This window comes from Bradyrhizobium sp. WYCCWR 13022 (assembly GCF_030435535.1).
In the GTDB taxonomy this organism is placed as follows: Bacteria; Pseudomonadota; Alphaproteobacteria; order Rhizobiales; family Xanthobacteraceae; genus Bradyrhizobium.
Genome location: NZ_JAUIZJ010000009.1, coordinates 115,344 through 173,014, shown reverse-complemented (window position 1 = coordinate 173,014; position 57,671 = coordinate 115,344). Strand labels below are relative to the sequence as shown.

Annotated in this window: 47 protein-coding genes and 8 pseudogenes (2 of these 55 cut by a window edge); 13 read left to right on the top strand and 42 right to left on the bottom strand. The window is 58.2% G+C overall.

From position 1 onward, the window contains the following. The 3 genes in view from QY049_RS15210 to QY049_RS15200 are tightly spaced (at most 15 nt apart) and all read left to right on the top strand, a layout consistent with a single transcriptional unit that may run on beyond the window. Positions 1–623, top strand: partial view of an SAM-dependent methyltransferase gene (locus tag QY049_RS15210; RefSeq protein WP_194408521.1) — the 3' portion only. Its footprint begins 178 nt before the window's first position; the window shows 623 of its 801 coding nt (coding positions 179–801); the start codon falls outside the window, past its left edge; it ends in the stop codon at positions 621–623. A gap of 15 nt (positions 624–638) precedes the next feature. After that, positions 639–860: a hypothetical protein gene (locus tag QY049_RS15205; protein ID WP_128929606.1), complete on the top strand. Its 222-nt coding sequence runs from the start codon at positions 639–641 to the stop codon at positions 858–860. Continuing rightward, on the top strand, positions 857–2,518 hold the full coding sequence (locus QY049_RS15200) for a hypothetical protein (protein WP_128929607.1): 1,662 nt from the start codon (positions 857–859) through the stop codon (positions 2,516–2,518). Before QY049_RS15205 ends, QY049_RS15200 begins: the two co-directional genes overlap by 4 nt. A gap of 280 nt (positions 2,519–2,798) precedes the next feature. On the opposite strand, the pseudogene QY049_RS15195 reads toward QY049_RS15200, so the two are convergent. From QY049_RS15195 to istA, 3 pseudogenes are all read right to left on the bottom strand, one after another. Further along, a pseudogene (locus QY049_RS15195) lies at positions 2,799–3,186 on the bottom strand (hypothetical protein); the annotation flags it as partial. A gap of 223 nt (positions 3,187–3,409) precedes the next feature. Further along, positions 3,410–4,132: pseudogene (istB, locus tag QY049_RS15190) on the bottom strand (IS21-like element helper ATPase IstB); the annotation flags it as partial. Between the two features lie 8 nt (positions 4,133–4,140). Then, positions 4,141–5,631, bottom strand: a pseudogene (istA, locus tag QY049_RS15185) (IS21 family transposase); the annotation flags it as partial. 115 nt (positions 5,632–5,746) lie between these two features. On the opposite strand from istA, the pseudogene QY049_RS15180 reads away from it, so the two are divergent. From QY049_RS15180 to QY049_RS15170, 3 genes and pseudogenes are all read left to right on the top strand, one after another. Next, positions 5,747–6,133 (top strand): annotated as a pseudogene (locus tag QY049_RS15180) (transposase); the annotation flags it as partial. Beyond that, positions 6,130–6,732, top strand: coding sequence for a plasmid pRiA4b ORF-3 family protein (locus QY049_RS15175; protein WP_128929609.1), 603 nt, complete (start codon positions 6,130–6,132; stop codon positions 6,730–6,732). The pseudogene QY049_RS15180 and the gene QY049_RS15175, both read left to right, overlap by 4 nt. Positions 6,733–6,765: 33 nt before the next feature. Then, positions 6,766–7,043, top strand: a pseudogene (locus QY049_RS15170) (peptide ABC transporter ATP-binding protein); the annotation flags it as partial. An 81-nt stretch (positions 7,044–7,124) separates the two neighbouring features. Here the strand turns inward: QY049_RS15170 and QY049_RS15165 are convergent. The 27 genes and pseudogenes from QY049_RS15165 to QY049_RS15040 all read right to left on the bottom strand — a co-directional run bounded on the left by QY049_RS15165 (position 7,125) and on the right by QY049_RS15040 (position 37,666). Next, entirely contained in the window at positions 7,125–7,781 is a 657-nt protein-coding gene (locus QY049_RS15165; RefSeq protein ID WP_128929610.1) for a GntR family transcriptional regulator, read from the bottom strand. Positions 7,782–7,943: 162 nt separating this feature from the next. Next, positions 7,944–9,350 carry an MmgE/PrpD family protein gene (locus QY049_RS15160; protein ID WP_128929611.1) on the bottom strand — a complete coding sequence of 469 codons (1,407 nt, stop codon included), beginning with the start codon at positions 9,348–9,350 and terminating at the stop codon, positions 7,944–7,946. Positions 9,351–9,554: 204 nt separating this feature from the next. After that, positions 9,555–10,376 carry a pyrroline-5-carboxylate reductase gene (locus tag QY049_RS15155; RefSeq protein ID WP_164933845.1) on the bottom strand — a complete coding sequence of 274 codons (822 nt, stop codon included), beginning with the start codon at positions 10,374–10,376 and terminating at the stop codon, positions 9,555–9,557. Between the two features lie 29 nt (positions 10,377–10,405). Further along, positions 10,406–11,722 carry an FAD-binding oxidoreductase gene (locus tag QY049_RS15150; protein WP_128929613.1) on the bottom strand — a complete coding sequence of 439 codons (1,317 nt, stop codon included), beginning with the start codon at positions 11,720–11,722 and terminating at the stop codon, positions 10,406–10,408. A gap of 7 nt (positions 11,723–11,729) precedes the next feature. After that, positions 11,730–13,025: an FAD-binding oxidoreductase gene (locus QY049_RS15145; protein ID WP_128929614.1), complete on the bottom strand. Its 1,296-nt coding sequence runs from the start codon at positions 13,023–13,025 to the stop codon at positions 11,730–11,732. 116 nt (positions 13,026–13,141) lie between these two features. Further along, positions 13,142–14,699 (bottom strand): annotated as a pseudogene (locus QY049_RS15140) (MFS transporter). 121 nt (positions 14,700–14,820) lie between these two features. Next, positions 14,821–15,846: an Ldh family oxidoreductase gene (locus tag QY049_RS15135; RefSeq protein ID WP_164933844.1), complete on the bottom strand. Its 1,026-nt coding sequence runs from the start codon at positions 15,844–15,846 to the stop codon at positions 14,821–14,823. A 25-nt stretch (positions 15,847–15,871) separates the two neighbouring features. Then, entirely contained in the window at positions 15,872–16,639 is a 768-nt protein-coding gene (locus QY049_RS15130) for a LamB/YcsF family protein (protein WP_128929616.1), read from the bottom strand. Continuing rightward, positions 16,617–17,663 carry a biotin-dependent carboxyltransferase family protein gene (locus QY049_RS15125; RefSeq protein ID WP_128929617.1) on the bottom strand — a complete coding sequence of 349 codons (1,047 nt, stop codon included), beginning with the start codon at positions 17,661–17,663 and terminating at the stop codon, positions 16,617–16,619. The genes QY049_RS15130 and QY049_RS15125 overlap by 23 nt, the downstream gene beginning before the upstream one ends. Next, entirely contained in the window at positions 17,660–18,364 is a 705-nt protein-coding gene (locus tag QY049_RS39020) for a carboxyltransferase domain-containing protein (protein ID WP_128929618.1), read from the bottom strand. Before QY049_RS39020 ends, QY049_RS15125 begins: the two co-directional genes overlap by 4 nt. Before the next feature lie 16 nt (positions 18,365–18,380). Further along, on the bottom strand, positions 18,381–19,805 hold the full coding sequence (locus QY049_RS15120; protein WP_128929619.1) for an MmgE/PrpD family protein: 1,425 nt from the start codon (positions 19,803–19,805) through the stop codon (positions 18,381–18,383). Positions 19,806–19,827: 22 nt separating this feature from the next. Then, complete coding sequence (locus QY049_RS15115) at positions 19,828–21,045, bottom strand: pyridoxal phosphate-dependent aminotransferase (RefSeq protein WP_128929620.1); 1,218 nt, start codon at positions 21,043–21,045, stop codon at positions 19,828–19,830. 71 nt (positions 21,046–21,116) lie between these two features. Further along, positions 21,117–22,184 carry an extracellular solute-binding protein gene (locus tag QY049_RS15110; protein ID WP_128929621.1) on the bottom strand — a complete coding sequence of 356 codons (1,068 nt, stop codon included), beginning with the start codon at positions 22,182–22,184 and terminating at the stop codon, positions 21,117–21,119. Between the two features lie 117 nt (positions 22,185–22,301). Next, complete coding sequence (locus QY049_RS15105; RefSeq protein WP_128929622.1) at positions 22,302–23,369, bottom strand: extracellular solute-binding protein; 1,068 nt, start codon at positions 23,367–23,369, stop codon at positions 22,302–22,304. A gap of 71 nt (positions 23,370–23,440) precedes the next feature. Beyond that, positions 23,441–25,255, bottom strand: a complete 1,815-nt coding sequence (locus QY049_RS15100) for an ABC transporter permease subunit (RefSeq protein WP_164933842.1) — start codon at positions 25,253–25,255, stop codon at positions 23,441–23,443. Beyond that, positions 25,252–26,280: an ABC transporter ATP-binding protein gene (locus QY049_RS15095; protein ID WP_128955179.1), complete on the bottom strand. Its 1,029-nt coding sequence runs from the start codon at positions 26,278–26,280 to the stop codon at positions 25,252–25,254. The genes QY049_RS15100 and QY049_RS15095 overlap by 4 nt, the downstream gene beginning before the upstream one ends. Positions 26,281–26,293: 13 nt before the next feature. Further along, on the bottom strand, positions 26,294–27,751 hold the full coding sequence (locus QY049_RS15090; protein ID WP_128955180.1) for an NAD-dependent succinate-semialdehyde dehydrogenase: 1,458 nt from the start codon (positions 27,749–27,751) through the stop codon (positions 26,294–26,296). Beyond that, positions 27,748–28,332, bottom strand: coding sequence for a thiamine pyrophosphate-dependent enzyme (locus tag QY049_RS15085; RefSeq protein WP_128929626.1), 585 nt, complete (start codon positions 28,330–28,332; stop codon positions 27,748–27,750). Before QY049_RS15085 ends, QY049_RS15090 begins: the two co-directional genes overlap by 4 nt. Before the next feature lie 11 nt (positions 28,333–28,343). Next, on the bottom strand, positions 28,344–28,859 hold the full coding sequence (locus QY049_RS15080; RefSeq protein ID WP_164933841.1) for a thiamine pyrophosphate-binding protein: 516 nt from the start codon (positions 28,857–28,859) through the stop codon (positions 28,344–28,346). A 243-nt stretch (positions 28,860–29,102) separates the two neighbouring features. Then, positions 29,103–30,521, bottom strand: coding sequence for an amidase (locus tag QY049_RS15075; protein ID WP_128929628.1), 1,419 nt, complete (start codon positions 30,519–30,521; stop codon positions 29,103–29,105). Between the two features lie 71 nt (positions 30,522–30,592). Next, positions 30,593–31,969 (bottom strand): FAD-binding oxidoreductase, encoded by a 1,377-nt coding sequence (locus QY049_RS15070; protein WP_237866328.1) that lies wholly within the window; start codon positions 31,967–31,969, stop codon positions 30,593–30,595. Positions 31,970–32,189: 220 nt separating this feature from the next. Further along, entirely contained in the window at positions 32,190–33,353 is a 1,164-nt protein-coding gene (locus QY049_RS15065; protein WP_128955182.1) for an FAD-binding oxidoreductase, read from the bottom strand. Positions 33,354–33,430: 77 nt separating this feature from the next. Beyond that, positions 33,431–33,835 carry a biotin/lipoyl-containing protein gene (locus tag QY049_RS15060; protein ID WP_128929630.1) on the bottom strand — a complete coding sequence of 135 codons (405 nt, stop codon included), beginning with the start codon at positions 33,833–33,835 and terminating at the stop codon, positions 33,431–33,433. Continuing rightward, positions 33,832–34,002 (bottom strand): biotin carboxylase N-terminal domain-containing protein, encoded by a 171-nt coding sequence (locus QY049_RS15055; protein WP_164933826.1) that lies wholly within the window; start codon positions 34,000–34,002, stop codon positions 33,832–33,834. Before QY049_RS15055 ends, QY049_RS15060 begins: the two co-directional genes overlap by 4 nt. 4 nt (positions 34,003–34,006) lie before the next feature. Further along, positions 34,007–34,420: a biotin/lipoyl-containing protein gene (locus QY049_RS15050; RefSeq protein ID WP_128929632.1), complete on the bottom strand. Its 414-nt coding sequence runs from the start codon at positions 34,418–34,420 to the stop codon at positions 34,007–34,009. A gap of 205 nt (positions 34,421–34,625) precedes the next feature. Then, positions 34,626–36,131 carry an argininosuccinate lyase gene (locus QY049_RS15045; protein ID WP_128929633.1) on the bottom strand — a complete coding sequence of 502 codons (1,506 nt, stop codon included), beginning with the start codon at positions 36,129–36,131 and terminating at the stop codon, positions 34,626–34,628. A 242-nt stretch (positions 36,132–36,373) separates the two neighbouring features. After that, a complete protein-coding gene (locus tag QY049_RS15040) occupies positions 36,374–37,666 on the bottom strand; it encodes an aminotransferase class I/II-fold pyridoxal phosphate-dependent enzyme (RefSeq protein ID WP_128929634.1) in 1,293 nt (430 codons plus the stop codon). A gap of 848 nt (positions 37,667–38,514) precedes the next feature. Here QY049_RS15040 and QY049_RS15035 point away from each other — a divergent pair. From QY049_RS15035 to QY049_RS15025, 3 genes and pseudogenes are all read left to right on the top strand, one after another. Next, complete coding sequence (locus QY049_RS15035; RefSeq protein ID WP_128929635.1) at positions 38,515–38,841, top strand: hypothetical protein; 327 nt, start codon at positions 38,515–38,517, stop codon at positions 38,839–38,841. Between the two features lie 187 nt (positions 38,842–39,028). Then, complete coding sequence (locus tag QY049_RS15030) at positions 39,029–39,343, top strand: extracellular solute-binding protein (RefSeq protein WP_164933840.1); 315 nt, start codon at positions 39,029–39,031, stop codon at positions 39,341–39,343. A gap of 272 nt (positions 39,344–39,615) precedes the next feature. Then, positions 39,616–40,615: pseudogene (locus QY049_RS15025) on the top strand (asparaginase). 521 nt (positions 40,616–41,136) lie between these two features. Here QY049_RS15025 and QY049_RS15020 read toward each other — a convergent pair. The 5 genes from QY049_RS15020 to QY049_RS15000 form a co-directional block, all read right to left on the bottom strand. Further along, positions 41,137–41,865, bottom strand: coding sequence for a bifunctional 2-polyprenyl-6-hydroxyphenol methylase/3-demethylubiquinol 3-O-methyltransferase UbiG (locus QY049_RS15020; protein ID WP_128929638.1), 729 nt, complete (start codon positions 41,863–41,865; stop codon positions 41,137–41,139). 797 nt (positions 41,866–42,662) lie between these two features. Then, the gene (locus QY049_RS15015) at positions 42,663–43,592 is read right to left on the bottom strand and encodes an alpha/beta hydrolase (protein WP_206733167.1); all 930 of its coding nucleotides are present in this window, start codon (positions 43,590–43,592) and stop codon (positions 42,663–42,665) included. Next, on the bottom strand, positions 43,589–44,929 hold the full coding sequence (locus QY049_RS15010; RefSeq protein WP_164933839.1) for an MFS transporter: 1,341 nt from the start codon (positions 44,927–44,929) through the stop codon (positions 43,589–43,591). Before QY049_RS15010 ends, QY049_RS15015 begins: the two co-directional genes overlap by 4 nt. A gap of 114 nt (positions 44,930–45,043) precedes the next feature. Continuing rightward, on the bottom strand, positions 45,044–46,666 hold the full coding sequence (locus tag QY049_RS15005; protein ID WP_128929640.1) for an FAD-dependent monooxygenase: 1,623 nt from the start codon (positions 46,664–46,666) through the stop codon (positions 45,044–45,046). A 42-nt stretch (positions 46,667–46,708) separates the two neighbouring features. Beyond that, the gene (locus tag QY049_RS15000; RefSeq protein ID WP_128929641.1) at positions 46,709–47,401 is read right to left on the bottom strand and encodes a GntR family transcriptional regulator; all 693 of its coding nucleotides are present in this window, start codon (positions 47,399–47,401) and stop codon (positions 46,709–46,711) included. Between the two features lie 93 nt (positions 47,402–47,494). Between QY049_RS15000 and QY049_RS14995 the strand changes: the two genes are divergently transcribed. From QY049_RS14995 to QY049_RS14980, 4 genes and pseudogenes are all read left to right on the top strand, one after another. Then, positions 47,495–48,274 carry an SDR family oxidoreductase gene (locus tag QY049_RS14995; protein WP_128929642.1) on the top strand — a complete coding sequence of 260 codons (780 nt, stop codon included), beginning with the start codon at positions 47,495–47,497 and terminating at the stop codon, positions 48,272–48,274. 27 nt (positions 48,275–48,301) lie between these two features. Further along, positions 48,302–49,246 carry a VOC family protein gene (locus QY049_RS14990; RefSeq protein ID WP_128955087.1) on the top strand — a complete coding sequence of 315 codons (945 nt, stop codon included), beginning with the start codon at positions 48,302–48,304 and terminating at the stop codon, positions 49,244–49,246. Positions 49,247–49,475: 229 nt separating this feature from the next. Beyond that, positions 49,476–49,721 (top strand): type II toxin-antitoxin system VapB family antitoxin, encoded by a 246-nt coding sequence (locus QY049_RS14985; protein WP_128929644.1) that lies wholly within the window; start codon positions 49,476–49,478, stop codon positions 49,719–49,721. Further along, positions 49,721–50,115 (top strand): annotated as a pseudogene (locus QY049_RS14980) (type II toxin-antitoxin system VapC family toxin). The gene QY049_RS14985 and the pseudogene QY049_RS14980 overlap by 1 nt, the downstream one beginning before the upstream one ends. 423 nt (positions 50,116–50,538) lie before the next feature. Here QY049_RS14980 and QY049_RS14975 read toward each other — a convergent pair. From QY049_RS14975 to QY049_RS14945, 7 genes are all read right to left on the bottom strand, one after another. Then, the gene (locus tag QY049_RS14975; RefSeq protein ID WP_164933838.1) at positions 50,539–50,844 is read right to left on the bottom strand and encodes a hypothetical protein; all 306 of its coding nucleotides are present in this window, start codon (positions 50,842–50,844) and stop codon (positions 50,539–50,541) included. An 818-nt stretch (positions 50,845–51,662) separates the two neighbouring features. After that, positions 51,663–52,601: an ABC transporter substrate-binding protein gene (locus QY049_RS14970; RefSeq protein ID WP_128929645.1), complete on the bottom strand. Its 939-nt coding sequence runs from the start codon at positions 52,599–52,601 to the stop codon at positions 51,663–51,665. Next, complete coding sequence (locus QY049_RS14965; protein WP_128929646.1) at positions 52,598–53,692, bottom strand: LLM class flavin-dependent oxidoreductase; 1,095 nt, start codon at positions 53,690–53,692, stop codon at positions 52,598–52,600. The genes QY049_RS14970 and QY049_RS14965 overlap by 4 nt, the downstream gene beginning before the upstream one ends. Positions 53,693–53,720: 28 nt before the next feature. Continuing rightward, on the bottom strand, positions 53,721–54,893 hold the full coding sequence (locus QY049_RS14960; protein WP_128929647.1) for an acyl-CoA dehydrogenase family protein: 1,173 nt from the start codon (positions 54,891–54,893) through the stop codon (positions 53,721–53,723). Then, the gene (locus QY049_RS14955) at positions 54,887–55,669 is read right to left on the bottom strand and encodes an ABC transporter ATP-binding protein (protein ID WP_128929648.1); all 783 of its coding nucleotides are present in this window, start codon (positions 55,667–55,669) and stop codon (positions 54,887–54,889) included. The genes QY049_RS14960 and QY049_RS14955 overlap by 7 nt, the downstream gene beginning before the upstream one ends. After that, entirely contained in the window at positions 55,663–56,679 is a 1,017-nt protein-coding gene (locus QY049_RS14950; RefSeq protein WP_128929649.1) for an ABC transporter permease, read from the bottom strand. Before QY049_RS14950 ends, QY049_RS14955 begins: the two co-directional genes overlap by 7 nt. Further along, on the bottom strand, positions 56,657–57,671 hold the 3' portion of the coding sequence (locus QY049_RS14945) for an ABC transporter substrate-binding protein (protein WP_128929650.1). The gene runs 86 nt beyond the window's last position; the window shows 1,015 of its 1,101 coding nt (coding positions 87–1,101); its start codon lies beyond the right edge, outside the window; it ends in the stop codon at positions 56,657–56,659. Before QY049_RS14945 ends, QY049_RS14950 begins: the two co-directional genes overlap by 23 nt.

Sequence of the window (57,671 nt, the reverse complement as noted above, 5' to 3'; positions counted from 1 at the left end):
GCAACGGGCTTGATTTCGTCAACATCGAGCACCTCTACGAAAAAGGGAAAGAGCGAGCGAAGATTTACGCAGATGTCGCCGCCCATATTTTCGAAAAGGCGACCAGGGAGCGTCCGGTCGCGTATTTGACCTACGGGCATCCGATGTATCTCGACGAGCCCGTTCGTTTGATGATAGCCGGCGCACCGGCAAGAGGTCTGCGGACGCACGTCGTACCAGGTGTCTCATTCGTCGATTCCATCATCGCACGATTGCCGCTTGTGGTCGGCCCGGCCGGCTTCCAGGTCATCTCGGCCGATCCCTTGGTCGAAGGCACAGCCTCGATCAATCCGTGGCGATCGACCCTCGTCGCGCAAATCGGCAGCTTTCGGATCCCCACCGCAGACGGCGAGCAGGCATTGGCTCCCGCATTGCTGGCACCATTGATGGAGCGGCTGCTCGAGCAGTATCCCGCCGACCACCGCATAACTTTTTGCGACCTCGATGAGAGCGGCGCGGAGCCGCTGTTTCTGACCGTTCCGCTTTGCGCTTGGAGCCTGGCGGCGGATGGGGTAAATTACGCGACGACAATCTACATTCCGCCGATCGACCCCGCCAATGGCGGTCGCGAGAACGGCTTTTGAAACGGGACGTTTGCCATGACTACCGGCCCACTTGAGCGCGTGCTCGCCAGAGCGAAGGAGTTGCTGCTGACGGCGCCCGACGATTGCGCCCGTGAAATCAGAGCAATGCCGGAATTCACACAGCTGTCATCAGCCGAGCGGTCGGCTGTCGCGCAGTTGCCCGTGCGCGAGATCGCCGGTTTCCTGGCGACCGCCGATATCAGGCGTGTGGCGTCACGGAAGGCTGCGCAGGCTTGACGCAGACAGGTGAGCCCGAACAGGACTCACCCCCGCCGTACCGCGAAGTCTACGCGGCGGCGATTATGCCGTTCTTGTACCAACCCAATATTCATGAGTTTGGGGGATGCGGGAGCACGAAGCACTTCACGCGAGTAAAGTCTGAAAAAAAGACGGCCAAGGCAGCGACGTCCCCCCAGCAGACGCCCGAAGCGGCGACACCAAGCTGGGTCAAGGCATTCGGCAAAGCTAGAGACAACATCTACAAGGCGCAACCGGCTTGGCGCGAGGTCACTCAGTTCAGCATCGAGGTGCCGATCGAAAAATTCGACCTCTATAAACAAGAGCTTGAAGAGAAGCCTGATAGAGAGGAGGCTAAAAAGCCGCGGAAATTTCCGATTGAGAATCCTCGCTTCAGGGCGATCGTTTCACTCTTCCCTGGGACGGGCGTCGGCACGATCGCCTTCTGGCTGAAAATCGGGTCAATCCATGCGTGCGATGCTTTGCAAGCGGTTGACCTCTTCAAGCTGACCGACCCCGCTGCGGCTTTCGGCTGTCTGAAGGTGGCTCACAGGTCGACCCCCTTTGAGCAGGTCTCGGACCTTGCAAAATTTTACCTGCAGATGTTCCGGGAAGAATCTCCGGCCTTATTCACCGAGCCCCCCGAGCGTCCTGCGGTTCATCCCGAGCTGCGACGATGGAACGAGACCTATAGGCAAGTCTTGGAACGTGCCCGAGCCTACTGGGCCAGATTTCAAGAGAAGTATCCGGATCTTTCGCGCGACTTCAAGGAACCAAGTCAAGAGGGTGATGAACAAGACCCGTCTTTCTCCTATCCTTTCTTGTACGTTTCCTCCGTCGCGGACACGAGAAATGCGGCCGACCTCAAAGAGGGGAAAACAGGGCAGGAGATCGTTTCGATCAACAACCGCTACCGCCTCTTGGACCAAACCATTGCGGCCTCCGAGGTCGAACAGGCGTTCGAGGCCAATCTACTACAATACGACTATGGGGTGATCCTGGTCTCGCGTGCGAGCACGGTCGAAATCCATGCGGAGATGCCGTTCTCAAGGCCGAAGGCCGGGCAGACGGTGCAAGACTCGATTCTCGACGACCTCTTCCAGTTGATGCTCCTCGCCGAGGTCCCGGTCATGCAGTTGTTTTCGCTGCAGCACGTGAATTTACGACTAGGGAGCGATCTCGAGAACGTTCGGACCGAGTTGCATCCTAGGACTTGGCGTAACCCGCTCGCTGTAGCCTTAATTTCGCTGGTGGCTCTCTTTGTTGCAGTAGTCATCATTTACGCATCTGTGCGGGCATCGTGGCCGCTAACACTTTTGAGATGGCCAGCGAGGCTTTTGGAAGTTTGCGCTTCCATCCTCTTCTGGCTGTCGATCTCGGTGGTCGCTTTCAGCTTAGCAGAACCGCTTTGGCAGAATTTGCTGCAAAAGCGGAAGTTCATGAACTTGATCAGCCGCTTCGGCACTGTGTGGGTAGCCGGTGAAGTGATCTACGGTCGATTCAACGATGCCTACCAAAGCGCGTTTCCGATCGCCCAACTGACGAAGAGTTACGAACAGAAGCAGGCGACACTCGATTCGCTGCTTGAGTCCGGGTTCCGTCTATTCGTTACGGTCGTAGGCCTGCTGGTCGGGCTGTTCACTGCGCTTGTTCGATGAGCACAAAGGCGCCGGTCTCGTCTCAGCGAATCCTCCTCGCCGACGATGGCACAGAAAGCATCTTCTCGGCGCCGGAACGACCAAGCTCGCTTACAAAGCCGCACGCCTGATCGCCTGGGCAGACGACACTGGAGGCTCTTGCGGAGCAAGGGGTCGACCGCGCGCTCGACCTCGGTCCGGGACACGCGCTGGCCCAGATGATGCAGAGCACATTCCCCTCGATCCGATGTTATGCTTCCGACGGATTCCACAGCATCAATGGTCTGCGCGACTGGATCGCCTTCAGGAAAGCGATCTCGTCCTCGGACGCTGTCTCGCAGACGTCGATGTACCCAGGATTTGGACCGACCGTCGCTGCCGTCGCTCCCGCGATAGCCGCGCCTCTTGAGTAAATCCTTGAGATCGAACGGGGATTGCTCCGCCCACACCCGCAGCGTCGGCTTGCGGGCGGTCCCGAGCAGGAGCGCGAGAGCAGGCTCTCCTGTTGTCGGCAGGTCGATCGAGAGGATTTCCAATAAAGCGTGGCAATCGTCGACCGCGCGATGCGCATGGTGGAAGAGGCCGGCACCGTTCAACAGGTAGCCGAGACGCGACCCCTCGAAGCCATGCTTCCGCCAGTCGACCTCGGTAGCCGAGCATCCCCAAGCCTTCGTCTCGAAGACCGGCCAACAGCGCGCCGCCATCTCTGCTGCGAATTGCGCCAGCCACGGCAGATCATACCGCGGTTTCATGAAGAGCGGCGATTTGCCTGTCAATCGGCCTGCAAATTTGACCCCTCATCGGCGTCCAATTTTGACCCCTTCGTGCGGCGGGCTTTGCTGGTAGCGCTCGTCTCGTCGGAGCTGGCCGGGATAGCGGAGGCGAGACGAGCGCGGTGGCGTGATCGTCGTCTCGGCTCTTGAACCGCCAGCTATCGTTGCCGGTTTCGACAATGTCGCAGTGATGGGTCAATCGGTCGAGCAGCGCGGTGGTCATTTTGGCGTCGCCGAACACGCTCGGCCATTCGCCGAAGGCGAGATTGGTGGTCACGATGACGGAGGCGCGCTCATGGAGCCGGCTGACGAGGTGGAAGAGAAGCTGGCCACCGGACTGGGCGAAGGGCAAATAGCCGAGTTCATCCAGCACGATGAAGTCCATCCGGGTCAGATGCTCGGCGAGCCGTCCTTGCCGTCCGTTGCGGGTCTCGGTCTCGAGGCGATTGACGAGGTCGACGACGTTGAAGAAGCGGCCACGGGCACCGGATCGGATGCAGCTTCTGGCGATGGCAATGGCCAGGTGGGTCTTGCCTGTGCCGGTGCCGCCAACCAGCAAGACGTTGCGTTGTTGGGCGATGAAGCCGCCGCCAGCGAGATCATTGACGAGAGTCTGATTGATCGGCGTGCCGTCGAACTGGAAGTCGGCGATGTCCTTGGCCAACGGCAGCTTGGCAATGGTGAGCTGGTATTTGATCGACCTGGCTTGCTTCTCGTTGATCTCGGCGTTGAGCAGGTCGCCGACAATGCGCTGAGGTTCGTGCTGGCGCTTGACGGCAGTTGCCATGATCTCGTCGAAGGCAGCCTTCATGCCGTAGAGCTTGAGTTCGCCCATGAGGTCGAAGATTTGGGTTCGTTCCATCAGATGGTCCTCCGGAGGTTGTCGTAGCGGGCACAATCGGCGATCGGCGCATGACGGAGCGTCAGTGCGGCCGGCGTCATGATGTTGGCCGGTGGGGCGGGTTCACGTTGACGGGCCAAGATATTGAGCACGACATCGGCGGAATGGACGCTGTGACTGAGCGCTTCGGCACAGGCCGCTTCCACCGCGGGCAGACCGTCAGTCAGCACCGCGTTGAGGATGTCGATCATTTGCCGATTGCCATCGTCCGTGCTGGCAAGTTTGCGCCGGATCCGCTCGATCGCGGCCGGCAGCACCCAGTCTTTGAAGGGAGCACCGTTGCGCAAGGCGCCGGGTTTGCGGGCGAGCACCGGCACGTAATGCCAGGGGTCGTAGACGGTATCGCCGCGGCCAAAGGATCGCGGGTGCTCGGCAACGATGCGTCCATCCTGACGGATCACGATGCGATCGGCATAGGCTTGAACCTCGACCGGCCGTCCGACTGCGCTGGCTGCGACCGAGTACTTGTTGTTGTCGAAGCGCACCAGGCAGGTCTTCGAGACCGATGCCGTCACCGCATGGAAGCCGTCGAAGCGGCCAGCATAGGGAACGAGTTTGGGGCGTTCGGCTTCGAACACTTCCCAGATCGTCTGATCGACCAGCTCCGGATGGCGATGAGCCTTGGCGTAGGCGATGCATTTGTCGAGCAGCCAGGCGTTTAACTCGTCGAGGTTTTTGAACCGCAGCCGCGGCGTGAAGAAGCGTTCCCTGACCAGCCCGACCTGGTTCTCGACCTGCCCCTTCTCCCAGCCCGACGCTGGCGTGCAGGCGACCGGATCGACCAGATAGTGGCTGCACATCTGCAGGAAGCGGCGATTATAGAGACGCCCTTTACCGACGAAGATCGTCTCTACGGCGGTCTTCATGTTGTCATAGATGCCGCGGGTGCAGGTGCCTTTGAACAGCGCGAACGAACGGTCGTGGGCGTCGAACACCATCTCCTGCGTCTCCCGCGGATAGGCCCGCACGAACAGCATGCGGCTGTGACAGAGCCGAACATGGGCGGCCTTCACCATCACCGTGGTGCCGCTCAGCAAGACCACCTCGTGGCTCCAGTCGAACTGGTAAGCTTCGCCTGGGGCAAAACTCAGCGGGACATAAGCGGCTGCGGTCGATTGCCCGCGTTCCTTGCTCCAGCGCCTGGCGTAACGCCGCACCGCATCGTAACCGCCGTCGTAGCCGCGGCGGCGCAGCTCTTCGAAGATCCGGATCAACGTCAGCTGTTCACGAGCCGGTTTGGCCGCGTTCGCCGCCAGCAATCCGTCAAGCTCTACTGCCCATCGGCCCAGCTTTGGCCGCGGCTGCACCTGCCGCTCGTACTCGAAGGAGGTCTCTCCCGACCTCAGCACCTTCCGGACCGTGTTCCGCGACACCTTCAGGTCACGGGCGATCTCCTTGATCGTCTTGCCCTTGATGAAGTGCTCGCGCCGGATCCGGGCAATCGTCTCCACGATCAGCATCCCCCACCACCTGCTTCGTTCCAAAGCAGGCAGCGCAACAGACCAATCTGTAGGGGGTCAATTTTGGACGCCGATCCCCCGGCTTAGGGGGTCAATATTGCAGGCCGAATGACAGTTTGAGGCCAAGCTTGATCACCTTGCACCGAAGAGCGACACGGCGAAGGCTTTGCGTTACGCGCTGCGTCATTGGAACGGCCTGGCGCTCTACCTTGATGACGGGCGCATCGAATTGGACACGAATGCTGTCGAGCGTGCGATGCGGCCGATCAAGCTCAACGCCAAGAACTCCCTTTTTGCCGGTTGCGACGAAGGTGCCGAGAATTGGGCATTGCTGGCTTCGCTCATTGAGACCTGTAAGCTCAATGGCGTCAGTGCCGAGCACTGGCTCGCTGACGTTCTCGCCAAGCTCGTCAATGGTTGGCCTGCGGCGCGGTTGGACGAACTGCTTCCCTGGGCGTCGACCTATACGATGCATACACTTGATCCGAGGCTGGCGGCATGAACCTGAACACGACCGCGGTCCGGATCAAGGTGACCCTCAAGGATGTGAAGCCGGCGGTGATGCGTCGCCTCGTCGTACCCGTCACCTTGCGCCTTGATCGGTTGCATCTGACGCTTCAGGAGGCATTCGGCTGGACGAACGGTCACCTCTTCGAGTTCTTCGCTGGCGATGTTCATTGGGGAATTCCTGATCCCCACAACGATTACGGCCACCAGCCCATGGATGCGAGCAAAGCGCGCCTCTGCGACATCGTTCGCGAGACCGGCGCCAAGACGATCCACTATCTCTATGACTTCGGCGACAGCTGGGACCATGTGATCAAGCTCGAAAAATGGTTCGAGAACACCACGACGGAGGGACTTCCCTTCTTGCTCGAGGCCGCCGGTCGTTGTCCTCCGGAAGACGTAGGCGGTGCGCCGGGTTATGCCGAATACCTCGAAGCCATCAGAGACCCCGCCCATCCGGACCACGAACATATGCGCCTCTGGGGCCCGGGGCGGTTCGATCCCAACGTCGTCGACCGGAAGGCGCTCGAAGCCGCCGTCAACGCGTTGTCCGACATATGGAAACCGCGGCGGCGCGCTACGCGAACAAAATAGGCGTCAAGCGCCATTCAAAAGGGCCGCAGAGCTACACTTACCATGAATCCGAAGGTAATGCTGTTCGACGAGGTCCTGCCGCGCTCGATCCGGAAACAAAGAAGGAGGATCTGGTCACCATTCGCGATCTCGCCGCAGAAGGCATGACCTGCATTCTCGACACCTACGAGATGGGCTTCGCTCGCGAAGTGGCGGATCATGGCTACTGCACCGATGGCGGCGTCATCGTCAAGCACGGTGCACCAAGTTCGATCTTGGGTACGCCACGCGAAGAACGGACCCGGGTATTTCTCGATAAAGTACTGGGTTGATCTAACCGCCGCAGTATGAAGATTCAGGAAACGCCGGTGGCGTGAAGGAAAGTACGCTTTCCGCGCCAGCAATAGGAGCGCTCACCGACTCCTACGGCGCTGCACCATGAGCGCCTTCTTGGTGTTAGAGATATGTGCTTCGAGAAGATCGACGGCCTTTTCAACGTTCCCGGCGCGGCAAGCTTTTAAGATATCCACATGCTCTTCTTGCGGCGTTTTCTTGCCTGACGCCATAGAGACTTGTGCCCGGACGAACAAGCTCACCTGCCCGTAGTTGCCTTCGATAAGAGACAGCAATCTAGGTAGATTACAGGGGATATAGAGGGTTTCGTGAAACTTCCAGTTCATCTCCGCCCATTGAGCGGGGTCGCTTTTCTTGTCGTATTCCACGAGAATACGTTTGGCCTCATCAAAATCACTCTGAATCATATTAGGAATGGCTAGACGCAACGCGCGGCACTCCAGCGCAATGCGAATTTCCATCAATTCGATCACCTCGGCCGAAGTGAATGAGACTACCTTGGCGCCCCGATTGTTTAGGAGCGTGACCAGACCCTCCGCCTCGAGGTGTCGCAAGGCCTCCCTTACCGGAATGCGGCTCGTTCCGAATTTGTCCGCCAATTCCTCTTGGCGAAGCTGCTCGCCGGGGGCGAATGTCCCAGCAAGAATGTCAGCCCGGAGAAGCTTTCTCACCGTCTCAGTCGCCGAAGGCCTTTGTTGATTGTCCAGTTCTGTCACAAACTTCGCCTCAAATGTATCCTCTTTGCCGAAATTATATACAAAAGGAGGACGAAAGCAATTCGCTCACCCGAACATCAAGCGTTTCTGGGCCTTCCGACCTCCGTTGTTCTCCCTAAATACCCACCACCAGCAGATGTTGATTCTGACAGATTGTATTGACTACTCATCCAGAAGGCTATCGACTTCCGACCACTGCACAGTTTCGAGTTTCATCAGCATATTCCAAAGATCCCTGGCTTTCGGCTTTCCAACAGAAAGCGCTGCACACGTTTCGAATTTTCGTCGGAGCCTTTCAGGCGGAGCCGGATATTGATGGTTGCCGACCGCCACGCTTTGCCGCTTGAGATGGATCTTCCCCGACTTGTGAACCGCTTCGATTTCGGTAAAGGCGGCTCCTTTGGTATAGACCTTTTCGAACTGCTCCTTGGTTGACAGGTCGGGATGAACATAGGCATTGACTTTGCCCATGCGGCCGCGGATCTCATTTCCGGCAACGGACTGGTCGGAAAAACTCCCAAGCGTTACGTCGCCATGCGCCAATGCCGCCGCTATGCAATACGGGATGCTGAACCTCGCCTGCAGTGCATCTTTCGGATCGTTGTATCGCATTAAATTCAAAGCATGGTAGCTGACGCCCACATTGATGACCTCGAGGTCGTCCGCCACGATTTCGCCACTCGCAATACCCTCCGTTACAAGATCCAGGGCCGGATGTACAAGCGAGCATGTCGGATAAAGCTTGGGGTTATTGCGGATGAGTTCGAGGGATAGGCCAAGATCGCGGATTGCTTCGTCCGCGTTCAGCTTTTCTGGATCTGTAAAGAGATCGAAAAACCCCTCGTGCCCCTCGATCGCATTAGGGCTTGATCGCATTCCGGCCTTAGCAAGTTTGGCGGCAAGGACGCCGTTCTGCGCTGCGAATCCTGCATGTAGCGGTTTGGTCATGTATCCGAAGTTTTGACGTAATCCAGATGCAAGCGAGGCTGCAATTCCGAAGGCTTCTAGCATGAGCTTGCCATCAAGCCCCAACAGGTTTCCGGCGGCAGCGGCAGCTCCGAATGTCCCGAGCGAGGAAGTTGTGTGCCAGCCACGACCATTGTGTTCATAGGTTACGGCGATGCCGAGACGGCCTTCCATCTCGACACCGGCCGCATAGGCCGCAATGATATCTGCACCCGAAGCTGCCAGTTCGTCTGCGAGCGCAAGGATAGCGGGCAATACTGGGGCGGATGGATGCCCCACCATCGCATAATTACCGTCGTCGAAGTCATGCGCATGAGCCATAGCGCCATTGGCCAGAGCAGCATTTCGAGCTGTCGTTCGCAGCGCAGTATTCCAGACACGTGCCTTTCCTGGTTCTTCGGCGAAGAACCCGCCCATGACTCCCGCAACTTCCTCAGCTTTCGCCGCTAGGGCAACAGACAACGTGTCGGCAATGCCCCTCTTTGCGGCCTCGACGGCGGCAGCGGACATTGATTCGAACTTCAGCTCCGCGCAGAAGTCAGCAAGGATGCGGCCGACTTCCGGTCGCTGCTTTTGAGAGTCTGACGCTCTTTTCGCGTTCATTTTGCTTCCTTTTGCTTATCTATCGATTATGCCGACCAGACGTTTTTGTCCGGCCAATTCGGTTCGAGCTCGATTGGCATAGGTCCGCCATTTTTCAAATCGCGCCTTCGGTGCGCGGCAGCGCGATCCGGCCGCTTACGCATCCAGTTCGGCGAGAATTCGCCGTACACTTTCGAACCTCCCAATCGTCTTGCGATCCCAAATCTAACTTTTTCTTAGTTCGACACTCCGTCGATACGCAGCGCTGGTTGCAGCGCGTACTATCTTGGGAAGGGCCCCCTCACGCTCCATTTCGATCACGCCAGCCTCAGTGGTCCCTCCCGGACTTATGACGGCTCGCTTGAGCTCGGAAGGCGAGCGCGGATCAGCTGCTAACATCGCCGCCGAACCCAACATCGTCTGCGCAACGAGCAACTGAGCGAATTCTGTATCAAAATCCAGCCTCGCCAGCCGCTTGCGCCGCTGCTCAGCAAAAGCGAAAATATAGCGAGGCGCGCAGGCGTAGAACGGCATAGCCTTGTCAATCAATGCCGCGTCCACCACCCATTCAAATTTGCCGACTGGCGCGAAGACTTGCTCTACGGCCGTTTTTGCCGAGATTGGAAACGTCTGCCCGGTTACGCCGAGGCTCGTCCCTTGACCAACAAACGCAGGAAGGTTGGGCATAACGCGCGCCACTCTCGCACTGCCGCATACCTCCATTAATCGCCCAAGCGGCATGCCGGCCATAACCGAAAGAACCGGACTCTCGGCCAGCAAGCGTCGATGTCCATCAGAGAAAGTTGCAACATTCTGCGGCTTCACCGCCAATACGAGCAGATCGTAGCCTGATGATGAACTCGGAGCGTCCGGCAAGATTGATACGCCTTGAAGACCACGCACAGCGTCTTCCACTCGGCCGACATCCGGATCAACCAAGATCAATTTTAAATTAGGTAGTGCTTGGCGTACTCCTCGGATAAGAGCCGAACCCATATTTCCCCCGCCGAAGAACAGCAGTCGAGTGGACTCCTTCATCACCACCATTTCCCTATCCTGCTGGTCCAACTTTGAGATCAGGTTGCATCTGCACCGGCACGGAATTCCTCGTACATTGCCGTGCCACGCACGCCGACGAATCTGAATGGCTCGGGCGGCAGCCATCCGGGACGGCCGAGCGGTCCAGTCACCGTTTCTTGTGCGACTTTGCCGGCGACTAGTTCGGCAAGACGGCGCCCCAATGCGGTACCTTTCGCGACACCAGAGCCGTTATAGCCGGCACTTATAAAAAGCCCCTGCTCCAGCTCTCCCCAAAATGGAGCGCCTCCACGCGTGACGTCGGTAACTCCGCCCCATACGTATTCGAAGTCGATATCCGCAAGATGCGGATAACGACGGCGAAACCGATCGAGCAATCTTCGTCGGATTACGCTCTCCTTGAGCTCGGCCTCATAGGAATAGAGGCTGCGGATCATACAGCGTCCGTCGGAAAGTCTACGAAGGGTGCTACCACCGGCCCGTTGGGCCGACGTCATGCCCCATTCCGGAAGACTACCGAGCAGACGTGCCCTGTTGCCCAGCCTTTCCGTCACGCCCACATAAGTAAATAAGGAAACCAACCGATCTTTGCCGTATCCCAGCAGCTTAACAAAGGCATTGTTGGCCAGGATGACGTTCCGCGCGGATATCCGCGCCTGCGGACAAGTCAAGTGCCAACGCTCACCTACTTTTTCGATGTTGCTGACAGTGGTTCCTTCATGAAAGACAATGTCAGAAGGTAGATGATCTGCCAGACCGCGCACGAGCGCAGCCGGCTGAAATAGATGTGTAGACTCGGATCGAATGGCCAACCGATAAAAGCATGTGCCGGTTAGCTCTTCCAAAGCATCTTGTTTGTAAACCGGAAGCGTGCGGCCCTGTGTCGATGCGCTCTCGCTCATTCTCAACAGAGCCGCAGCGGCTCGCTCGCTTACAGCGGCCTTGAACGAACCGACCTGTCGAAGCCCGCAATCGATCCCGTACCGGGCCACGAGGTCTTTCAGCCAAGCCAAACCCTCGGCATCAAATACGGCTATGACGTTCTGTTTGCTTAGAGCATCGGCTGAGGCGTCAGCTCTGCTGGCCGATGCCATACTCACCGTTGGCAGATCGCTGCCAGAAAAGCCGGAATTCCGACCTGAAGCATTCTCGCCAACTGTTCCGCCGTCAATGATGAGAATATCAGTTTCGGGTTCCAGCTCTTTGAGCCTTCTTGCAACAGCGAGCCCAGTGAAACCTGCGCCTACAACGGCATGATCGACGCTCAGCTTTCCGTTGAGGGCGGGCCGGCAAATGCGAGGCGGTAGCATCGCGTTCCAACCGCTTCGCATCTGATACGTGCTTGCGCGATACATATCCGTTCTACTGTGCGAAAGCCGGCTGGCGTTTGACGCTCGACAGCCGGTTGAAAGTAAAAGGAGAAGGATCGACGATAGGTTTTTCGGAAGTAACCAGATCAGCCGTCAGATGCCCGGCCGCAGGACCAATCCCAAAGCCGTGACCGGAGTACCCGCTACTGATAAAAAATCCCGGAATGGTGTCCACTGCCCCAATGACCGGCTTTGTATCGGGCATGACATCGATCAGGCCGGCCCAGGTTGCGGCAACTCTCATATTGGCGAATACGGGAAACTCGCGACTGATATTACGCTGCGCCTGACGAAGATCGTATAGTGATGGCACGGGATCCAGGACACGTGTCTGTTCAAAAGGCGTTTGTTCATCCATGCGCCAGCGCGATTTCTGAAACAGCTCCGCAAGCGTGCGCCGCCCCAGACGCAGCCGTACATTGTTTCCACCAGTCAAAATCATCGGCAAATAGTCGACGAGATAGCGGAAACTGTCGGGCACGATTTCCGTTCGATTCCACGCGCCGTAACCTATGGTGAACCCTCCATCGTGCCGAGTGCGGATCGAAAAATCGGGGCCCTTGATCGACGTTTTTGGAGCCCCTTCCAACGGGTACGCTCGGACAAGGCTCGACATTGTCTTGAGTTGCGGCAACCGCAAACCCATATTGTTACAAAAGAGCGAAGACCAAACTCCGCCCGCCAAAACAACTGCTTCGCAAGATACTGGCCCGAGCTCCGTCACAACGCCACAAATGCGTCCCGCCCGGGTTTCAATTCCTCTCACAGCGCATGACACGACAATCTGCGCGCCGAGCGCCCTCGCCGCGCTTGCGTACGCAGCAGCTGCCAATGATGGCTCCGCCCTGCCGTCATTGGGAGAATACAGGCCGCAAGCCCACGGTCTTGACGCGCCAGGCAGCAAGGCTCGCAATTCAGCCCCTGAAACGATGCGAGCAACGATATCGTCGGGACAGGTGTTGGCGAGCCAGCTTTCACAAGCTTCTGCTTCCTCGTCGCGCTTGAATACCGTCAAAATACCCGTCTGTTTAAAGCCGACACTTTGGCCTAGCTGCCGCTCCAGATCGTTCCAGATTCGCAAACTTTCCCGGATCAACGGCATTTCTTGAGCGTCGCGCTTTTGAGCGCGAACCCAACCCTGGTTGCGTCCGGATTGCTCTGCTCCGATAAGTCCCTTCTCGCAAAGCAAGGTTGGAACCCCTCGCTTGGCCAGGTAGTAAGCAGTTGAACTGCCGATAATTCCGCCCCCTATCACGATCACTTTGGTTGAAGCGGGCAGTTGGGACATGACGAACCAGCAAAAAGTCAGGGCGAGAGACTTGGTGCATACTTAACTTAGCTATTGGATACAATCAACCAACTTCTGCGTCGAAAGGTGAGAGGGCGCTTGGATCGTACTCAAGATCAAAGCATTGCTTCGGGTTTTGGCGGAAAATCGCTTCGCGTGGGAACAATCCGGCTATCAATCAGGCGATGCACACGACGCAGATCCTTAGGCCCCCGATGTAGACTGCGAAGCGACGCCAAGTTGTCAGCGTCTGCCCGTACACGGCGGCCATGATGACGCAGATATTCGATCCACGTTGGCGAGTAGTAGCTTTCAACCCAGACGAGTGGCCGTTCAATGTCTCGTAACAAGGCCCAACGACGGGCCCAGTCACGCAAACGGATACGACGCCGTTCTCGCATCAGCTCAAGAAAGCGAAGAGTATCCTCGTGGGCAATTTCATACTCTATTAAGACCAAGACCGGCCCCGAATCCGGCTTGATCTCGACCATAGGCTCGGGCGCTTGGAATGGTCCGATGGGATCGAGATCATCGCCGGACAACGCGTGAAGCGGATATTGAAAGCCCAAGACCGCTCCGATCATCATTACGGTCCCTGCCGCCACGAAGGCGATCGAAAGACCGTGTGAACCTGCAACTTCGCCCCAAAGCCAGGATACAAGGGCCATCCCGCCGAAAGTCGCGGTCTGATAGAAGGAGAGCGCTCTTCCAACCACCCACCGTGGCGTGACAGTTGCACGGTGACGTTGAATAAGGACAATGAAATGACCCAACAGGCACCGGCGACAAGTAGTGCGATGCAGCTAAGGGGCATCGAAGTTGAAGCGCCCAACAAGATGAGCGCGAGCGCAAAATTCGCGAAAGTTGCGCGAATGACAACCTCGTTATTGAACTTGCGGACAATGGCAGCGTTTGCCAAGCCGCCGCCGATCGCACCGAAGCCAAAAGTGCCCAACATCATGCCGTAGGTTAGTGCCGTTCCCTTCAACGTGTCTCGTGCAACCAACGGAAGCAGAGCCAAAACGACGACACCGGCCAAGTTGAAGATCGCCGTTCGTAGGAGAACTCTCAAAAGATGGGGAGACACCCTGATGTAACGAAGGCCGGCACCAATCGCTGCTCCCACATGCTCGGGGGGAGCTCCGGCTTTGGATAGTGCGGCTTCCAATGCAAGAGCGCGCCTATCAGCGGCAGTGTGAGAAGAACATTCGCAGCGAACGCCGCGGCGGACCCTGCCACTACGACGACCAATCCGCCCGAGGCAGGGCCAACGCTGCGCATCATGTTGAAGCTGAGCCCATTCAAACCGACCGCGCCGGCAACATCTTCCTTTGAGATGACATCGCCTATCGAGGCTTGCCACGCGGGATTGTACAGCGCGTTGCCACAACCGATTAGAAATGTAAGGGCGAGAAGAAGCCAAGGATCCAGAACATTGAAGCAGATAGAAGTCGCGAGAACCGCGGATACTAACACCATGCCACCTTGTGCCATGATCAATATGCGACGACGACTATAATTATCCGCCAGCGCACCCGCTATCATCGAGAAGATCATCACGGGAAGGGAATTCATTGTCTGAACCAGCGCCACCATGGCCTGCGAACCCATCATAGTGGCCATGACCCAGCTGGCGCCCACCGACTGCACAAGCGTCCCGAGATTCGACATCATCGTCGCGATCCAGAGCGATCGAAACGCCTTTTGCTTTAATGGAGACAGAAACAGGGGAACCGGCACAATTGTCTCGGTGATGCTTTTGGCAACACTTGTCGCCTTCGCGATATCAAGATCGCTAGTCCTCCGCCAAACTGAGAACGCGCGCCCAATTGCGCGCATCGACCGACAGCATTCCGCTTTCATGCACCGCTTGGCGACGCCGATAGCGGTTATCGGCCGGCATGCGAGTTGATCCTGCGTGTTTCAATTCCGCTATTAGCCTCTCCAACTGTCCCTGGAACGAAGCATTCCCGCCAGCACCGGGATCAAGGGCCAAAATGAATTGCCCGGCATTCGAGGTCTTCGCCCCAGGAAAGTTGGAAGAACAATCTTCAAATCCGAAGGTGCCGCCGGAGAGTGCCGCCACCAGAACCTCGGCCATAAAGGCAAGCGACGCTCCTTTTGCTCCGCCGAACGGCAGGAGCGCCCCCCCGTCCAGTATCGCCGCCGGATCAGTAGTTACGTCTCCGTCCCTGTTAATTCCGACCCCTGAAGGAACGGGTCTACCAGCGGCAGCGTGCAGCAGGATGTCGCCGTGCGACATGATGCTCGAAGCTTGGTCCCACACCAAAGGCGGCGCGTTTGTCCTTGGACAGGCAAATGCGATCGGATTGGTGCCGAGCGTCTTTCGCTTACCCTGCCAAACAGCCATATGGCTGCGACTGTTCACCATCGCAATTGAGATCAGACCGGCGCGCGCCAGGGGTTCCACGTCCTGCCACAAAGCACCAAAATGATGCGAATTGCGGACAAACATCGTCGCGACACCTTGGCTCCGAGCCATACCAGCAAGACGGTTCGAGAAGGCGCGCGTTGCTTGTTGAGCAAACCCGTTGTCAGCCTCAACCGCCAAACAGCCGGGCCGCGTCTGCTCGCAAGCCGGTTTAGCTGCAGTATTAATCCAGCCGCTGGATATGCTTGAGACATAGCCGGGCAAGCGATGGATCCCGTGGCTTCTACTGCCGTCGATTTCGGCGCCGGCAACCGTTTCGGCAATGATTCGTGCGATGGGTTCCGACAGTCCCGCTCTGCGCAAGGCCGAAGCTAATTTGGGTTCGAGGATCTCTAGCGGGATCTGAATTTCGTCGTCCGCTACGGTCAAGTGACGCTCCGCGATGAACGCTGTTCTATTCGACAAGCTCTGTCAGTGGCGTCACTTGTCCACCGCCTCTCTCAATCGTGTCGCGCAAAGTCTTGGCAATCTCGACCGAGCCAGGCGTATCTGAATGAACCAGAATGCTTTTCGCATCCAACTTGATTCGTTTTCCCGTGATAGCTGTCACCGTGCCGTCATTCAAGAACTGGCTTGCTCTCGCGGCGATTTGATCGAGATCGTTGATGACTGCTCCCTGCTTCTTTCGCGAAACGAGCGAGCCGTCTTCCTCGTAGGCCCGGTCGGCATAAATTCGTCCAACAGTCCGCAACCCGATCTTCCGCGCGTAAGCTTGCCAAGGGCTGCCGGGTTCTCCCGGCACGATGATGTCGGGATCATAGGCTTTGAAAGCATCGAAGATGAGCTGAAGATATTCCGGTGTTTCGCGCGACATCATGCCAAAGACGCCATGCGTACCGGCATGTGTCACCTTATAACCTTCAGCCTTGGCGATCGCCGAGAGAGCGCCCAACTGGTAAAGTGCGTGTTTCCGCATATCGTGGGGATCAATCTTCATCGGAACACGACCGAAGCCTAGTAGATCGGGCAGGCCGACATGCGCTCCTAGCGCCACTCCCCGCGCTCTCGCCTGCGCCGCCATGTCGGTCATGATGACCGCATCACCCGCGTGAAAACCGCAGGCCACATTCGCGGACGAAATCAGCGCCATCAGAGCGGCGTCATCGCAAAGCCGCCAACGCCCGAACCCTTCTCCGATGTCAGAATTGATATCGATTTTCATCGTTCGCCATCCCTGCCTCGGTTTCTCGCGAAATGCGCGCTGGTACGCCGCCGTTGTCGGCCGTCGCTATCAGGCAACCCAGCCTGTCCAAATATTTCACGATCTCAGATAGAGCCTTACGCGCTTCGGTTACCGAACATTCCACGAAACGGAACACGCTGCCTGGCCGCGCTTGGGCGACGCGCCAGAGATCGGCTTCTATGACGTAACCAATTTTCGGATAGCCACCCGCAGAGTTGCCGTCGACCAATTGCACGATAGGGCGCCCGCCTGGGGGCACCTGGATCACCCCGGGCGTGATCGGACATGATCGCATTTCTCCGGGGTCGGTACGCATCAGTTCGGCGCCATCCAATCGATAGCCCATTCTATTGCTCTGAGCGGAGACCCTCCAGGGATCACGCCAGAACGTTTGCTGCGACCTAGATGTGAAATCATCATATTCTCCGGCACGAACGACGCGGAGAACAATATCGTCCTGCTCCGCTAATGCGTGAAGTCCGCGTTCGAGAACGTTGTCGGGCGGCAAGACGGAGAGTTCGGGTTGCGGCTGCGCACTCTTTTTCAGAGCGCCTAGCTTGTCGCCTACGCGAAGCATGCGCCCTTCCAGGCCACCAACGCGTTGCCTGAAATAGGTGCTGCGGGATCCCAGCACCTCGGGAACGTCGATGCCTCCGGGCACACAAAGATAGGCTCTAAGCCCCATACGTGCCGGTCCAATCGCCAGCTCGTCGCCCGGCGCAACCGCGAAACGCGACCATGGTGCGACTTGACGTTGGTTGAGAACGGCCTGACAATCGGCCCCACACAGTGCAACCATGATTTGCTGATTGAACAGCAACCGCATGGGACCCATCTGGACCTCAATTCCGGCGGCCTCAGTGGAATTTCCAAGCAAGATGTTGCCCACCGATAGAGCGACCCGGTCGGCCGCTCCCGTTCGGGCAATTCCATGGTGACGTTGCCCTATCCGCCCCAAATCCTGCACAGAATTCAAGGGAAGCGTTTGAAGCACTTCGATCATGTCTCAACCCGTTCGATTCGGAAACGAATGCAGTCTCCCAGGTCAAGAACGTTGGGCGGCGTTTTGCTGAAGTCGAACGGTATGGGCGATGCCGGTGCATGTCCGAGTGCGTACCAGCCGCTTGGAACGAGCGAAGGCTCCTCCCCCGGCTTCAACGGCGGTCCAAGAGACGTCTGCGCTCCCGCCATGCTCAAATTTGGACCATTGGGTACCATTTGAGGTTCAGGCCGGCGTGGCAGGTGCAGCCGTCTATCCAGTCCGAAGAGAAAGCCGAAGCCTGGACCCGTTCCAGGCGCAAAGACAGTGTAATTGCCTGCCGAATGCAATTCAGCCACCCTGCTCGGCGATACTCCGAGACGATCGGCAACTTCGCGCAGGTGCCGACCTGCAGCTCCCCCGTAAACGATCCCGATTTCGAGTGTGCGGCCATTACCGGACCAAGCGGTCGTTCCATTCCATTCCGCCAAAAATCTCATCGCCAAAGGCTCGGTGTCCGTTGTCAAAGGGTCGACAACGATTAAGAGGCTGTTCAATCCCACCTGCGCGTCAGTCACCTCTTGCCAATTCCGGACCGTTCTATCCAACGCCCAAATGCGTTGCTGCGTTTGCAACGAAAGTGGCCCTTCGGCATCGAGCAGCAGAGCCGAAGCACCGCAGTGACTGACCCTCGGTGCATCAAGAACCACTAGCTTTGCGCACATGCCCGTACTTTGTCCGTCACTGCAGCTCTTCAAGGCCCAATAGAATTGGTGTACCGACCCGGTTCAGCCTGTCCAAATGTTGGAAACGTGTCAAAATAAGATCCGACCTGGCGGAATCGAACATTCCATCAGTACACGCCCGATATTTCCGCTCCAGATGTTCCCAACTGACGGGGTCGCTGCTCGAGCCGATATAATTGGATTTGCGCCGTTTAAAGAGACTCCCGTCTCGCCGCATGACATCAACTTCGGTAAAGGCTTTTCCGGCTCTGTAGAGCGGCTCGAAAAGCTCTGGCGTGCTCTGGTCTGGATGAACATAAGGTTCAACCGACTCCATTATCTTGCGCGTCGCGGGATCCTTGAGCGCATCGGGAGTGAAATCGGCTAGCGTGACGTCGCCTTTTCGCAGTGCCACAGCCACGCAATAGCTGTAGCTAAATTTTGCCTGTAAGTGACTTTCAGGCCGATCATAACGCATGATGTTAAGCGTTTGATAGCTGGTGCCGCAACGCACCGAGGTTATATCTGCCAGATCAAGCTCTTTATTTCGGAGGCCTTCGACAAGCACGTCGAGAGCCGGGAGCACCATCGCGCAAACCGGATATAGCTTGACGTTGATGCGCATCACTTCAAAGGGGGCTCCCATGTCGCGCATTGCGTCTTCAAAACAGATCACACTCAAGTCACCGAATAGGTGCATGAAACCTTCATGACCCTCGATGGCAGTCGGGCTTGCGTCGATGCCAGCCAGAGCCAGCTTTGCGGCCATTACGCCGTTCTCGGCAGCACGGCCGGCGTGGACGGGCTTGGTCGACGTTCCAAAGTTCTGACGGATGCCACAAGCCATCGAGGCGGCGATCCCCAACGCATCTCTGGTCTGCTGCGCGTCCAAACCCAACAGCTTTGCCGATGCAGCCGTCGCTGCGAAGGTTCCGAAAGTCGACGTCGTATGCCAACCGTTGGCATTATGTTGGTAGGTCATCGCCCGCGCAATCTTGGCGCCGACTTCCATCCCAGCCACATACGCGGTGATCAGTTGTTCGCCCGAAACGTTGCGCTCGTCGGCCAGCGCAAGAAGCGCCGGAACCATGCCAGTGGATGGATGGCCAAGCATAGTCGCGTTGCCGTCATCGAAATCGTGCACATGAGCTGCCACACCATTGAGAAAAGCCGCCGTTCTCGCCGTCGTGCGCAAGGAAGTGCCGATAACCAGCGATTTGCCGGGTTCATCGACCAAAGCTTGACGCGCCCTGCTTGCGGCCGCCTCGCCTGCGCCCGCAAGCGTCACAGACAACGTGTCTGCGAAAGCGCGCTTGGTCGTCTCCACCGCCTCTGTCGGGATGTCGGAAAAGCGCAGTTTCGTAACCCAATCAGCAAGGAAGGCGGTCACGGGTGGACGTGATCGCGTCGCCTCGGCGGCACTGGAAGTGATCTCGTTCATATTATGATACTTCGAATTTGGTTCAGCGTAAGGCTAGAACCGCGGAGCGGATCGCTGCCACGGCGGTACGCAAGTCGTCGTCCGACGACGCGATGGAGATACGGAAGTAAGGAGAAAGGCCATAGGCCGCGCCTTGTACAACTGCGATGTCGGCCTCGGCCAGTAAGTAATCGCACAGAACGCTATCAGACGAGATTCGGCCGCCTGCCGGCGTCGTTTTCCCAATCAGATCGGTACAGCTCACAAAGATATAGAACCCTCCCTCAGGGCGCTCGGCGGAAAGACCTGGAATTGCCTTGATGATCGGTAAGACAAAATCTCGCCGCCGGTGGAACACAGCTACGCGCTGGGCTAAGAAATCTTGTGGCCCTTCGAGTGCGGCCAGAGCAGCAGCCTGCGCGATTGAACATGCGCCACCCGTCGCTTGCGACAAGACTCGAGTAATGTCCCTGATCAGCCAATCCGGCCCGGCGCAATAGCCGATACGCCAACCCGTCATGGCGTATGCTTTGGAAACGCCGTTGACCGTCAGGATGCGCTCCCGCAAATCGGGCGCAATCTGCGCCAAGGTGTAAAACGGCCGCCCATCAAACCGAATGTGCTCATAGATGTCATCTGACAAAGCAAGGACGTTAGGATGGCGACGCAATATTTCGGCGAAGGAAAGCAATTCCGCCTTTGAGTAAATTGATCCCGACGGATTGTTTGGCGAATTCAAAAGAAGCCAACGCGTCCGAGGTGTGATGGCCGCCTGTAGTTGTCCAGGCTGCATCTTGAAGTCACTTTCGACGCCGCACGCGACTATCACCGGCTGTCCGCCGGCGAGCCGCACCATGTCTGGCATCGGCACCCAATAGGGTGCAGGTATAATGACCTCGTCGCCGTCGTTTAAGGTTGCGGCGAAGGCATTATATATACTTGGTTTCGCGCCCGGAGCGACCACGATCTGATTGACTCCGTATTCCAAGTCGTTGTCGCGTCTCAGCTTGCGCGAGATGGCCTCGCGCAGCTGAATGGTACCCGTATTGATGGTATAGCGGGTTTCTCCAGCTCGGATCGCCGCAATTGCCGCTTCCTGAACGTGCTCTGGCGTATCGAAGTCAGGTTCGCCCTGTGCAAGGCTGATAACGCGCTTGCCTGAGGCCACTCTCAACTTTGCTTTTTGAGCCATGCTCTCGGAGACATCGACCTGAATCTTGCCAACCCGCTTCGATCTGCTTCGTGTATTCAAATTAGTCACCGCTTCCTAGTCCGTGAGAACGACGCCAGGCTTTCGACCCGTCTGCGCGCGGGCTCGGCTGTCGCAGCCTCTTATTTGATGAGCCAAGCGTTGAACATTTCATTCGACTTGGACAAGTTTTCACCCCAGAAGCTGACATCGAGGGGCACGAGCTGCTTAAAGTTGTCAGGCTGCGTCGGGATCAAATACAAGATCTTGGGGTCGATATATTGGTAGGCGCTGATCGAAGCCGTTCCGTTCAGGACGCGCGCTGCACGCGCGGCTTGTCGCTTCGGATCAAGAGTGAATTCGATGAGCTTCTGAACCATCGCCACCTTCGGATTCCCTTTCGGAATCGACCAGCCATATGCGGTGTAATAGCCTTGATTCCATAGGATCTTAAGATCCTCTCCTTGCACGATAAGCTCCGCTGCCCGGTTGACATAGGTCGCGGTAATGTCGATTTCGCCGCTGTGTAACAGCTGCGCGCTCTGCGGCGCCGTCGTCCACCACATAGCGATCCGCGGTTTGATTTGATCGAGCTTCTTGAATGCCCGAATCCAACCGGCATCTGTTTTCAGTTCGTTTATGATGGCCTGGCCGGGCTTGACGCCGTCGGCGCGCAATGCCCACTCGATGTTGTCCCGGCCGCTGTTGCGGAGGGACCGCACGCCAGGGATCGCTTTGTCCCACATGTCCGCAACGCAAGTCAGATCTTTCCCGGTCGCGGAGGTCCGATAAACCGTTGAATAGGCTGATATCGAGTCGGGCACAAAACCGGCGAGGTTCCTCAGCTCCACCGGAAGGTCGTCATACAGGTGTTTTGGAAGGGTGATCTTTTCAACCAAATCCAAAGCCAAATATCGAACTGCTTCGTCCATGCCTGCGCCAATGCAAGCATCGAAGATATAATTCTTCGTGTCGACCATCGACTGCATCTGGGGCAGCGGCTGCGCGGCTCGCACCACGGGAACGACCGTGATGCCGGTAGCCTCCGTGAAAGGAGTGTAAAAGAGCTCCTTATAAATCTGAGATACGGAGCCACCAGCATCTGCAATGTAGAGAGTTTCGCCCGCTGCCGAAGCGCGACCCATGATCGCGGGTGCTGCTAACGTTGCGCCCGCCAGCATTGTGGTCTTAGTAAACTTTCTTCTGTTCATTTCTGGCCTTCCGTTAGCGACTTACGCCGACCGCGGATTTCATCGAATGTCGTCGGAGGCAATCATCCCGGGGCGTTCAAAGGGATGGTCGTTGCCGATAGTGCCGATCATCATTCGTCATTTCACAAGCCACTGATTGAACAGCTCATTCGATTTCGTGAGATTCTCTCCCCAAAAAGCCACGTCCAACGGGACCATCTGCTTGAAATTATCTGGTTGCGTCGGGACGTACTCGAGCACCTTCTTGTCGATAAATTCGAAGGCACTTTTCGAGGCGCTTCCTTGCATCAACTCGGAAGCAAGCGCGGCTTGACGCTTCGGATCCAATGAGAACTCGATGAGCTTCTGCACCAAATGGACCTTTGGATTGCCTTTTGGGATGACGTACCCATAGGCAGTGTAATAACCTTCGTTCCAAAGCACTTTGAGGTTCTCACCTTGCCGGATCAGCGTTGCAGCCCGGTTCGCATACGTCGCTGTAATATCGATCTCCTGAGCTTGCAGAAGCTGAGCGCTTTGTGGGGCCGTACTCCACCAAGTCAGGATTTTCGGTTTGATCTCATCCAATTTTCGAAATGCGCGCTCCCACCCGGCTTTTGTTTTCAGCTCATTGATAATGGCCGGTCCCGCGGGAACGCCATCCGCTCGAAGCGCCCATTCTATGTTGTCGCGACCGCCAGTACGCAGCGAGCGAACTCCCGGAATGGACATGTCCCAAATATCGGCAACTCGTTTCAGATCCCGTTTTGTCGCTAACGGCCGATATACCGTCGCAAACGCTGCAACGGAGTCCGGATAGAAGCCCGGAACATTTCTGATGGAGTCAGGAAGGTCGTCATATATTGACCTCGGCAACTCAATTCGTTCGCTGAGCCCCTCAGCATCGTAGCGGACACCTTCATCGAGACCGGCGGCCCCATGCACATCGAACGTATAGTTCTGCGTTTCCACCATGGTCTTCATCTGAGCCAGCGCTTGGGCTGGCCGAACGACCGGAACGACATCAATTCCCGTGCTTGCAGTAAAGGGCGTATAGATAACCTTCTTGTAGGACTCGGTGTACGCACCGCCCGCATCCGCAACATAGAGGGTCTCACCGGCCGCCGATGCGCGTCCGACGATGGCGGGTAGTGGGAAAGTCGCGCCGGATAGCGCAGCTATCTTGACGAATTGCCTTCTATTCATTGTTGGCCTCCTCACTAACCATTGCCTCGAACTGACGGCTCTAATGTCGGCCCATCCAACCGATGCAAGCGCTACACGCGTCTGGACGTCCCGCCAACGGAATTGGCTATGAGCATAAATCCGAGAATTAACGCCAGGAGTAGCGTCGACACTGCTGCCAACTCCGGTGACGCCCCGTACACTGCCTGTTGGTATAGCTGCTTCGGAAGCGTGGTGAAGCTGCCTCCCGTGACAAACAGAGAAATCGTCACTTCGTCAAACGACTGGATGAATGCGAAAAGAAACGCGCCATAAACTCCAGGCTTGATGATCGGCAGCATGATATATCGGAAGGTCTTGAATTTTGACGCGCCCATCGTCCATGCGGCATAGTCCAACGAACGATTGTAATTTTTGAGCACGGCCATCAGTGACATCGTGGCATAGGGCAGCGCAAACACCATATGCCCCATGATCAATCCGACCCATGTGCCAATCAGCCCGAAGCGGGCATAAGCGTAGAACAGCGCGACCGCCGTGATGATATGAGGCAGAAAAATCGGAATGGTCAGCAGCAGAATTATCAGGAACTTTGCCCTCGTCTTTTGACGAACGAGAAATAGTGCCGCCGGAATAGCGATGGCAATGGCCATCAAGCTGGTGATGGCGGCGATGCCAACCGATCGCCAGAAAGCCAATACCCAGATTGGTGAGCTAAGGACCGACGTGTACCATCGGAGTGAGAAACCCTGGGGCGGCCAGCCGAACAGAAGGCTGTTAGAGAATGAAATCGGAACGATACAGAAGATCGGAAGTATCAAGAACAACGCAATTGCCAGCGAAACCATCGACAGAATGGGTCTACTCACCCTTTGCCTGAGCTTCACCGTCCGTCCCGTCAGTTTTTCGGCGACCAATCCGAAGCTGGCGGTAATCCATGAAATTCCGTTGATTAGTTTCATTCCGCCACGGCGGAGCATTCGGTTCAGTCTCGACGGATGCTGGTCGCCCTCTTCTCCGGTCAGAATGTGCATTCCAACCACCCGATCAAACAGAAAGAAGGAAATAAGTGTTGCCAGCAACAGCATGGCGGATATCGCCGCAGCGAAGTTCCAGTGCAACACCTCGGTAACTTGTTCGATGATCAATTGAGCGATCATCGTTTCCCGAGGACTCCCGAGCAGCTGCGGCGTGATGAAAAACCCAAGAGCACTCACAAAGATCAAGATACCGCCGGCCGCCACTCCCGGTAACGACAGAGGAAAATAGACCCGCCAAAAACCATGGGAGGGGCGGGCACCCAGCGTGCTCGCCGCTTTTTCCAAGTTCGGCTCGATGCCCTCCATTACGGAGTACATCGTAATAATCGCCAAAGGCAAAAGCGAGCTGCTCAGGCCGATCATCACGCCGTTCCAGTTGTAGAGGAAGGCGATCGAATGATCGAGCCAGCTCAACTTCAAGCCGGTTACGTTGATCAAACCGCGGCGACCGAAGATAATAATCAGTGACAGATTGCGGATCAGAAAGCTAGTCCAAAGCGGCACCAGAACGGACGTCAGGATTGCTGCTCGAACCCCTGCATTTGCTTTGGAGAGTGCATATGCAACGGGGTAACCGAGCGTCAGGCAGATCCCGGTGGCCCAAGCAGCGGTTTGAATCGTTCGCACGAGCACGCTAACGTATAGATTGGTCTTAAATACTCGCGAAAAATTCTCTAGCGTCAGCGCACCGTGAGCGTCAAAGAGGCTGAGAACAAGAATTCCGCCGACAGGCAGTACAAATACGACGGATAGAAACGTCAGCAGCGGTGCTATCTGAAGAAACGGCCAGCGCGCTAGCAATTCGCTCAGAGGTAGGCGCCGATCTGATCGCGGCCATGATCCCGGGATGGTCGTCCGATCTGTCACGTTCCTACATCCTTTATTTCTACCGACCGGGAGGCGGCCCAGCTCAAGATGCAACGTTGACCGTTCTCGATATCGTGAGGAGCCTGTGCATTCAGAACAAGGGCTGAAAGGACGCGATCGGACGCCGACTTGAAGAAGTACCGGGTTGTCGGCCCAATATTGATGCGCTCAATAAACGTCGCTTCGGTCCGGTGGTGCGCGGGAACGACGTCGGCGTTGACGCGAACGTATTCAGGTCGAACCATCAGTCGCGTTCCCGCCTGCATGGGCGTCACGTTGCCGCTTGCATCGCTCACTTCGCCAGCCGCCATGATATTGGACTGTCCGATGAAGTTAGCGGCGAAGACCGTCGAGGGGCGATCGTAAATTTCGTTCGGTGGTGCCAGTTGCTCGATCTCGCCACCGTTCATCAGACAGATCCGATCTGACATGGCCAACGCTTCTTCTTGGTCGTGGGTCACGTAGATGATGGTCGTCTTTAATCGCTTATGCAGATGCTTGATTTCGATCTGCATCTGCTCGCGCAAGTTCTTATCCAGCGCGCCCAAAGGTTCGTCCATCAGTACGATCGACGGCCGGTAGACCATTGCGCGTGCGAGAGCCACGCGTTGTTGCTGACCACCCGATAGCTCCTTGGGCACACGCTCGGCAACGTGAGGTAAGCTGATGATCTCCAACATCGACTTTACCCGGTCGCGTATATCAGCCTCCGGCATCTTCCGCATGCGCAGCGGAAATGCGAGGTTTTCCGCGATACTCAAATGAGGAAACAAGGCATAGTTCTGAAAGACCATGCCAATATCCCGATAAAACGCGGGCTCGTTGGTAGCTCGACGACCGTTGATGTAGATCTCGCCGGAGTTTGGAGGGGTTAGTCCGGCGATCATGGTTAGGAGCGTCGTCTTTCCGGAGCCAGAAGGGCCCAATAGAGTCAGAAATTCTCCTTCGGCCACATCGAGAGACGTCGGCTTCAAAGCGTCGAACGCACCGTACCGTTTCGAGAGGTTTTCGATCTTGAGCTTCATTCGTATGCCCGCTCTAACGATGCGCAGGAACTGAGTTGCGGGGCGGTCCCGCCAGGAATGAAATGCTGCGTACAATCGTGTAGTTCAACAACCCCTCAGCCCCACCCTCACGCGCATACCCCGAGTCCTTTGTTCCCCCAAAAGGCGTCTCCGGCAGCGATGACGTGAAGTGATTGATCGCAAGGTTTCCGACCTGCATGTGGTCGGCGATGTAGCCGGCGTAGTCAGCCGAATGAGTCATCGCGTAACCCGCAAGCCCATAGGGCAGTTCGTTGGCGCGCTTGATCGCGTCTGGCAGCGAAGTAACCGAATTTACGAGTGCGACTGGGCCAAACGGTTCTTCCTTCATAATACGCGCATCCGCGGGCACGTCGGCCAATACCGTAAGAGGCCAATAGTAGCCGTTATTCTTGATGCGCTCCCCACCGGCAACAAGCCTGGCACCTTTCGCGATCGCCTCGCTGACGAGTTCCTGTATCGCAGCAAGGCGCCGTGAATTGGCTACGGGCCCCATCTGCGTGGCCGGATCGAGGCCATTGCCGACCTCAATTTTTCGAGCCGCCTCGCCCATGTTGTTGACAAACTCTCCATAAATGGAGTCGTGGACGAACCAGCGTGTCGGTGATGTACAGATTTGGCCCGAGTTGCTGGCTTTAGCGGCAACCGACCTGCTCGCTGAATCGAGCGGATCGACATCGTCACAAATTATGACCGGCGCATGCCCGCCCAATTCCATAATGCAGGGCTTCATATGCATTCCGGCTTGCGCGGCAAGTCCCTTGCCAACTGGAACGGAGCCAGTAAACGCAACCAGTCTGATTGACGGGTGTCCTATCAAATAGCGCGAGATATCTGCGGGAATGCCGAATACCAAATTCAACACGCCATCTGGCAGTCCGGCTTTCACAAAGGCTTCCGCCAGATGCACGGCAGCCGCCGGTGTTTCCTCAGAAGCTTTCAGGACGAGACTGCAGCCTGCCGATAGCGCACCGCCAACCTTCCGGGCGACTGAACTTAAGGGATAGTTCCAAGGACTAAAGGCCGCTACAGGGCCAATCGGATAGAGTTGCACGGTGTTTCGATACCCGGGCTCGGACGGAATGGTCCTGCCGTAAAGTCGGCGTCCTTCTTCCGCATCCCATTCCAACACCTGACATGCCCGCCGAACTTCGGTCTGCGCGTCGCGTAGCGGCTTGCCTTGCTCCAGAGTGATATCGCGGGCCACCACATCGGCATTCGCACGCAGGTTCGCCGCGGCTTGACGAATTATCTCGGATCGCCGGGCCGCTGAGGTCAGTGACCAAACGTTGAAGCCGTTCGTTGCAGCATCGACGGCAGCGGCAAGATCGGCCTCCCTTGCCATAGGAACGATCCCCAGCACGGCTTCGTTTGCGGGGTTCAATATCGGAGCGCCGTTACGTTCGATCCATTTTCCACCGATAAACAGCCTTATTGGGGTGTGCCCAGTCATCGGGTCACTCCGAGGAATTTTCGTGTGTCGGCCACCACTTTTGCCGGACTACGCTTACGCCACGGCGCGCGCTGACCTGGCGGACGGTTTTCGATTTCTGGGTGGATCTTATTCCAGACGAAGACGGGCCCGTCCTTCGCCAGGATTTCTGGCAGGGCGGCAGTATATGTGGCTAGATCATCGAAAAAATAAGTGCGATTGATGCCACATCCGCGAGCCACAAGGTCATAAGCAACGTTCTTCGCGTTCGGTACGGGCTGTCCACCAGTTGTGGCATAGCATTCGTTGTCCATCAAGAAGTAGTAGTAGTTTCGAGGCGCCTTTTCGGCGATCGTTGTCAAGATGCTGAGGTTCATTAGTAGATCGCCCTCAGAATCGAAAACGACTACCGGCTTCTCAGGTTGGGCCAATGCGAGCCCAAAACTAAAGCCGGCATGACCGCCCATGGAAGGATCACCGACTGGAAGGTCCGCACCTCCTTCGCTGATGTCCAACCAATATTGACCCGAGCGACCCGAGACGACGAGCGCATTCCTGCGATGAGGTGCGAAAGCGTGGACAAGATCTTTTGTGTAAATCATCGACCCGCGCCTCAATTAAAACCGTGAAATTCGTCGGCGATCAGTACGACGACTGGGCGCTGAGTTAGTTCAGACTCGGTGAAAGCGAGCGAGATGCGATCGGCGTCCGCATTACTTTCCACCATGTAGAACTTGATTCCGAAAGCGAGCAGGAAGCGTTCTGTATATTCGGCCGCGCTATCGTGATTGACGCCGTGCCGCGTGTAACCGCGGTAACCAACCAAGAAGACGACCGGAACGTTCAGATTGAGCAGCCAGCCGCGCATGGAATCTCCCGATTCCATCATGCCGGTATTCTGCACCAACACGATCGGCTTTGCTCCTCCTGCGAAAAGTCCGGCCGCTATTGAGCAGGCATGCCCTTCGCGGGCGACGCCGACCAAGCTCAGCGATTGCTCCTCCTGCATTTTCAAGAACAGCCAGTTCGTCTCGCTATCTGGCAGCCAAACAACATGCGACACGCCGTTTTGCTTCATTTGCGCAACGACCGATTCGGGACTCAGTGCCGCGGCTTGCTCGTCACTCATCATCGTCCTCTTTTCGCCGGCCGCCATGGGAGCGAGGGCCCGCGGCCCAATTTGTATCCGAGACGTTAATTTAGGATACGATTAAAGGGCCTCCGGCACATTCGTGTCAACCTGAATGTGACGAAATCGTAATTTCCGAATGGAATCCTCATTTTCAGAAAGCCACGAACAATGCCCGAAACTCGGCAAGCCCCCCAAAAGGGCTCGGTCTGCGACAAGTCATTGGGGGGATCGCGAACGGTTTCATATGTATCCGGGAGGGATTGCTACGGCGCCCCCTCGTTCGCGGTCAAACGCTTGCGCAATCCGGAAGGCCGTTGCATCACCAAAACGGCGGACGGTAATTTGCAGACCTACCGGCATAAGGGCTGCGAGCCCCATGGGTATCGATATAGCGGCCAAGTCCATTAGATTGGCTATACGGGCGAGGAGACCAAAAGGTGCGGTTTGCTCGTGCGCCCCCTCGATCTCTGGAGTCACGATCGGAGCCGAGGGCAAGAGAAACGCTGCTGCGCCTTCCAGATAACGATCGAATTCCACCTGCATTTCGCGGCGGGTTGTAAGCAGGCCGAAATAGTCCCTCGCGCTGATGCCACTGCTTTTGCGCATTCGCTGCGCTATCAAACGATCAACTCGACTGTCGAGCCCCTCGATGTATTGCGATAGCCCATTCCAGCCTTCGGTCCCCGTGATACCGGATGCGTGAGCCGCATATTCTTCGTGACTCCGAGGCATGGGACGCACATCTATGTGAGCGCCTAGTCTCTTGAGGTCGCCCAGTGCCTTATGGAAAAGGTCCATAATTCGGGGGTCGACGAATTTGAGCTGAGAGTCAGTTGGCGCTCGCAAGATCAAGCCCTCGACGCCAGCCGTTAACTCGCCAAGAGGATTTATGCGCCCAATTCCGTAGGTCGAGGGATCCTGGGGATCCCGCCCTTGCAAGGCATCGAGTACCAACGCGGCATCCCGGATGCTGCGGGCCAACGGACCCACAGTGTCAAATGTCGGCGCCAATGGAAAGACGCCGCCCCGGCCGACCAAGCCGAGCGTACTCTTGTGGCCAACAATTCCACAAAGCGATGCGGGGGTACGAATTGAGCCGCCGGTATCGGTCCCGAGCGCAACCGGCACGAGCCCCGCCGCGACCGCGACTCCCGATCCGCTGGATGATCCGCCGGGTACTCTCGCAACCGAGGTATCCCAGGGATTCACCGGCGTACCGCAGACGGGATTGCACCCCCAACCACCAAAAGCGAATTCAACGGTGTGCGTTTTCCCGATGAGAACCATTCCTCGATCGAGGAGGCGCTGAACAGCGTGGGCTGTGTTCTCCGCAGGGGTCGATGCGGTCGCAAGCGATCCGGCCCGGGTCGGTCTCCCCTTGACATCAAATAGATCTTTGACCGCGAAAGGTATCCCGTCCAGCATATGCAAAGCGTTGCCGCCCGCACGCCGTGCATCGGCGGTCTTGGCAGCTACGCGAGCCGAATCCGCGTAGATTGCGACGAAGGCATGGAGCTGCGGGTCGAACTTCGCAATCCGCGCCAGAAAACGCTCCGTGATCTCGAGCGACGTGACCTGCTTGGTGGCCAATGCGCGCGAAAGCTCCCCGATCGTAGCGAACGCGACGTCACCAAGGGGCAATGTATGGCTGTCACTCATCGGAGTTCCCAACTAGTCCAACGCTAGGCGCGTATCTCTCAAGCAATGCATCAATCGGTCGGGCGCAGACATCAAAGCAGCCCCGCGCCCACCGAGCCCAGATCAGGGATCAACGAAGGATCCGTGAACCTGTCCATTGTGAAGACAGCCGATCCGGGCAACGGCTTATCCGCAACCCATGCGGCCGTTTGCTCTCCGACAGCGCAAGCCATCATCGTGCCAAAGCCGGAAAGACCGACGCACATATAGGAGCCTTCCGGTCCCATGGGCCCGACCAGCGGCCAATTGTCGTGGGTCCGCGTATACCAGCCGCTATAATGATGCAGACCGCGCGTCAGCCGTCCGATATAGGTCCTGAGTCCGGGGTTGAGCCTCGAAGCCCCTCGAAGCACAATTTCGGGAAAGCGGTCGTCCAGCGGAACGTCCCAGGTCGCGTTTACCTGCGCCCTCTCGTTGTAGGCCCATCCGAGCCGTAGCCAGCTGCCGCCGTCTCCTCCGTCGGGACGGCAATGAATTGCGCCGGTCATTGGTTGTGTGAGCCAGGCAGTGTCTGCACTGGCCCGAAGCAGGCTAGCTTCTTCTTCCGTCCAATTGATCATTTGATCATCGAGGTCGATCGAAAACGGCATGTCCCGAGGAATGACCTTGTGAACATCCTCGAAGGCGATTTTCTGCTGCATCACATTGAATAGGGGCAACTCGACGTCGAGCATGGCGGCAATGTCGTTCGCAAAGGGACCCGCACAGTAAATTAGCTTGACCGCTCGGAGAGTCTTAGAGGTCCCCTCGTCCTTAAAAGCGATAGTAAACCCGCCTTCTCGCTCCGCCTTAATGCCGTCGACCATGCCCTGCATGCGGTGCGCGCCGACGCTGCCCGTGTATTCCAGCATGAAGGCTCCCATCTGCTGCCCCGAAATGTCGCCGGCTTGGCGTACATGCAGGATTGTTCGCAGGTCGCGATCATAATTGGGAAACAGCGATTGGATCAGCTCGGGATTGCGAAGCAGATCGAAGCCTCGTGGCGCCAGCGTCCAGTCAGCGTCTGCGGGTCGTTGATAACTGCGGCTCGTGGTACCCTCATGGATCCGTACCTGCTCATCGAATTCCGCACCCAAGCTGAAGCGCAATCCCTCGATCAGCTCGGAGGCATCTGTCTTTCGCGACGCCAAGACATATCCGCGTCGAGTCATGTTCAGCCGATTGCCCGACTCTCGCGCGATGTCTTCCATGAGCTGGATGGAACGATCAGAGAGACGAACCATCAGTGGATGGGTCCACCAATTTCGATAATTCTCGCCAGACTGAGCGGACGTGAAGGCCATCGGAGGGCCTTGGTCGATGAGCGCGATATCAGTGATGCCGTGGTGTTTGGCCAGATAGTAGGCGACCGCGATACCAATCGTACCGGACCCGATGATAGCGACCTCGGCGCTTTTCACGCTCGCCATATTTTGCATCCCTTCTATTGTTTTTGGATACATTTTATATTGCCACACCGCAACTGATTTCGCATCGCCGATCGCGTTTTACGGAAGGGTTCCAAAGCGCCGTTTCGAGGTCACACGGTCCGTGGCGCGTGGCGCCTCAAGGAGAACGGCCTCGCGGTCACATCGGAAGGTCTTGGAAGGCAAAGCTCCCAAATCCCACAGGCAGGGGAAAGCGTTGAAACTATATGATGCCGCGCTCGGGCAGAGGGGCGTCGTCGATCAGTCGCTGCCAACCGAAACGAGTTAAATCCAGCGTTTCGTATCGTCCCTTCAGGATAAGTTCGGAAATCGCCAGACCACAGCCGGGCGCATGCATCAGGCCGTGACCTGAGAAGCCCGCCAGCATGTGGAAATTGCCCAGACCATCGGCCCCCGGCCCGATGATGACATTGCCGTCGAAGTCGTTCTGATCATAGAGACCCGGCAAAGTTGAACGGCATTTCGTCCGTTCGAACTGCGGGAAACGGTGCGCCAATGCTGGCCACACAACTGATTCGAAATAGTCGTAGTCGACCTCGAAATTATAGCCCCGCGGTTCCGCGAGCGTCGGAACACCGCCTGAATAGCCGGCGCCTTCGGGACGGAAAGCTAATCTTTCGGGGTCTTTGAGGTAAGGCAGCGGCTCGATGGGTTCTTGCGTTTCGAAGTAATGTTCGAAACGCCGCAGCGGGGTGATTGGAACATCGAACCCCAGTTGCTTGCAGATTTCCTTTGCCCACGCTCCTGCGCAATTGATGAATTGATCCGCTTCAATCTGAGCGCCGGATGCCACTCGGGCATGCGTTACAGCATGAGCGGCGCGGTCCATCCCCACCACATCGTCGGCAAGATATTTGACGCCGAGAGATTGCGATTTCTTACGAAAACCCATCAGCACACTATGCGGATCCAGCCAGCCGTCATCGGGAGAATGGACGCCGGCGCCAAGGTCCGAAACGTTCATCGAAGGGAATTTCTCTTTCAGACCGTCCGGCGTCAGCCATACGACATTGCAACCTTGATCTCGTTGAGCGTCGTAATTTTGACGCAACATCCCCGTCGCACTAAGGGGCACGATGAAGAGGTAGCCATTTTTCTTAAAGCCGATCTCGGCATCCACGCCTTCGATCGCCATCGTCTTCGGAAATGACTCAAAGAAGGGGATTGAGAAATTTGAAAGCTGGATATTCTCGGAAAGCGCGAAAAGACGTCGGACGCCACCAGACGCCCGTGGCGTCGAGGCTATCGCATAGGTCGGATCGCGCTCTATCACTATGACATCTGAAGCCGGCGCCATGAGCTTGAGAAAATAGGCAGCCGCGGAACCGATGGCTCCGCCCCCAATAATTGCGACATCATATTTCATTTTCCTACCTGCCCGAGTAGAGTAGATGGTGTGATACTATGCCAACGCCGTGCGCCGATGCCGTTCGTAGATGCCGCCTACTCCACGTCTACCGGAAGGATCTCGAACAAGGGCGCGCCGTAACTAACCGCGGCGCCTTCTTCGATAAGAATTGTGACCAACCGCCCCCGCTGCGGCGTTCTGATCGGGATTAGAATCAAATCATCCTGTAGGTAGCCGAGGATATCATCCGAGTTTAAAGACGAGCCCATCGGCACCGCCGCTGAAGCCGCCGCGGGATGCCTTGGTAAGAATCTTCCCGGCCCAACCGCGCGAACAACAATATTTGCCGTAGCCGGCGGCGCCGCTCGCACCTTCTCGTCGGTCGTCGCCGCAAGCTCAATGTTTATAAACTCGCCGCCTTCCTCATATTCCAGCCGGATCAAGCCATGGCGCCTCATGATGGCAGTCAATTGCGGAATGTAATCGCAAAGACCCGTCATGATGCCACCGCAGAAGTGGCTCTCTTCAGCCTCAGCCCAGCGGCCAACCAATTCTTCAGAAACCGGATGTCCGCGCTGCCGGCTTTGAACGCTTCAATGGCACCGCAGGCGCGCTCCATTCTAACGGCTATTTCCCCACGGTTGGCGATCAGCACCTTGTCAAACATTTGCTCACTCGAGAACGAGAAGAGTGTCACCCGCGCAAACCACCTGGCCGTCGTCGGGTAGGATTGCTCGCACCGTCCCCGCTCTGTCAGCTTCGACACGGAACAGTGTTTTCATGGACTCTACGACAGCAACGATCTGCCCCTTGGTGATTGTCTGCCCTACTTCAACCGCAGGAGAACCACCCTGGACATCCGAGCGATAAAACACTCCGTCGGTCAAAGCTCGTATCTTATGACCTTCTTGATTCGAACCGAGACTGTCAGCTTTTTGCAGTGACAGCGGCGCGCTGGTGAAAGCGGATGTCACTTCAGCGGCGGCGATCAGCAGCAGCCGAATGTCCCCTCTTTTCAGCTCAATCTTCTGCAAATTGAGCTCAGCCGCCTTCCGGCAAAAAACTTCGATCTGCTTCAGGTCCATGAAGGCCGCGGTCTCCCGAAGAACGAACTAATCGGCAACCGAAGACGGGGCTGACAGCATCAAACTGCGCCGGGCCGTTTGCGCCGATCGCGAGACAATGAGCACGACGCCCATAACAGTCAAGCACAATGTATTCTATTGCGGCCCTTTTGGATACATCATCATGTTGCGATAGATGCTGGCCGGACATATCGACCACCCAATGTTACTCAAGGATGGCATTCACGGCTTCATCAAGAGCTTTAGCGGCGCGTTCGCGAACACAACGCAGCTTTTCCTGCTGCTCCGCATCTCTGGTCTGGCTCTCGCGAGCGAGCTTTATCTGCGCGCACACATTGGCGGGCGCCGGGCTGCCGTAAGTCGAACGTCGGCCAACGAAAGCGAGTGGACTAAGGCTTTCCCGAAACAGTTGGGGGTCAAGGCTTGGTGCAGGAAAACCGAGCTGATTTGCTGCTGCATCCAAGTCGGCACTTGTCACCGTGTTTGGCATCATTCCGCAATTGAAACAGTGCGCCACGAATCCGGCGACCAATTCATGCGCTTTACGCCACCCCAACGCAGTCTCGCGCGCTATGGCCGCAGCAAGGTCCGTTGCGGTGCACCAGTTGGCACCCGCCAAATAGCTCATTCTCGCGACATCAAAGCGCACATCGCCCACAAGGCGCGACAGAGTATCCAGTCGTGCGGGAATCATTTCACCAATGGCCTTGAGCTGACTGTCCGTATTGACCCGCTCCATGGTGGTAAAACCAGTAGGTCCGCGTTCGGACATGCTTACAGCCAGGAAGGCCGATGATGCTTGCGTCGCCAAACTCTTGATGTCCTCCAGCCCATCAGGATTTTTCTTCTGCGGCATGATCGAGCTAGTACCACACAGATAATCCGGCAATTCGACATAGCCATATTCAAATGTCGACCATAACTGCAGATCATCGGCCAAGCGAGCGAGCGAATGCGTTAAACCTGCCATGAGACCGGCATATTCGATCTCCATGTCGTGGCTGATGATCGCATCGAAAGTGTTGGGCAAGGGCCCATCGAAGCCGAGGAGCTCTGACGAGCGCCGACGATCGATCGGAAAATCGCTCCCAGTCATGATGGCAGCGCCAGCAGGCGACTGATTGATGCGAGCATGAGCTTCTTGATATCGCTGCTGATGCCGGGCTGCGACCAGTTCAAACATCAGAGCCCAATGCGCCAGTGTTGTTGGCTGGGCGTGCTGGCCATGCGTGTTGCCCGCCATGACGGTCTCGATGTGTTTCGACGCCAATTCTATGAGAGAATGGCGCAGCTTCATCATGCCATCCAAGGCTGAACAGATCTGAGCCGCAAACGCCCTCCTTCGAGAAACGGCATTCAGATCTCCCGAACTGCGCCCGGTGGCGATCTGCCCACCAATTTCACTGCCATAAAGCTTTGTTAGATATCGTTCGCCCGCGTGCAGGCCCGAGTTCATCTTAGAATGAACATTTAGAACACCTTCTGCCTCCATCTGTCGCAGGCCGGCTAGAAGTTGCTGTCCGATTTTACGCTTAATTGCGCCCCCTTCGGTTAGCGCAACTAGATGGGCCTTGTCGAACGCATGAATATGCGGAGCCGTTATCGCATCGAACCGAGACTTGTAGTTGTCAAGATAATCTAGAGGAACTTGCTTCAAACGCGCTCCGGGGTTGGCGGCGCTGCGATAAGTTTGCGGAGCGTGGGTTTCCATTTAAGGATCTGCCTTAGCTTCGGGCCCGAACGAGCCGGTTTGCCGGCCACCGACACAACCAAGCAAGCCTGATGTATGCATATTAATTATACTGTATCCAGTCGCGCTGCCTGTCAATAACATGACACTGGGCGTGGCCGATAGCCTCCGGCGAAGCGGACGAAAAATCGATGGCGAGGTGGCCGCTGAGGTGACGGGTCAGAAGACAAATGGCTTGAGACGAGTTGTGCTGCGTGTTCACTTCAGTCATTGTCATTGATGCCAAGCTGCTTCTCGACTGCCGCCAGCAGAATTGAGATTGCAATTGCCTCAGCTGCAATCCGCACGTCTTCCAACGATGCAAAACTTGGCGCAATGCGGATATTGCTGTCCTTGGGATCATGCCCGTTTGGAAAAGTCGATCCTGCTGCAGTGAGAGAGATTCCCGCGTCGCCCGCCAGCCTGACAGCTCGTTGCGCTGCGCCTGCAATAGTATCGACGCTGATGAAATAACCGCCCTCAGGCCGAGTCCAGACGGCAGCACCTTTGCCTGCGAGACGTCTTTCGAACGCTTGGAGCACTGCGGAAAACTTGGGAGCAAGAATAGCGCGGTGTCTTTTCATGTGTCGTGTCACGCCCCCTGCGTCCTTGAGGAAACGCGCGTGACGAAGTTGATTAAGCTTGTCTTGACCAGCTCCACGCCGCTTGGCGCAGTCAAGAAACCAACGAACGTTCGCGGGAGAAGCTGCGAAGAAGCCGATACCGGCTGTGGCGAAGGTAATCTTTGAGGTAGACCAGAACATAAGCGGTCGATCCGCATTCCCGGCGGCCGCGCAAGCAGGCAAGATCCGTTTAGCTGGCTTGCTGTTATCGGCTAAGTGATGGACGACATACGCATCGTCCCAGAAGAGCCGAAAATCTGTGGCCGCAGCCTCCATCGCAGCCAGTCGATCAATTACTTCATCGGACCATATTTCGCCCGTCGGATTGGCATAAGTCGGCACGCACCACATGCCCTTCACACGTGGATCCCGCACATGATGCTCCACCACCTTCATGTCTGGCCCCTTGGGCGTGACAGGGACCGGAATCAGATCGATGCCATACTCGATGCACATGTTATGATGCAGTTCATAACCAGGCACGGGGCTAAGGAACGCGATTCTTCCCTGTTTCATCCAAGGGGTCGCAATTGCTGTCACACCCTTTAGAAGAGCCCACACAATTACATCATGCATGATCGCAAGGCTGGAGTTACCTCCTACCACGACTTGCTCCACTGGAACGTCTAGGATGGGAGCGAATATGCGGCGGAGTTCGACAAGTCCCTTCGGATCGCCCCCGTAATTTCGTGCATCGTCCCCAGCTTCCGTGATCCAATCATCGGGTTTCGGTAGCGAAAGCAGTTCGTTCGACAGATCGAGCTGCTCTTCTCCCGGGCGCCCGCGCGCGATGTTCAGCTTCAATTTGCGCGCGCGAATAGCATCGTATTCCGCCCTCACGTGGCGGAGCATCTGCTGAAGTTCGTCGGCGCTCATCTCGGCAAGCCGCATCATGATCCTCTCTCGCACCTGGCGAAGATGAGGCCTGTGGGACGATCCGATCCCGAGGTCTTGCATCATCGCACGTACGGCTTAGCTCTTCGCACTAATGCCATTTCGACGCCTGAGCCGATCTACTGCTCGCCTCTTGGCCATCATCGCGTGGTCTCATCCAGTTGCAGGCGAAACCCAGATCGCGCGTCACCACCAACATGGTCACGCGCTTGTTCCTCCGCATGGTCCATCCGTCGCCTCAGGCCAAAACGCAGCACTTCTGGTCGTGGCGGAGACACGGAGTTTCGGGAAGCACCCAGTTGCTCCAGCCGGCCCACAGCCGCCGCATCTTGCCGGAATTCCACCTGGAGGATTCGATCTCAGAAGCTCGGCAAAGCTGTTGATTATACACTTGACGGTGTTTGGATACGAAAATAGCGTCTGGTAGTCAAGCAGCGCTGGCGACCGCGAAGCGGAATGCCAGACTTGCGCGCCAACAGCAAGAAACCCGGAGAAGGTTGGCGATGGCAGCTCCCGTAACACGGCAACTCACAAAAATCTGCGCCTCACGGCGGCACCTTCGTCGCACTGCCCAAGCAGCTTTGGGAAGAAGCGATTTACCGCGCGACCCCTTCTCTTGCCGCGGTCTCCGCTTGGCTTCTGCTGGTCGTGCGCTCTGTGATGCTTATCGCTCACGTGACCGCAACGAGAGCCAACGCGACAGTGGTAAGGGCAATCAGGAATTCTAGGAACGCCATGAACAGAAGGACGTTTTTAAAATGGACGGCGCGCGCAACTGCCTCGTTGGCCGCGCCCACAGTCTGGAGTCCGGCGCACAGACATTATACGTTGCGGATACCGGAGGAGCGATGACTGAAGTCAATCGTGAGCTTCTCTATGGGCCATTTGAGAAAGCCACAGGAATCCAGGTCGTCCCCGTAATCCGTAGCGCTAGTCCGACCACCCAGATCAAATCGATGGTAGAGACCAAGAACTACATGTGGGACTGTGTTTTCGGGGCCGGCGCCGATGAGTCGCTGCAGTGGCAGCAGGCGGATTTGCTAGAACCGCTCAACGTGAGTGGCGAATTCGTCGATCAGATTCCCGAGGAGATGCGGCACAATCCAAGCTTTATGCCAGATATATCTCTGCCATTGCTCTGGTATGCCTTCCCTCTGCCACCAAGAAGGAGCTGACGTCTTTCGCCGACATGTGGGACTTTTCGATCCCAGGAGCTCGTTCACTTCGCAATGGCGGCCGCGACGACAGCGAAGTTGCCTTGCGGGCTGACGGGGTGCCCGGAGGCGAGGAGATCTACAAGGTTCTTGAGACTGACGACGGCTGGAAGCGCGCCTTCAACAAACTCGACAAGATCAGAAGATAGTGACTTGGTGGACGACTCCGCCACAAGGCGCTCAGCTGTTCCACAGTGGCGAGATCGATATTATGCCAACTTTTTCGAACCGGGCCTATCAATTGATCGCGCAAGGGGATGGGCTGGCGATTTGCTGGAATCAGGCATTTTACAACTCTTATGGCTGGGTCATCCCGAAAGGTAATCCCAAAGCCGAGCTGACTCGACGTCTCATCGTTTTCTCGCTGGAACCAGAGAGTCAGGCAGCTCGTTGCGCCAAGATCGGTGCCGGACCGTCTAATGTGAACGCATATCAGTTTATGAGCAAAGACGTCAGTCGATAATGTCCACCTATCCTGACAATCTGAAGCAAATGGTGCCGGTCGACAACGAATCTTGGAGCAAGAACCTTGCCGAAGGCGAGGAACGATTCAGGCAGTGGATACTCCAGTGAGCTGGCGTAACTTCGGAGCAGGCTCTTACAGGCCGGCAGTGCCGAAGGGCGTCAGAAGAGTGACCATGGTTCAGAAGGCATGGACGCAGCTACCCTGGCTTGGACCCTCCACAATCATCGGAGAAAAAGCATCCCTTTCCCCCGCAAACAGCTGAGGCGAGCATGTCACTACCATTAGTATATGTATTGACGACTGGCGGCACGATCGCGGGCAAGGGCGACTCGTCGGTTCGCCCTGCCGACTACGAGGTCGGTCTTCTTACCGGCAATGACCTCGTTCAGGCCATCCCCGAACTCGCTCAGTTAGCGGACACACGGGTCATCGAGATTGCGAACATTGGCAGTCAAGACATTTCGTTCGGTCATTGGAAAAAGTTAGCTGAGACTGCAAACGGTCTTCTCAGTTCTAAAGAAGAGAACATTGCGGGCATTGTGGTTACCCACGGAACCGATACCCTGGAGGAGACAGCCTACTTTCTGAATTTAACGATGAAATCGGACAAGCCGGTGGTCCTGGTCGGATCGCAGCGTCCCCCAACTGCAATGAGTACGGATGGACCCTACAATCTCTACAGTGCAGTTCGCGTTGCCATTCAGCCAGAGGCGGCAGGCAAGGGAACTCTGGTGGTCATGAACGAGCAGATCAACGCTGCTCGCGAGGTTGTCAAGACCAGCACCTTCCGGCTAGAGGCCTTTAAGTCGGGAGACTTTGGCCTTCTAGGCTATGTCGATACGGATAGGATTGTTTTCTATCGGGCACCTGTCCGTCGTCATGGCAACAACTCTGAATTTGATATCAAGAACATCAACGAGTTGCCGACGGTGCATATTGTTTACTCCTACGCCGATGCACCGGGAACACCGATCCGGGATGCTCTCGCTTCGGGCGCGAAAGGAGTTGTCATTGCCGGCGCGGGTGCCGGGACCCTATCCCAAAATGAGAAGGCGGCCGTCGCGGCTTATCGTAAGACAGGTGGTGAAGCCATCATCATGCGTTCCAGCCGCACTGAACGGGCGCGTCATTGAACGCGACCACTACCTAGAGCTTGGCGTCCTCAACGCAGACAATTTAAGTCCGCAAAAGGCTCGCATCCTCCTTGCGTTGGCCCTAACCAGGACCAACAAGCCGCATGAGATAAAGCGAATCTTCTCCGAGTATTGACCGACATGGACGAGTGCGCATGTCCTAGATGGCTACCTTGTCCCTCTGCGACGCGCCAGTGCGCTCATCGGATGAAGGGGACGGGTGGTGCATCATTCATGAGGGTGCTGAGACGTTCCTTGAAGCAGGCAACGTCGCACGGCACTTCTGGCGGTCATCTCAACGACCAGCATTCCCGACCACCCGCTTCATTCCAAGCCGACGGCGCAACAGCCCAATATTAGGAGGCATCCGCGCATGCTTCGCATCCCAAACGGCTTTCTCGCCATCCCAAATCCTGGGCGAGAGGCATCCCCGGCGACGGGGGTCTTTCTGTTGTGGCTTCGCGAGGTCCTGGCCGAGAGTTCTTTGGCCGCAGTCGAAAATCGCTGAAAGACCCGACCCGCCGGCTGGTCCGCCTGGTCAATATGGCGATATCTGCATAATGCGCATGGCCAAGGGCTTTGAGAAGATTACTGATTGACTCGATGCAGTCATTGACAACAAGCGCGCCGAACGACCCGAACAATTGACTTTGGGTGCTACCGTTGCGCGGAAACCAGAAGCATCATCGGTCGCTCCAACTCTTCTTCCAGCTCTGGCGTTTGTGTGATCTGCTCGGGGGACGGGGCAAACTCTTCGACGGCTAAGATCCGGAAGCCAGCACGGATCAAGGTGTTAAGCGTCGTGCCGATGGTCCGGTGATATTTGATTACGCCTTTCGCAAACCAGTCAGTCTGGCGCTCACCCTCGATCGAATAGCAATTGACTGGCCAAGTCTTGCGCCCGTCCTCGTCGGCGATCCAATGCGGATGGACCGCTGCCATAAAGATCGGATGCTCGATGGTGAATACGATATGCCCGCCGGGCGTGAGCGCTTGGTGGACCATGCGCGCGAGACGGCTGAAGTCCCTGATATAGTGAAAGGTGAGTGCACTATAAGCGAGATCGAAGGCTGCCGGCGGCAACTCCACTGTCTCCAGGTCTGCAATCCGGTATTTAATTTCTGGATCGTTGGTATCCGCCTTTGCCCGGCTGATCATGTTTTCGGAGAGGTCCAGGCCGAGCACCGAGTTTGCGCCTTGCTTGCGCATCCAGCGCGACGTCCAACCAAGGCCGCACCCCAAATCGAGGACGCGCTTGCCGAAAATCGCTGGCAAAATCGCGCGTATGGAGGGCCATTCAGGCGCACCGTCCAGACCGCGAATTTGTCTCGGAAGCTGGCTGTAACCGGCGAAGAAATCGGGATTGTCGTAGATATTCTGTGCCATGGTGTTCTCTTGTCCGGCGTAATGGGATTCGGATCATACGACAGACCGAGATTCCTTTTGTTCCCCTTTCGTCGCGTTTACGGCGCGAATTGGTTTCAACCAATTCTCACTATTTGGGGCAGTGGCGGCGGCGAGCTTCCCCTTGAACCCAGCGATGCGGGGCTCAATCTAGACCTAGGGGATGCAGCCGACACTCTGCACGCCCAAAGCGGCTGGAAGAAACGTCGGATGATGCCGGGATTATTGGGCGTCAAAAAGAACAGAGCGACTTGGAGACTCTAGACCCCATCCCGGACGCTCTATTGCCCGTCGCCAATGAGGTTTGGCAAAAGCAAAATCTGTCTCGCCTTCTCATTGCTGACTTTGTCGCCCCGGAAACGGGAGAGGTCTGCCTTACGTAAATGACGCGGTTCAAACGCTTCCAACCATTCTGCCGCCTGACATCACTCCGGAGTATTACCGTCGTCTCCAAGGGCCGCTCAACAGGAACTATCAGGACAACCGAGGCACGGCTCGTATTACTCTTCATAGCGCAAGTGTTACTCAGTAAGGCTCTAGGTAAGCCGCTTGGAAAGAGAGCTCTGGTGGGCATCACCAAAGGACCGGGTATCTCAACAGAGCGCCGTCAATTCAGATGAAGCTTGCTTTGGACTACGTGGTCATAGAGCGCTTTCGTGGAGCGGCCTGGAAGTCGCCGCCCCGTTCGCTTTCGGCTTCGCAATTCAGCGATGGCCCCCCTGACATCGCAATGCGGGACTGAGGCCGGCGTTCGGATCCGAATTGCAGTTCTCCATGGATCATTGGACTCTCGGCAGAGACTTCGCGAAATCGAGCACCCGTCCGCTTACGCTGGTATCCACCGTATTGTACGAGCTGAATTGAGAGATATGCCCATGGCCCAACAACCGGAGTAGCAGGGGGCAATGGGACGCCCGCAGCGCCAAGGTGGCGAATAGTTCTCCGGCTTGCACCTGCATCGGAACCGGATCGTATTCCGCGTAGGTGATCAAGGTCGGCACGTCCGGGGCATCTATCAGACGGGTCGTCGACATCTCCAAATATCGGGCAGTCTCCTCGCCGAAATAGGCCTGATTGCGCAGGTCGGGAGAAGGTATACCGAAAGCCGCAGCCGCGACGCGTTCGAGAGCGACGTTGTAAGACCCGGACTGCAGAACCACGCCGGCCGCTCGGAGAGGTCGCCCCTTGTGGAAGGTGGAGACGAAGGAAGCGAGAGCGACGTGCGCGGCTCCCGCCGATTCTCCGAGCAGACATATTCGTCTCGGATCTCCTCCATGATCTTGCGCATTCTCCTGGGCCCACCTCAAGGCAGCAATCACGTCGCGTGCCCCAGACGGCCACTTGCATTCCGGGGCAAGGCCATAGTTCGCGATGAAGGCCGTGACCCCGTTGCGGGCAAAGAAGTAACCCACATTGCTCCTATCGGACTTGTCGCCGCGACTGTAGCCGCCACCGTGGAAGAACAGCACCACAGGCACCGAACCCGATGTCGCAACCGGCCGATAGACGTCCAACGACTGCCTGGTCCCGTTTCCGTAGCGGATGTTGGGAATGACGTCGACTCCGTCGGTCGGCTGGTGAGCCAGGATGTCTGCGTAGATCCGCGCGGTTCCGGGCGGATCTATCACCGGCCCCAAGGCTCTTATTCTTTCTGCTATCTCGTTCGGCGGCGAAGACATCCAGCGATTGTTTTCGAATGGAGCGGTCATGCCTCCCCCTTTGCCCTTTCATCCAAAGTCCAGCCTCCGAACCTCTGCCGGCAGGCGTACGTCAGCACGCCAGCTATCAGGACGCCGAATACGAGAGGCAACGCGGCGGTTTCGAAGAAAGCGGTACCGGAGAGTTGCTTGGACATCAGGAAGCCTCCGAACAGAGGGCCTCCGATCGCTCCGAGGCGGCCGATCGCCATTCCCCACCCGACGCAGTTCGACCGGATGGTGGTTGGATATAACATTCCGAAAGCCGAGTTGATCGCGGATTGGGTACCGGCAACGCATATGCCGGTCACAAGAACCAACCACGGCAGGACTCCGCGATCGACGAACGGCTGGCCGATGAGCGCCATCGAGGGGATCGCGACGATGTAGAAAGCGACGATGACGAGAAAACCATAGCGATTGAACCCCACCGTAAGCATGAAGCTTCCGATCAATCCTCCGAGACCGAACAGGGTCGCCGTGAGCGCGGCGGCTTCGGGTGAAAGTCCGATGTCACGCAAGACCGTCGGAGCCCAGCTCGCCATCAGAAGGGTCGTGAACAAATTGACCACCGCGAGTAGCCAGAGGAGCGGTGTGATGATGTGCATGCCGTTTCGAAGCGGCACGAGCGGGGACAAGGCTCCCCTCGAGCCCGTGGACTTCAAGGCGAAAACCGCGTCGTCCGGAAGGTGGCCCCTCGGGTCGAGAGCCCTGGCGATCCTGAGAAGCTCCGCTCGCTTCGATGGAACGAGCGACAGGTACTTGATGGACTCGGGCAGTACGAAAACGAGCACCGTCGCCAGCACCACCGGAGCGGCGCCTCCTATATGGAAAAGTACTTCCCAGCCGTAGCGGGAGACCAGATACGCGGCGACGAGGCCGGGTACTATGCCTCCGATCTGCACGCCGAGCTGTACGACTATGAGGAAGGCACCGCGGACGCGGCGTGGAATGAACTCCGATACGAGCGCGGTCGCGTTAGGGATGATCCCGGCAAGGCCGACTCCCGCGACGAAACGAAGAGCGCAGAACTGCGCGACGGAAGCGGCCAGCACGGTCGAGCACGTGGCTAGGCCGAAAAGCAATGTCGACAGAACGATCAGAGGCTTCCTGCCAAAACGGTCGCCGAGATAGCCGGCTATCGGAGTGCCGATCAGCATTCCGACCAGGCTGGAGCTCAGGATGACGCCCATCGCGCTCCGATCGAAGTTCAATATCTTGATGATCTCGGGGGCGGCATAGCCCATTACGACAAGATCGAAACCATCTGCGATCGTGACCAGCAGTGGCCAAAGCACGACATTGAGGTGGAAGGCGCCGATCGATCGGCCTTCCACGAATTCGTCCAAGTCGATCCTGCGGCCGTCCGGTCGGCTATCGACCGGAGCGGACCCATCGAACGGAACGACGACTTGTCCTCCGATTCCCATATTCCCTCCCGCTTTTTCGTTCGTTTTGGTTCGTCAAGCTCCGCGCACCCGGTCGATCACAGCCGTCGGATCCTCCGGTGGAGCGTTTCCGTGCCATGCGATGTGCTGGTCGGGCCTGACCAGAACGAGTTTGGATTGGTAGGGCTGGCCAGGAGCGGGACAACGGACCACCGACAGCGGGAGCCTCCGCAGCTTCGCGGCCTCGAGCAACGCCTCGAGAGGTTCTCCGCTTTCGAAATCGACAAGGGTGTAGTCTCGACCCAACAGATCGTAGAAGCCGCGTCCGGGCGACGGCCAGAAGTGGGGCGAACGCGCTCCCGGAAAGTCGGCGGGCTTGTAGTTGCTCCATGTGTCCGGAGGCGCGGCAGTGCCATTGGCACAAACGATGGGGGAGGATTCGTACCGCTCGCCCAACTGCAGTCCGGACGTGTCGTATTCGTCGAGATCGTCTACGACCACGAAATCCCCGAACGTCTTCCGGGCACGCGCACCGGCCTCGCCTTCATCCTCGATGGTCGGCGGGATCAGCCACTTGCCTTTCCGTTTCGAGCAGTGGATGCCGATCTTCGAGTTCCTCAAACCGATGGATCTCCGCTCGGCCTCGTACGAATCCAGGAGGTTGGGACCGGCCCACCCCGAGTATGCTGCCGCAAGCTTCCAAGTCAGGTTCAGGACATCTCCGATGCCCGTGTTCATGCCGAAGCCACCTAGAGGTGTGTAGAGGTGCGCCGCGTCGCCAACGAGGAAAGCGGGACCTGCCCGGTATGCCGCGGCAACCAAAGACAAACCGCCGGTCCACGGCCCCTCCGCGAGGATTTCGTACGGAAGGTCTTTGCCGAATATCGACCGCATCACCTCGTCGCTGCGGACCTGCTCCCAGCCGAGGCCTTCCGGAACCTGATAATGAATGATCCAGCGCTCGCGGCCGTCCTGGGCAAAAACGAACGCGCGGAGGTCGTGATTTATGATCCAGGTGATGGTCGCCGGCGCACGCCTGCTCTCCTCCAGCAGAGTCGGGGCCCGAACGAAATACGTGATCATGGTGCCGGAGACGAACGCATTGTCGATGCGCCCGTCGTCGCCCGCCATGGAAATGTTGAAGTGACGACGAACCGGACTCCGAGCCCCATCGGCACCGATGACGTACCGAGACCGGATTCGTTTGCGCACTCCCGTGCGCACGTCTTCGACCGTTGCGATCGGAGCGCCGTCCTCCCCACCGAGCGCGACCAGGCGTGTACCGAAGCGCACGTCGACCGACTCCGAGGCCTCGGCATGTCGGCGCAGCAGCGGCTCCAGAAAGAGCTGGGAGATGGACAGGCCGGACTCCGGTCCGAGCTGCCCTTCACTAAGGCGCGTCTTCAGCAGATCGATGTTACCGAATTCGTGGCCGCAGAAGCGCGTGACGAAGGCTACGCGCGGATGCATTTTGGCAAGCGGCGCCGCCGCGCGAACTTCCTCCGCCAGTCCGAGACGACGGAAATGCTCCATAGTGCGTGCATTCACGAAATTGCAGCGGGGCTGGGTCGCCGTCTCGAGGTTTTCCGTAATCAGAATGCAAGGTACCCCCCTCTGCGCGAGATCGATCGCGGATGTCAGCCCGACGGGTCCTCCGCCTACGATAAGAACGAACGTTTCCTCGAAATCGCCTGTCATTTCCTCTCTCTTCGGCTTCTTGTTTGTTTTTAGGAACGCTGCCTAGCAAGGCGTTCGCGTCACGACACCGGGCTGGGCTTTTCCCTGCAACAGCAGTTGCTGCCGGCAGAGTTCGGCGGTCTCGCTGAAGTGTCGTGTCAGCAGGACGACCGCCTCGTCCGGACGGTGCGCGAGCACCGCGTCGGCGATCATCTTGTGGTCGGCGGTGCGGGCTCCGCCGACGTGTGCGGCGCGAGACATGAACCGATACCTGTCGGCGCTGTCGAACAACTGATCGCAATACGCCAGAATGCGCGGCGCGCGGCACGCGGAGAGAAGCGTGGCGTGGAAGACACGATGCGCGCGCTCCCATTCCGGGTCAACGGAAGCCGGCGTAAACGGAATGCGGGACAGCCGGTGCCATGAGAGCAGGACCTGCTCCTCCCACTCGGCCCCACCGTACTCGAACGATTTTCTGAGAGCGAACTCGTTGAGCACGATCCTGGTCTGCAAGAGGTCGTCCAAATCCTCGATGCTCAACGGCGCGACGGAAAAGCCGCGCTGGTCGGAATGCATGATGAGGCCGTCTTTGGCCGCCCGGGTCAGAGCCTCGCGCATCGGAGCTGCGCTGACCCCATAACGTTCGCACAGCGAGCGGATCTTCAGCTTTTGGCCGAAGGAAAACATCCCTCCGATCACGTCCATACGGAGCTTCTGGTAGGCGGCCGTTGCGAGCGTCTCTGATGCGTCCGACAAACTACCCCTCCTGAAATAGAAATTTCTTGCCTTGACGTATGATAATCTTTATTTAAGTCGGGCAAGTCAAATAATATATTGTTTGGAGCCGAAATGGACCTCGGTTTGGCGGCTAAACGGGCCCTCGTATGCGCGTCCTCTAAGGGGTTGGGTTTTGCATGCGCGACTTCGCTCGCCCGCGAGGGCTGCGAAATCACACTGAACGGCCGGGATGAGGAGCGCCTTCGCCTGGCCGCAAAGTCCATCGAGGCCCTCGCGGGTAAGCCAGTGGCGTTCGTCCAGGCGGACATCGCGGAAGAATCGGGTCGCCAAACGGTTATCGAGGCCTGTCCCGAACCCGACATCCTCATCAACAACAATCACGGGCCGGCGCCCGGAAATTTCCTCGAGTTCGGCCGCACGGAGTGGTTGGAGGCGATCGAGCAGAACATGCTCGCGCCCCTTCACTTCGTAAAAACCTTTCTTCCTGGAATGCGGGACCGGAAGTTCGGGCGGATCATCAATATCACGTCTGCCATGGTGAAGGCGCCGCATCCCAAGATGGAACTCTCGTCAGGCGCGCGCGCCGGGCTCACGGCGGCCTGCAAGTCGCTTGCCCGGCAATACGCCGCCTACAACGTCACCATCAACAACATGCTGCCCGAGCGCATCGATACCGATCGTCAGCGCTTCATGGCGGAAAGGATGATGTCGGAGCTGGGAATATCGCTTGAAGAGGCACGCACCAGGATCGCCGACTCGCTTCCGGCGAAGCGATTCGGAAAGCCAGAAGAATTCGGGGATGCCTGTGCCTACCTCTGCAGCGTACAGGCGGGCTTCATCACCGGCCAGAATCTTCAACTGGACGGCGGCTCCTACCCCGGCCTGATTTGAACGAAAACCAATACAAGGGAGGACTTGATGGCGATACCGCGACCCGTATTTCGTCCACCGTTCAACATGACCCGAGCAAGCCATGTCGTGCTCGCGGTGAAAGACCTGAAAGAGAGCAAGCGCTTCTACGTCGACGCGCTCGGATTCGTAGTCAGCAGCGAAGACGAAAACCGCCTCTACCTCCGAGGACTCGAAGAAGGTTGCCATCATTCCCTCGTTCTGGAACAGGGCGGCAAGCCGAGCGCGCAACACATTGGCTTTCGCGTTCTGACCGAAGAGGATTTGGATGCTGCAGAAGCTTTCTTCCGGGATCTAGGTCATCGTCCGACCTGGGTCGAGGTACCTCATCAGGCTCGTACGCTGCGTGTTTCCGACGCCGCGGGTGTTCCTCTCGATATTTGCGCCTCCATGGAAACGAGGCCTCGTCTGATCTTGCAATCCAGCCGTTTTAGCGGCGCCTGTCCGCAGCGGCTCGACCATTTTCAGATTTTGACACCACACGTGGACCGGGCGCTCGAATTCTACACTCGTCTCGGATTCAGACTGTCGGAGTACATTACGCAGGACGGATCGGAAGAACCGAGCTTCGTTTTCCTGCAGAGAAAGGGCAATCCGCACGACATAGTGTTCGCCCCAGGTCCGGGCCCAGGACCTCTCCTTCATCACGCCGCCTTCACCATCCCGGAGACCTACCATCTCATGTTCATCTGCGATCTGCTCGCCGAGATGGGCTTCGGTAGGTCGGTGGAGTACGGCCCGGCGCGCCATTTCGCTCCCGGATATGCCCGCTTCGTTTATCTCCGCGACCCGGACGGACACCGCATCGAACTGTTCAACACTCACTACCAGACGATCGACATCGAGGACGAACCGCTCAAATGGGAGATGGCGAAGGTATTGGCCGGTGGATGGGGCCCCCCTCCTCCCCAATCGTGGATGACCGAGGCAGCTCCGTTCGGCGCGGCAGAATAGTCCGGCCAAACTGGCTGCGGCAGAGGGCCACCGGCTATTCCGAATAGTACCTCTAGAAGAGGCGCACCCGGGTGGAATTCAGGACTGAAAAGCTAGAGCGACGCGAGGTTAACCATCAGCGCGCCGACTGCCTGCGTCGGGAGCTCGGTGATCAACTTGGAGCCCTAGCCTTCAAAGGGTGTATCCGACGTGCTATATAATGATACACGGCAACGGCTAGAGGATCCGGATGGCTTTCCATATTAAGAATCCTGATACTGACGCGCTGGCCCGCAGGATCGCGGCGCTCAAGAAGATCGGCCTCACCGAGGCCGTGCATACGGCGCTCACCCATGAGCTGGAGCGTGAGCAGGGTAAGCCTACCTTGGTCGACTTGGGCGTACAGTTCTGTCGCGATCTCCGGGCCAGGGGCAATCCGCAAAAAAGTAGGCCGGCAGACAAGGTGTTTCGCGACGGCCTTTACGAAGTTGACTGATGTTTATCGATGCCTCGGCGTTGACCGCGATGTCGATCGATGAAGACGAAGCGCGGGAGCTGTTGACGCGCCTTCAACAAGCGGCCGCGCGTTGACACTCGCCGCTGGCAGTGTGGGAGGCGGTGATCGCCGTAGCCCGAATACTTGGTCTTCCAATCTCGGACGCTAGCGAAGCAGTCGAGAGCTATCTGGCGCTAATGGAAATCAAGATGGTGCAAGTGCCGCCCGAAACGGCCCGGATCGCGCTCGACGCCTTTGACCGTTAAGGCAAGGGCCGACACCCAGCACGGCTGAATTTCGGGACTGTTTTGCTTATGCATGCGCCTGCCATTTAGGAGAGCCTTTGATGTTCAAAGGCACCGATTTTCCGCAGACTAATATTGAAGCTGCATGATGCCGTCCGCGCAGGAGTGCTCACGGCAAGTGTAGGCCAGGACGAGAGCTACAAATCCCGGTCAACGACCGGCCAGTGACTGGAAAGGGCAGGTGGCTTTCCGAAGAACGCGGGCAGTCTCATCTTCTTCCCGAAGAGTGGTGCATTGACTTCCAGAGCGGACGCGCCACCCTAGACTCCGTCGAGACAGAACTGTTGCAGCTCTCCCGAGTTTCCAACTCGTTCACCTCCGCGGTGGCTCATAAATATGCGCAAAACGCCTGTCGGAATACACATTCGACGCAACCATGGATGCCATCATGGAGCTCGACATGCTCACGACGGCGTTTGTCGTAGCCTATGTGCGTCTGCATCAGGGCGGAAACGGCAGCGGATTCGATCGCCATAACCTTCCTTAAACGTTTCACAAAGTTCATGATGAAATCATCGAGATGCGCAACAAGATTCGCGCATAAAGACAGCCACCTTCACGAACTCATGGGGCTCGATTTTTATGGCGAACGCTTCTTTCTTAAATGCGGCGGAGAGGATGAAGGAGGCTGCATCCGACAAGTCCGCATTGCACGATGACGTCGACCGAGGAGAGCAAAGTGAGGAATTCAAGCGCATCACCGGCGCAGCTAGTGAACGATCGGAACGACCATGCTCGGCGCTGCCGCCGAGCATCTGAGGACCGAGGTCAAATTGACCGGCATTTAGGGCAACCGGGTGCAACGCTGCCATGTCCAAGCGGCACGCCGCCTATTCGCTGGATAGTTTCGATTGTCGCACGGTCGAACGACGCCTCCTATGTCGCGACGCCGGCGGTTGTAACCGCGACACGGATTTATCACGGTAAGCGCCTTGAAGGATCAGCTCGGTTTCCCGCGGGCACCCGTGTTGGAGCGCCGATGGCGTGGCGGCCTTCCCCGATCCCGTGTTCCTGCCGACTCCGCGCTCATTTGCGGAGCACACCTACCGACATGCCAACAGGCGGCCATTTCGCAGCGATGGGAGAGCCAAAGCTGATGCTGGCCGACTTGCGAGCTATCAACGGCAGAGTCTTGGGAGAGCGCTGCTAAAGTCGGAACTCTCGCTTTCCGAAGCGCGGCGCATCACGCTTGCGGCCCAGGGCTTCAATATCCCTCGTCGCGGCGGAGCCACCAGAGCGGCGCGGCTACAACGAGCGATCAAGCGGCTCTGCCTGCTTCAAGGGGCCCATTGGTTCAGCGTTGTTTGCTCGTCCACCTGCGGCAGAGACATCGTCGATGTCCTATCTCTTGCGACGCCGCCTTCGACAATTCGCGGACAGCTATAAGCATGACCTCACTGGAAGCCCACCGAAGGCATGCCATTCACCACCAGAGGGCCAACATCGACCTTGGTTGACATGAGAACGATCTCGGCAACTGGGATCTTTCCGTCACCGATGTCGCACAGCGCCAGCGTGCGAGCCACATTTCCGAGACAAATTGCTTGACCTAATGCGCGAGCGCGCTATCCGCGATAGTTGCTTCGTGTCGGCGGCGGCTGCTACGGAGCACCACGCATATTCTCGCAAAGAAGCATCAGAACCCCGCCTTTCCGATCGCATCAGCAAACGAACGATCGACGATCTCCGCCGCAACCAGCTTCTGCTTGATGAGGCCCCAGCGGAAATACAGATCAATCGTGCCCTGCTCGTCCGCAACCACGCCGTCGTCGATCGGCGCGATCCGGATTTTTGCGCGCGAGAGCCAGTTCTGCGGTACTGATGTCGGGATGTTCATCCACTTGCCCCAGGTCGCGGCATAGCTGTCGATATTGTTCAGCGACCACGCGCGCGCCGCGGTGAGGCGACGGATGAAGTCGTTGAGCTCGGTGCGCTTGTCCCTGATGGCATCGGATCGCGCCACCTGGAAGCTGAGGCCCGGCGTCAGGCCTTCCGAGGTGATGATGCGGCGCGATTTGAACAGCACCTCTTCCTGGCTGACGTACGGCTCCCAGGTCGACCAAGCATCGACCGAACCTTGCGTGTAGGCGATTTTGGCATCGGACGGCGCCAGGAATGCGATCTGCACGTCACCGGCACTCCAGCCGTTCTTTTCGAGCGCGGCCAGGATCAGCTGATGCCCGATCGAGCCACGGCCGGTCGCGATCTTTTTACCGCGCAGGTCGGCGAAGGTCTTGATCGCCGAGCTCTCGGGCACGAGGATCGCGAGCCCCTCGCGCGTCTGCCGGATCGCGGCGATCGCCTTGACGGGCGCGCCGGAGGCGGCGGCGAAAGTGAAGGGCGCGTCTCCGACCAGCCCGGTCTCGATCGCGCCGGCGCTGAGCGCTTCCAGCAGCGGCGCCGCGGCCGGAAACTCCTTCCATTCGATCTTGTAGGGAACGTCGTTGAGCAGGCCCGCGGCTTCCATCACCGCCCGCGCATTGCCCTTCTGGTCACCGACGCGCAGCGTCGTCTGCGCGCTGGCGAGACCGGCGCCCGCAAGGGCGAGCGCCAAAGCAGCGATGAGCCGGATCATTCCGCCGCGATGCCCCGTTGCTGGTCGCGTGTCGCGATCAGCTTGCGCGTCAGCGGGATCAGCTCGCGGCCGTAGTCGATGGCATCGGGCAGCGGATCGAAGCCGCGGATCAGGAAATGGCTGACGCCAAGATCATAATAATCGGCGAAGACCTCGGCGACCTGCTCGGGCGTGCCGACCAGCGCGGTGGTGTTGCTGTTGGCGCCGGTGAGCTTTGCGATCTCGGTCCACAGCCGCTTGTCAATGCGCGCGCCCTGGTCAGCCAGCGCCAGGAGCCGCTTGGCGCCGTCGGTGGCGTGGTTTGGCCGGCGATAGCCGGTCTGGTCCTGGAGCGCAGTTGCGCGTTCGAGGATGTGCTCCGCCTTCTGCCAGGCCTTCTCCTCGGTCTCAGCGAGGATCGGCCGCACCGACAGGCTGAAGCGCGGACTCGGCCGCCCGTGTTTCGCAGCCGCTGCGCGCACCCGCGCCGTGACGTCGCGCACCTGCGCATAGGACTCGCCCCAGAGCGCAAACGTGTCGGCATACTTGCCCGAGACCTCGATCGCGGCATCCGAGCCGCCGCCGACGAAGGTGTAGATGCCGCCCTTCTGCAGCGGCTTCACCTGGGAGAAACCGTTCTCGACGGTGTAATATTTGCCGCTGTAGTTGAACGGCTTTTCGCTGGTCCATTCCAGCCTGACCACGTCGAGGAATTCGCTGGTGCGGGCGTAGCGTTCGTCCTTGTCGTCGAAGGTGTTGCCGTCCTGACGCAGCTCGGCGGCATTGCCGCCGGTGATGACGTGCAGCGAGACGCGGCCGCCATAGAGCTGGTCGAGCGTGGCGAGCTGGCGCGCCAGCAACGTCGGCGCGGTGAAGCCCGGCCGCTGCGCAATCATCACCTTGAGCTGTTTGGTGATGGTCAGCACATGCTGGGCAACTTGCAGCGCATCCGGCGTGGTGGAATGAAACGCGAGCAGCGCGCGGTCGAAACCGGCAAGCTCATGTGCTTTTGCCACCGTCTCGATATAAGCGGGATCGAGGATCGGTCCCTGGCGCACGATGGTCTCGGAAGCATTGCTGTTGGCGATAAAGCCGATGAACTCGACCGACATGATAATCTCCCTGTTGTTTTCGGAAAGGCTAGAGGCCCAATGCGGCGCGGCCGAGGCCGGTGCGCGTGGCATCGTCCTGCGGCGTGTGCACGCGCCCGCACAGGACATCGCGATAATGCCGCTCCAGCGGATTGCTGCGGGATAGGCCGTGATTGCCGGTCAGCGACAGCGCGTCCTCGACCGCGGCGACCGCATTGTTGGTGACCGTCAGCTTGATGACGTTGGATTCGCCGTTGGAGAGATCGACGCCGTCGTCGAAGTCGCGGGCGAAGGTGTCGAGCAGCCGAGCATTAACCGCGAGCCTGGCCTCGATCGCACCGAGGATTTCCTGCGCGCGCGGCAGCGTGGCAAGCGGCGCGCCGAGGCTGGCGGGCACGCGCTGCTTCAGGAACTGGACGAACCAGTCGCGCGCCGCACGGGCAATACCATCATAGATCGCGGCGACGAAGACGGTGTGGACGGTCGCCTGCGCGACGTCGGGGGCGCGCCAGTCGGCGGGCTTGCGGACATCGACCTCGGCGTCGAGCGGGATCACGACGTCGTCGAAAATGACGTCATGGCTGCCGCTGGCGCGCAGGCCGTGATGGTCCCAGGTCTCGACGATCCGCGTTCCCGGCAGGCCTGCCGGCACCAGGAACTGGCCCACCCGCGGCTCGGCTTCGTCGGTCCGCGCCCATACCAGATACCATTTCAGGATCGGCGCGCCGGTCGAGTAGATCTTGTGGCCAGAGAGCCGCCAGCCGGTCTCGGTGCGGCGGGCCACTGTCGCCGGCAGGCCGCCCCGCGCGGGCGAGCCGAGTTCGGGCTCGACCCGGAGCGCATTGATGAGCGCGAGGCCCTCGACGCTTTCGCGCGCAAGCTTGCGCGACAGCCGCGCCGGCCAGGTCGGGCTGCGCGCCATCACCAAATGATTGATGTAGTGCATCGACAGCACCAGCGCGGTCGACGGATCGGCCTTGCCGATGATGCCGAGCACACGCGCGGCATATCGTGCGCCCGCGCCGGCCCCGCCGAGAGCCGCCGACACCGTCAGTGACAGCAGGCCGGCTTCGGAGAGCTCGCGAAAGTTCTGGAAGGGAAAGCTGGCGGCGCGGTCGTGCTCGGCTGCGCGCACGGCAAAGCCCGGCGCAAGCGCCTCGGCGCGCGCGATATAGTCGGGTTCGCCATGCGCCACCCGTCCCTGAGCGATAGAAGTCACCATGTTGCATCCAATCCCAGCAGGCCAAGAATCTGGCGGCGCAGGTCCGCAAGATATGGATCGCCGCGATGGCGCGGATAGGGACGGTCGACGCGGATGTCGGCCTTCACGCGCGCCGGACGCTCGCTGAAGACGATGACGCGGTTGGCGAGCACCAGCGCCTCCTCGGCATCATGCGTGACGAGGAGCGTGGTAAAGCCCTTGCGCTGCCACAACGAGACCAGCTCGGCCTGCATGGTGATGCGGGTCAGCGAGTCGAGCTTGCCGAGCGGCTCATCCAAAATCAGGATCTTGGGATCGTTCACCAGCGCCCGCGCCAGCGCCACGCGCTGCGCCATGCCGCCGGAGAGCTGGTGCGGATAGGCATTGCGGAACGACGACAGTCCGACGAGATCGAGCGCATCATCGACACGCTGCCGCTGGCTCTTCAGAATGCCCTGGGCTTCGAGGCCCAGGGCGACGTTGTCCCAGACCGACCGCCAGGGAAACAGGGTCGGATCCTGGAACACGACGACGCGTGACGGATGCGGCCTGACGATGCGGACTTCGTCCTCGCGCAGACTTCCCGCCTTGGGCTTGTCGAGCCCTGCCACCAGCCGCAGCAAGGTCGACTTGCCGCAGCCGGAAGGCCCCAGCAGCGCGACGAACTCGCCGGGCTCGACGGCGATGCTGACATCGCTCAGCACCGGCAGCGCGGCGCCGTCGATGTCGAAGGCATGGCCGACCTGCTCGATGTCGAGCGCGGCACCGGCGGCCGGATGCACGATTGCCTCTACCATTTCACGGTCCCCTTCTGCCAGACCAGCAGACGGTCGCGGATCGCAAACAGCAGCGTGATCGCGCCGGAGCAGAGCAGCGACATCACGATCAGCGCCGCATACATGTTGGCATAGGCAGCCCAGCCCTGCGCCCATTGCAGGTACCAGCCGAGACCGGCCTTTACGCCGATCATCTCGGCGACGACGAGCACGGCAAAGGAGGCGCCGAGCCCCATGAACAGCCCAACGAAGACGTGCGGCAGCGCGGCAGGGATCGCGACCTTCAGCACCAGGAAGGACGGTTTTTCCCCGAGCGTCCGCGCGACATCGTAATAAGCACTGCTGACACTCGCGACGCCCGACCATGTCAGCACCGTGACGGGAAAACCGGTCGCGAGCGCGATCAGAAAGGTCGACGCGCTCCAGCTCGAGGGGAAGGTGAAGAACGCGATCGGCAGCCAGGCGGTTGCCGGCAGCGGCCCGATGAAGCGCAGCACCGGGTGCACCCAATAGCCGACCGCGCGCGACCAGCCGATCGACACCCCCGTCAGGAAGCCGACCGCAGCGCCAATGATGTAGCCGCCGAGCTGCAGCTTGACCGAGGCGAACAGGCTGTCGAGCAGCTTCGGCAGATCGTCGGTATAGACCTCGATGATCGCCTGCGGCGGCGGGAAGAACGGCAGCGGCAGCCAGGCAAACTTGGCGGTCGCGACCTCCCACAGCGTCAGGAACGCGCCGAGCGCGATGAGCCAGGGCGCGCGCTGGCGCAGCGCCCTGCCCGCCGTGCCCAGATAGTCGGCGCCGACGGTCCCGAACAACACGACCGCGGCAATGACGAGCGCCGCGATGCCGAGCGAATGGGTGCGCGACCAGTCGCCGACATCCTCCCACCACAGGCAGGAGAGGCCGAAGGCAATCCACGCGATGCTGGCGAAAACCCCGGCGCCGGACTCGCGCACCCAGCTGGCAAACGCCGTCGTGGTCCGCGGCGCGCCGGAGGCGAGCCCGTCAGACAGAGAATACGTCGACATAGATGCGCTCCGCGAATTTGGTCGTATCGGTGCTCTGCTTGAAGACCTGCACGCTCTTGAGATCGTCGGCGTAAGCCTTCAGTTCGCGCTTGAGCACCTCACCGGTCGGATGATGATGGTGGGTGTGGTAGCGCACCATGCCCTCGATATCGGCGAGCGTTGCGGCCTTCGGTGCGTAGGGCTGGAATGACTTTGCCGCGACGGCCGGATTCTGCGAGGTGAACATGGCGGCGTCGAGCAGCGCCTGAGTGATCGCACGCGCGACCTGGGGTTCTTCGCGAACCAGCGAGCCGCGCAGGCCGACGATGCAGCAGCTCTTGTCGCGATAGTCGCCATCGAGGTTGGAGGCGACCTCCCTGTACTGGGTGTCCTTGAGCCAGAGATAGGCAAGCGGGTCGGACGACAGGAAAGCCTGCACCTCGCCCTTCTGGACCGCAACATCGAGCAGATTGCCGGGATAGGCGCGCCAGTCGACGTCCTTGTTAGGATCAATGCCGAGTTTTGCCAACTGGATCGAGAAGAAGTTCTTGTCGGGACCAGCGAGATCGCCGACCGCACCGATCTTGCCCTTGAGATCGGCAAGCTTGTTCACGCCGGAATCGGCGCGGCTCAGCACGCGCATGCAGCCGCCATGGGTGCCGGCGGCGATCTTGACGTCAAAGCCCTGCTCGAGCGGTTTCAGCCAGCGCAGCGCCATGCCGAGACCGGCATCGCTCTTTCCGGTCGCGATGGCCTCGAGCAACTGGTCGGTCGAACCGGAATAGTTGACGAGCTCGACATCGAGATTCTGCTTCTGGAAGAAGCCGTGCTCGATCGCAACAGGCAGCGGCGCAAGGCACACCGCGCCGGCATTCCACGAGAGCTTTAGCTTGCGCGGGGCTCCCGTGAGCACAGGACCGTCCGCGGCCGTGCGGCATAGCGGGAATTCCGAGAAGTCTATGCCAGGCGCGGGCGCCTGCGGCACAAACGCCTGTGCGCCCAGGGCGCCGAAC

Bases quoted from the DNA above. Each gene is read 5' to 3' on its own strand.
- QY049_RS14960 (WP_128929647.1), bottom strand. From the start codon at position 54,893: ATGGTGACTTCTATCGCTCAGGGACGGGTGGCGCATGGCGAACCCGAC.
- QY049_RS15055 (WP_164933826.1), bottom strand. From the start codon at position 34,002: ATGTTTGACAAGGTGCTGATCGCCAACCGTGGGGAAATAGCCGTTAGA.
- QY049_RS39020 (WP_128929618.1), bottom strand. From the start codon at position 18,364: ATGTGCGCAAAGCTAGTGGTTCTTGATGCACCGAGGGTCAGTCACTGC.
- QY049_RS14990 (WP_128955087.1), top strand. From the start codon at position 48,302: ATGGCGATACCGCGACCCGTATTTCGTCCACCGTTCAACATGACCCGA.
- QY049_RS15060 (WP_128929630.1), bottom strand. From the start codon at position 33,835: ATGACGGGTCTTTGCGATTACATTCCGCAATTGACTGCCATCATGAGG.
- QY049_RS15120 (WP_128929619.1), bottom strand. From the start codon at position 19,805: ATGAACGAGATCACTTCCAGTGCCGCCGAGGCGACGCGATCACGTCCA.
- QY049_RS15160 (WP_128929611.1), bottom strand. From the start codon at position 9,350: ATGAACGCGAAAAGAGCGTCAGACTCTCAAAAGCAGCGACCGGAAGTC.
- QY049_RS14985 (WP_128929644.1), top strand. From the start codon at position 49,476: ATGGCTTTCCATATTAAGAATCCTGATACTGACGCGCTGGCCCGCAGG.
- QY049_RS15105 (WP_128929622.1), bottom strand. From the start codon at position 23,369: ATGAATAGAAGGCAATTCGTCAAGATAGCTGCGCTATCCGGCGCGACT.
- QY049_RS15130 (WP_128929616.1), bottom strand. From the start codon at position 16,639: ATGAAAATCGATATCAATTCTGACATCGGAGAAGGGTTCGGGCGTTGG.
- QY049_RS15145 (WP_128929614.1), bottom strand. From the start codon at position 13,025: ATGTCCCAACTGCCCGCTTCAACCAAAGTGATCGTGATAGGGGGCGGA.
- QY049_RS14970 (WP_128929645.1), bottom strand. From the start codon at position 52,601: ATGATCCGGCTCATCGCTGCTTTGGCGCTCGCCCTTGCGGGCGCCGGT.
- QY049_RS15020 (WP_128929638.1), bottom strand. From the start codon at position 41,865: ATGGCACAGAATATCTACGACAATCCCGATTTCTTCGCCGGTTACAGC.
- QY049_RS15065 (WP_128955182.1), bottom strand. From the start codon at position 33,353: ATGAAATATGATGTCGCAATTATTGGGGGCGGAGCCATCGGTTCCGCG.
- QY049_RS14995 (WP_128929642.1), top strand. From the start codon at position 47,495: ATGGACCTCGGTTTGGCGGCTAAACGGGCCCTCGTATGCGCGTCCTCT.
- QY049_RS15155 (WP_164933845.1), bottom strand. From the start codon at position 10,376: ATGGTGGTGATGAAGGAGTCCACTCGACTGCTGTTCTTCGGCGGGGGA.
- QY049_RS15125 (WP_128929617.1), bottom strand. From the start codon at position 17,663: ATGATCGAAGTGCTTCAAACGCTTCCCTTGAATTCTGTGCAGGATTTG.
- QY049_RS14955 (WP_128929648.1), bottom strand. From the start codon at position 55,669: ATGGTAGAGGCAATCGTGCATCCGGCCGCCGGTGCCGCGCTCGACATC.
- QY049_RS14965 (WP_128929646.1), bottom strand. From the start codon at position 53,692: ATGTCGGTCGAGTTCATCGGCTTTATCGCCAACAGCAATGCTTCCGAG.
- QY049_RS15005 (WP_128929640.1), bottom strand. From the start codon at position 46,666: ATGACAGGCGATTTCGAGGAAACGTTCGTTCTTATCGTAGGCGGAGGA.
- QY049_RS14950 (WP_128929649.1), bottom strand. From the start codon at position 56,679: ATGTCGACGTATTCTCTGTCTGACGGGCTCGCCTCCGGCGCGCCGCGG.
- QY049_RS15035 (WP_128929635.1), top strand. From the start codon at position 38,515: ATGACTGAAGTCAATCGTGAGCTTCTCTATGGGCCATTTGAGAAAGCC.
- QY049_RS15015 (WP_206733167.1), bottom strand. From the start codon at position 43,592: ATGACCGCTCCATTCGAAAACAATCGCTGGATGTCTTCGCCGCCGAAC.
- QY049_RS15205 (WP_128929606.1), top strand. From the start codon at position 639: ATGACTACCGGCCCACTTGAGCGCGTGCTCGCCAGAGCGAAGGAGTTG.
- QY049_RS15070 (WP_237866328.1), bottom strand. From the start codon at position 31,969: ATGGCGAGCGTGAAAAGCGCCGAGGTCGCTATCATCGGGTCCGGTACG.
- QY049_RS15050 (WP_128929632.1), bottom strand. From the start codon at position 34,420: ATGGACCTGAAGCAGATCGAAGTTTTTTGCCGGAAGGCGGCTGAGCTC.
- QY049_RS15080 (WP_164933841.1), bottom strand. From the start codon at position 28,859: ATGAGTGACGAGCAAGCCGCGGCACTGAGTCCCGAATCGGTCGTTGCG.
- QY049_RS15150 (WP_128929613.1), bottom strand. From the start codon at position 11,722: ATGTATCGCGCAAGCACGTATCAGATGCGAAGCGGTTGGAACGCGATG.
- QY049_RS15040 (WP_128929634.1), bottom strand. From the start codon at position 37,666: ATGATGCGGCTTGCCGAGATGAGCGCCGACGAACTTCAGCAGATGCTC.
- QY049_RS15075 (WP_128929628.1), bottom strand. From the start codon at position 30,521: ATGAGTGACAGCCATACATTGCCCCTTGGTGACGTCGCGTTCGCTACG.
- QY049_RS15095 (WP_128955179.1), bottom strand. From the start codon at position 26,280: ATGAAGCTCAAGATCGAAAACCTCTCGAAACGGTACGGTGCGTTCGAC.
- QY049_RS15175 (WP_128929609.1), top strand. From the start codon at position 6,130: ATGAACCTGAACACGACCGCGGTCCGGATCAAGGTGACCCTCAAGGAT.
- QY049_RS15085 (WP_128929626.1), bottom strand. From the start codon at position 28,332: ATGATTTACACAAAAGATCTTGTCCACGCTTTCGCACCTCATCGCAGG.
- QY049_RS15045 (WP_128929633.1), bottom strand. From the start codon at position 36,131: ATGGAAACCCACGCTCCGCAAACTTATCGCAGCGCCGCCAACCCCGGA.
- QY049_RS15090 (WP_128955180.1), bottom strand. From the start codon at position 27,751: ATGACTGGGCACACCCCAATAAGGCTGTTTATCGGTGGAAAATGGATC.
- QY049_RS15110 (WP_128929621.1), bottom strand. From the start codon at position 22,184: ATGAACAGAAGAAAGTTTACTAAGACCACAATGCTGGCGGGCGCAACG.